This window comes from Exiguobacterium sp. PHA03, from assembly GCF_041945985.1.
GTDB lineage: Bacteria > Bacillota > Bacilli > Exiguobacteriales > Exiguobacteriaceae > Exiguobacterium_A.
In genome coordinates, this window is the sequence record NZ_JAUTYQ010000003.1 from 1 (window position 1) to 57,671 (window position 57,671).

52 protein-coding genes and 1 riboswitch (1 of these 53 running past the window's edge) are annotated in these 57,671 nt (G+C 46.8%); of the genes, 37 read left to right on the top strand and 15 right to left on the bottom strand.

The window, feature by feature from the left end:
- Positions 1-190: 190 nt before the first annotated feature.
- The 7 genes from Q7C19_RS12570 to dnaA form a co-directional block, all read right to left on the bottom strand.
- Positions 191-1,234 carry an HD-GYP domain-containing protein gene (locus tag Q7C19_RS12570; protein ID WP_035411716.1) on the bottom strand — a complete coding sequence of 348 codons (1,044 nt, stop codon included), beginning with the start codon at positions 1,232-1,234 and terminating at the stop codon, positions 191-193.
- A gap of 88 nt (positions 1,235-1,322) precedes the next feature.
- On the bottom strand, positions 1,323-3,935 hold the full coding sequence (gene gyrA / locus Q7C19_RS12575) for a DNA gyrase subunit A (RefSeq protein ID WP_375092275.1): 2,613 nt from the start codon (positions 3,933-3,935) through the stop codon (positions 1,323-1,325).
- Between the two features lie 27 nt (positions 3,936-3,962).
- Positions 3,963-5,876 (bottom strand): DNA topoisomerase (ATP-hydrolyzing) subunit B, encoded by a 1,914-nt coding sequence (gyrB, locus tag Q7C19_RS12580; protein WP_200864062.1) that lies wholly within the window; start codon positions 5,874-5,876, stop codon positions 3,963-3,965.
- Positions 5,877-5,886: 10 nt separating this feature from the next.
- On the bottom strand, positions 5,887-7,041 hold the full coding sequence (gene recF, locus Q7C19_RS12585; RefSeq protein WP_375092276.1) for a DNA replication/repair protein RecF: 1,155 nt from the start codon (positions 7,039-7,041) through the stop codon (positions 5,887-5,889).
- Position 7,042: 1 nt separating this feature from the next.
- Positions 7,043-7,264, bottom strand: coding sequence for a S4 domain-containing protein YaaA (gene yaaA, locus Q7C19_RS12590; protein ID WP_023469865.1), 222 nt, complete (start codon positions 7,262-7,264; stop codon positions 7,043-7,045).
- Positions 7,265-7,426: 162 nt separating this feature from the next.
- On the bottom strand, positions 7,427-8,560 hold the full coding sequence (gene dnaN / locus Q7C19_RS12595; RefSeq protein ID WP_023469864.1) for a DNA polymerase III subunit beta: 1,134 nt from the start codon (positions 8,558-8,560) through the stop codon (positions 7,427-7,429).
- A 191-nt stretch (positions 8,561-8,751) separates the two neighbouring features.
- Positions 8,752-10,143, bottom strand: a complete 1,392-nt coding sequence (gene dnaA / locus Q7C19_RS12600) for a chromosomal replication initiator protein DnaA (RefSeq protein WP_375092277.1) — start codon at positions 10,141-10,143, stop codon at positions 8,752-8,754.
- A gap of 736 nt (positions 10,144-10,879) precedes the next feature.
- Between dnaA and rpmH the strand changes: the two genes are divergently transcribed.
- From rpmH to Q7C19_RS12640, 8 genes are all read left to right on the top strand, one after another.
- Positions 10,880-11,014, top strand: a complete 135-nt coding sequence (gene rpmH, locus Q7C19_RS12605; RefSeq protein WP_012371910.1) for a 50S ribosomal protein L34 — start codon at positions 10,880-10,882, stop codon at positions 11,012-11,014.
- A gap of 166 nt (positions 11,015-11,180) precedes the next feature.
- Positions 11,181-11,531, top strand: a complete 351-nt coding sequence (rnpA, locus tag Q7C19_RS12610) for a ribonuclease P protein component (RefSeq protein ID WP_023469862.1) — start codon at positions 11,181-11,183, stop codon at positions 11,529-11,531.
- Between the two features lie 104 nt (positions 11,532-11,635).
- The gene (gene yidC / locus Q7C19_RS12615) at positions 11,636-12,490 is read left to right on the top strand and encodes a membrane protein insertase YidC (RefSeq protein WP_035411724.1); all 855 of its coding nucleotides are present in this window, start codon (positions 11,636-11,638) and stop codon (positions 12,488-12,490) included.
- 147 nt (positions 12,491-12,637) lie between these two features.
- Positions 12,638-14,020: a tRNA uridine-5-carboxymethylaminomethyl(34) synthesis GTPase MnmE gene (gene mnmE, locus Q7C19_RS12620; RefSeq protein WP_056064613.1), complete on the top strand. Its 1,383-nt coding sequence runs from the start codon at positions 12,638-12,640 to the stop codon at positions 14,018-14,020.
- Between the two features lie 43 nt (positions 14,021-14,063).
- The gene (gene mnmG / locus Q7C19_RS12625; RefSeq protein WP_058265604.1) at positions 14,064-15,953 is read left to right on the top strand and encodes a tRNA uridine-5-carboxymethylaminomethyl(34) synthesis enzyme MnmG; all 1,890 of its coding nucleotides are present in this window, start codon (positions 14,064-14,066) and stop codon (positions 15,951-15,953) included.
- A 5-nt stretch (positions 15,954-15,958) separates the two neighbouring features.
- Positions 15,959-16,675, top strand: coding sequence for a 16S rRNA (guanine(527)-N(7))-methyltransferase RsmG (rsmG, locus tag Q7C19_RS12630; protein ID WP_375092278.1), 717 nt, complete (start codon positions 15,959-15,961; stop codon positions 16,673-16,675).
- A 48-nt stretch (positions 16,676-16,723) separates the two neighbouring features.
- On the top strand, positions 16,724-17,557 hold the full coding sequence (noc, locus tag Q7C19_RS12635) for a nucleoid occlusion protein (protein WP_035411731.1): 834 nt from the start codon (positions 16,724-16,726) through the stop codon (positions 17,555-17,557).
- A 38-nt stretch (positions 17,558-17,595) separates the two neighbouring features.
- Positions 17,596-18,360 carry a ParB/RepB/Spo0J family partition protein gene (locus Q7C19_RS12640; protein ID WP_035411733.1) on the top strand — a complete coding sequence of 255 codons (765 nt, stop codon included), beginning with the start codon at positions 17,596-17,598 and terminating at the stop codon, positions 18,358-18,360.
- A gap of 37 nt (positions 18,361-18,397) precedes the next feature.
- On the opposite strand, the gene yyaC is transcribed toward Q7C19_RS12640, so the two are convergent.
- The gene (yyaC, locus tag Q7C19_RS12645) at positions 18,398-19,015 is read right to left on the bottom strand and encodes a spore protease YyaC (protein WP_375092279.1); all 618 of its coding nucleotides are present in this window, start codon (positions 19,013-19,015) and stop codon (positions 18,398-18,400) included.
- 182 nt (positions 19,016-19,197) lie between these two features.
- Here yyaC and Q7C19_RS12650 point away from each other — a divergent pair, with 182 nt between their 5' ends.
- The 21 genes from Q7C19_RS12650 to Q7C19_RS12750 all read left to right on the top strand — a co-directional run bounded on the left by Q7C19_RS12650 (position 19,198) and on the right by Q7C19_RS12750 (position 42,130).
- Positions 19,198-20,127, top strand: a complete 930-nt coding sequence (locus Q7C19_RS12650) for a mechanosensitive ion channel family protein (protein ID WP_214856536.1) — start codon at positions 19,198-19,200, stop codon at positions 20,125-20,127.
- Complete coding sequence (locus Q7C19_RS12655; protein WP_023469853.1) at positions 20,099-20,287, top strand: DUF951 domain-containing protein; 189 nt, start codon at positions 20,099-20,101, stop codon at positions 20,285-20,287. The genes Q7C19_RS12650 and Q7C19_RS12655 overlap by 29 nt, the downstream gene beginning before the upstream one ends.
- A 228-nt stretch (positions 20,288-20,515) precedes the next feature.
- On the top strand, positions 20,516-21,616 hold the full coding sequence (ychF, locus tag Q7C19_RS12660; RefSeq protein WP_035411737.1) for a redox-regulated ATPase YchF: 1,101 nt from the start codon (positions 20,516-20,518) through the stop codon (positions 21,614-21,616).
- A 120-nt stretch (positions 21,617-21,736) separates the two neighbouring features.
- The gene (gene rpsF, locus Q7C19_RS12665; RefSeq protein ID WP_035411738.1) at positions 21,737-22,024 is read left to right on the top strand and encodes a 30S ribosomal protein S6; all 288 of its coding nucleotides are present in this window, start codon (positions 21,737-21,739) and stop codon (positions 22,022-22,024) included.
- 23 nt (positions 22,025-22,047) lie between these two features.
- Complete coding sequence (gene ssb / locus Q7C19_RS12670) at positions 22,048-22,566, top strand: single-stranded DNA-binding protein (protein ID WP_023469850.1); 519 nt, start codon at positions 22,048-22,050, stop codon at positions 22,564-22,566.
- A gap of 44 nt (positions 22,567-22,610) precedes the next feature.
- Entirely contained in the window at positions 22,611-22,841 is a 231-nt protein-coding gene (gene rpsR, locus Q7C19_RS12675) for a 30S ribosomal protein S18 (protein WP_023469849.1), read from the top strand.
- A gap of 134 nt (positions 22,842-22,975) precedes the next feature.
- Positions 22,976-24,961, top strand: a complete 1,986-nt coding sequence (locus Q7C19_RS12680) for a DHH family phosphoesterase (RefSeq protein WP_375092280.1) — start codon at positions 22,976-22,978, stop codon at positions 24,959-24,961.
- Complete coding sequence (gene rplI / locus Q7C19_RS12685; RefSeq protein ID WP_023469847.1) at positions 24,958-25,401, top strand: 50S ribosomal protein L9; 444 nt, start codon at positions 24,958-24,960, stop codon at positions 25,399-25,401. The genes Q7C19_RS12680 and rplI overlap by 4 nt, the downstream gene beginning before the upstream one ends.
- Before the next feature lie 19 nt (positions 25,402-25,420).
- A complete protein-coding gene (gene dnaB, locus Q7C19_RS12690) occupies positions 25,421-26,773 on the top strand; it encodes a replicative DNA helicase (RefSeq protein ID WP_023469846.1) in 1,353 nt (450 codons plus the stop codon).
- 211 nt (positions 26,774-26,984) lie between these two features.
- Entirely contained in the window at positions 26,985-28,277 is a 1,293-nt protein-coding gene (locus Q7C19_RS12695) for an adenylosuccinate synthase (RefSeq protein ID WP_056064628.1), read from the top strand.
- A 225-nt stretch (positions 28,278-28,502) separates the two neighbouring features.
- Positions 28,503-29,210 carry a response regulator YycF gene (gene yycF, locus Q7C19_RS12700; protein ID WP_023469844.1) on the top strand — a complete coding sequence of 236 codons (708 nt, stop codon included), beginning with the start codon at positions 28,503-28,505 and terminating at the stop codon, positions 29,208-29,210.
- A gap of 2 nt (positions 29,211-29,212) precedes the next feature.
- Positions 29,213-31,063, top strand: a complete 1,851-nt coding sequence (walK, locus tag Q7C19_RS12705; protein WP_035411745.1) for a cell wall metabolism sensor histidine kinase WalK — start codon at positions 29,213-29,215, stop codon at positions 31,061-31,063.
- The gene (yycH, locus tag Q7C19_RS12710; protein ID WP_035411747.1) at positions 31,060-32,376 is read left to right on the top strand and encodes a two-component system activity regulator YycH; all 1,317 of its coding nucleotides are present in this window, start codon (positions 31,060-31,062) and stop codon (positions 32,374-32,376) included. The genes walK and yycH overlap by 4 nt, the downstream gene beginning before the upstream one ends.
- Before the next feature lie 6 nt (positions 32,377-32,382).
- Positions 32,383-33,219, top strand: a complete 837-nt coding sequence (locus Q7C19_RS12715) for a two-component system regulatory protein YycI (protein ID WP_375092281.1) — start codon at positions 32,383-32,385, stop codon at positions 33,217-33,219.
- Between the two features lie 10 nt (positions 33,220-33,229).
- Positions 33,230-34,021: an MBL fold metallo-hydrolase gene (locus Q7C19_RS12720; RefSeq protein ID WP_035411751.1), complete on the top strand. Its 792-nt coding sequence runs from the start codon at positions 33,230-33,232 to the stop codon at positions 34,019-34,021.
- 106 nt (positions 34,022-34,127) lie between these two features.
- Positions 34,128-35,417 (top strand): S1C family serine protease, encoded by a 1,290-nt coding sequence (locus Q7C19_RS12725; protein WP_023469839.1) that lies wholly within the window; start codon positions 34,128-34,130, stop codon positions 35,415-35,417.
- 143 nt (positions 35,418-35,560) lie between these two features.
- Positions 35,561-35,722 (top strand): CxxH/CxxC protein, encoded by a 162-nt coding sequence (locus Q7C19_RS12730; RefSeq protein ID WP_069201504.1) that lies wholly within the window; start codon positions 35,561-35,563, stop codon positions 35,720-35,722.
- A 72-nt stretch (positions 35,723-35,794) separates the two neighbouring features.
- Positions 35,795-36,274 carry a 23S rRNA (pseudouridine(1915)-N(3))-methyltransferase RlmH gene (rlmH, locus tag Q7C19_RS12735; protein ID WP_023469837.1) on the top strand — a complete coding sequence of 160 codons (480 nt, stop codon included), beginning with the start codon at positions 35,795-35,797 and terminating at the stop codon, positions 36,272-36,274.
- Positions 36,275-36,347: 73 nt separating this feature from the next.
- A complete protein-coding gene (locus Q7C19_RS12740) occupies positions 36,348-38,456 on the top strand; it encodes an ATP-dependent nuclease (protein ID WP_375092282.1) in 2,109 nt (702 codons plus the stop codon).
- Position 38,457: 1 nt separating this feature from the next.
- On the top strand, positions 38,458-40,365 hold the full coding sequence (locus tag Q7C19_RS12745; protein WP_375092283.1) for a UvrD-helicase domain-containing protein: 1,908 nt from the start codon (positions 38,458-38,460) through the stop codon (positions 40,363-40,365).
- Positions 40,366-40,549: 184 nt separating this feature from the next.
- Entirely contained in the window at positions 40,550-42,130 is a 1,581-nt protein-coding gene (locus Q7C19_RS12750; protein ID WP_375092284.1) for a GmrSD restriction endonuclease domain-containing protein, read from the top strand.
- A gap of 143 nt (positions 42,131-42,273) precedes the next feature.
- Here the strand turns inward: Q7C19_RS12750 and Q7C19_RS12755 are convergent, their stop codons facing one another.
- The 3 genes from Q7C19_RS12755 to Q7C19_RS12765 all read right to left on the bottom strand — a co-directional run bounded on the left by Q7C19_RS12755 (position 42,274) and on the right by Q7C19_RS12765 (position 43,458).
- Positions 42,274-42,426, bottom strand: coding sequence for a hypothetical protein (locus Q7C19_RS12755; RefSeq protein WP_375092285.1), 153 nt, complete (start codon positions 42,424-42,426; stop codon positions 42,274-42,276).
- A 156-nt stretch (positions 42,427-42,582) separates the two neighbouring features.
- Positions 42,583-42,822: a hypothetical protein gene (locus Q7C19_RS12760; RefSeq protein WP_058265610.1), complete on the bottom strand. Its 240-nt coding sequence runs from the start codon at positions 42,820-42,822 to the stop codon at positions 42,583-42,585.
- 15 nt (positions 42,823-42,837) lie between these two features.
- Positions 42,838-43,458, bottom strand: coding sequence for an HNH endonuclease family protein (locus Q7C19_RS12765; protein WP_029343013.1), 621 nt, complete (start codon positions 43,456-43,458; stop codon positions 42,838-42,840).
- A gap of 192 nt (positions 43,459-43,650) precedes the next feature.
- Between Q7C19_RS12765 and Q7C19_RS12770 the strand changes: the two genes are divergently transcribed.
- The 5 genes from Q7C19_RS12770 (at position 43,651) to Q7C19_RS12790 (ending at position 49,693) form a co-directional block, all read left to right on the top strand.
- On the top strand, positions 43,651-43,848 hold the full coding sequence (locus tag Q7C19_RS12770) for a hypothetical protein (RefSeq protein WP_023469832.1): 198 nt from the start codon (positions 43,651-43,653) through the stop codon (positions 43,846-43,848).
- Positions 43,849-43,930: 82 nt separating this feature from the next.
- Positions 43,931-45,118, top strand: a complete 1,188-nt coding sequence (locus tag Q7C19_RS12775) for a DUF4317 domain-containing protein (protein WP_035395462.1) — start codon at positions 43,931-43,933, stop codon at positions 45,116-45,118.
- A gap of 190 nt (positions 45,119-45,308) precedes the next feature.
- Complete coding sequence (locus Q7C19_RS12780) at positions 45,309-46,373, top strand: alpha/beta hydrolase (protein WP_308102328.1); 1,065 nt, start codon at positions 45,309-45,311, stop codon at positions 46,371-46,373.
- A gap of 16 nt (positions 46,374-46,389) precedes the next feature.
- Positions 46,390-49,149 (top strand): glycoside hydrolase family 3 protein, encoded by a 2,760-nt coding sequence (locus Q7C19_RS12785; RefSeq protein ID WP_375092286.1) that lies wholly within the window; start codon positions 46,390-46,392, stop codon positions 49,147-49,149.
- 31 nt (positions 49,150-49,180) lie between these two features.
- A complete protein-coding gene (locus tag Q7C19_RS12790) occupies positions 49,181-49,693 on the top strand; it encodes an SF0329 family protein (protein WP_375092287.1) in 513 nt (170 codons plus the stop codon).
- Between the two features lie 46 nt (positions 49,694-49,739).
- Here the strand turns inward: Q7C19_RS12790 and Q7C19_RS12795 are convergent, their stop codons facing one another.
- Together Q7C19_RS12795 and Q7C19_RS12800 are read right to left on the bottom strand one after the other, a co-directional pair.
- The gene (locus tag Q7C19_RS12795; protein WP_029343007.1) at positions 49,740-50,735 is read right to left on the bottom strand and encodes a tRNA dihydrouridine synthase; all 996 of its coding nucleotides are present in this window, start codon (positions 50,733-50,735) and stop codon (positions 49,740-49,742) included.
- A gap of 107 nt (positions 50,736-50,842) precedes the next feature.
- Positions 50,843-52,450, bottom strand: a complete 1,608-nt coding sequence (locus Q7C19_RS12800; RefSeq protein ID WP_375092288.1) for an FMN-binding glutamate synthase family protein — start codon at positions 52,448-52,450, stop codon at positions 50,843-50,845.
- Positions 52,451-52,602: 152 nt separating this feature from the next.
- Between Q7C19_RS12800 and Q7C19_RS12805 the strand changes: the two genes are divergently transcribed.
- Complete coding sequence (locus tag Q7C19_RS12805; RefSeq protein ID WP_214856554.1) at positions 52,603-53,097, top strand: LURP-one-related/scramblase family protein; 495 nt, start codon at positions 52,603-52,605, stop codon at positions 53,095-53,097.
- An 18-nt stretch (positions 53,098-53,115) separates the two neighbouring features.
- Complete coding sequence (locus tag Q7C19_RS12810) at positions 53,116-53,637, top strand: NUDIX hydrolase (protein ID WP_375092289.1); 522 nt, start codon at positions 53,116-53,118, stop codon at positions 53,635-53,637.
- Positions 53,638-53,850: 213 nt separating this feature from the next.
- Here Q7C19_RS12810 and Q7C19_RS12815 read toward each other — a convergent pair whose 3' ends face one another.
- Positions 53,851-54,390: a histidine phosphatase family protein gene (locus Q7C19_RS12815; protein WP_035411770.1), complete on the bottom strand. Its 540-nt coding sequence runs from the start codon at positions 54,388-54,390 to the stop codon at positions 53,851-53,853.
- A 209-nt stretch (positions 54,391-54,599) separates the two neighbouring features.
- Positions 54,600-54,677: riboswitch (glycine riboswitch) on the top strand.
- A 160-nt stretch (positions 54,678-54,837) separates the two neighbouring features.
- Here Q7C19_RS12815 and Q7C19_RS12820 point away from each other — a divergent pair.
- Positions 54,838-56,205 (top strand): amino acid permease, encoded by a 1,368-nt coding sequence (locus tag Q7C19_RS12820; RefSeq protein WP_290788215.1) that lies wholly within the window; start codon positions 54,838-54,840, stop codon positions 56,203-56,205.
- Between the two features lie 40 nt (positions 56,206-56,245).
- On the opposite strand, the gene Q7C19_RS12825 is transcribed toward Q7C19_RS12820, so the two are convergent.
- Positions 56,246-57,671, bottom strand: partial view of a cryptochrome/photolyase family protein gene (locus Q7C19_RS12825; RefSeq protein ID WP_375092290.1) — the 3' portion only. The gene runs 104 nt beyond the window's last position; the window shows 1,426 of its 1,530 coding nt (coding positions 105-1,530); the start codon falls outside the window, past its right edge; the stop codon is at positions 56,246-56,248.

Genomic DNA, 57,671 nt, shown 5'->3' on the forward strand with positions numbered 1-57,671 from the left:
GAAACAAGAAGTCAACAACTTTTTTGAAATTGTTTTTTCGTTTGTTTCAAGCGCTTGTCTTTGTTAAGGACATGTAATAATATATCATGCGTTTTATTATTGCGCAACACTTATTTTAAAATTATTTTTAAAATCATGAACAAGCCTCTTGAACCTTACGAATTCGGCTCAAGAGGCTATTTATTCCTTATCAATCCATCAATTGAATGATGCTATGCTGTCGTTCTTCCATTAAATCAACGATGATCCTTCTTCCCTGGTCTTCATAAGAAATGACGGGGCGATCAAAGACTGGATTCTTTTGAGCGATTGTTGCAATCTTCCCATTACTCATCAATACGCGATCACCGACTTCAATCGGTAGAAGTAACTGTCCAAGCAATAATACATATTTTGAACAATATTGCATCGGTCGCGCTTTTAAATGACGATATGCGTCAAACGGCGTATACGCTTCCCGGTATGGGCGCCAACTTGTCATTGCAGCAAAAACATCTGCTACAATGAACAATCGAGCATGATCTGCAATCTTATCACCTTTTACCTTTAGAGGATAACCAGATCCATCTAAACGTTCATGATGTTGAACAATCAAACGATTTACCGTGTCGGAGATAATCGTCTCCTTTTGCAAGACTTGATATGCCATTGCCGGGTGACGTTGAAAAATTTCCTGTTGCATCGCTTCATAACGTTTCGTGTGACGCCATTCCATGATCCGCGCTAGTCCGTAATCCGCAAAATAAGATGCCGTCCACAGCTCATGGATCATTTTCCGTTCTTTTCTGACTGCTTCAGCGAGCATCTGGGCAACTGCTCCTCGATAAATGGCATGTCGCACAGTGTAAGCTTCCGTTCCCCGTTCAAGGAAGAATGGCAGAACATCTTGTCTCGTAATTTGTTCCGGGACGGACTGTTTGACCCAACTCAAAGCTTCATACACATTTGGCTTCATCCCCTGTTCCCATGACATGAAGACTTTATTATAGGAGCGAATGAACTCTTCAAAAGGATGTTCTATCTGCGCAGCCACTGTTTCAATCTGTATCTTTTCACCTTCGACAAGATCAGGACGATCCTCGATGGTGACTTCTTTAATCAAAAACCGTTGGATTCGTCGTAACTCGTCGGTTCCAATTTTTTTCCCTGCTTCTACGATCGGATGATCTGTATGTAAGTAGATCGATTCGGTTAAACGATCCCCGATGCGTAATTGGTCACTTGCCACTCGCATATCGCTTCGTTCCTTTCTCTTCTTTCTATATATGTAGATAAAAGCAGCAGAGTGGTATCACTCTGCTGCTTCCTTACTAACGTCTTGCTTACTCTTCCACTTCTTCTGAAGCATCCGATTCGATTACATTCTCTTCTGATACAAGATCCGTATCTTCTTCCGTTTCATCGGTTTCTTCTCGTTTCAGTTTCGCAACCGTTGCAACACGGTCACCTTCTTCAATTCGAATGACCTTCACCCCTTGGGTGTTGCGGCCGACACGTGAAATGTATTGCGAGTCTGTCCGAATAACGATACCGCTCTCTGTCATGATCATGATGTCATCATTGACATCAACGATTCGCATGGCAACGATTTGACCGACGCGATCTGTTACCTTACTCGCGATCAATCCTTTCCCACCACGCGATTGACTACGGAACTCGGTCATCGGTGTTCGTTTACCGAATCCTTTTTCCGTAATAACCAGAACATCTTGTGCATCACGTGCAAGTTCCATCCCGACGACGAAATCGTCTGGGCGTAACGTCATCGCTTTGACACCACGAGCACCACGTCCCATCGAGCGGACATTCGTGATTGGGAAACGAATCGCTTTCCCGCTTGTTGAAACAGCAAAGACTTCATCATCCGTCGATGCAAGACGAACGGATGTCAATTCATCGTCTTCAAACAACCGAATCGCAATCAAACCATTTTTGTTGATCCGGGCATATGCGGACAACGGTGAACGTTTGACGCGTCCTTTACGTGTCATGAAGATCAATGATTTTTGCTCATCTTGAACGACTTCTTCCGTTTCGAGCGCTTCTTCCGTCTCTTCAATCTCTCCTTCAACCACCTCGACAGGTGCTTCAGTTGCTTGTTGCTCCTCAAGATAACGTTTGAAGTTGACTGGAATCATCGTCTCGACCTTTTCATCGCGTTCAATTTGGATGAGGTTGATGATCGGCACACCTTTTGATGTCCGGCTCATCTCCGGTACTTCGTATCCACGAATCCGGTAGACTTTCCCGCGGTTCGTAAAGAATAGAATCGTATCATGCGTCGAACAAGACAAGAGACGCGTAACGTAATCCTCGTCGTTCGTTCCGATTCCTTGAACGCCACGTCCACCGCGGCGCTGTGTCCGGTACGAATCCGTCGTCATCCGTTTGATATAACCACTGCTTGTCAACGTGATGATGATATCTTGTTCTGGAATCAAGTCTTCATCTTCGAATTCGATATGATCCATCCGGATTTCCGTCCGACGCTCGTCGTTGAAACGTTCCTTCAACTCCTCGAGTTCTGTCCGGATCAAATCAAGCAAGACTTCTTCACTCGCAAGGATGCGGTTCAGTTCTGCGATCAATTGCATGATTTCGTCATATTCTGCTTCAATTTTTTCCCGCTCAAGACCTGTCAGGCGTTGTAAGCGCATATCGAGAATCGCTTGTGATTGTTTCTCAGATAACGCAAAACGCTCCATCAACTGTTCACGTGCTGCGTCTGCTGTCCGGTTCCCGCGAATGATTTGAATGACTTCATCCAAATGATCAAGCGCAATCCTTAGACCAGCGAGCAAGTGTTCACGTGCTTCTGCTTTTTCGAGATCGAACTGTGTCCGACGACGAACGATTTCTTTTTGATGCTCGAGGTAATGATAGAGCATTTCTTTAAGCGTCAATGTTTTCGGACGCCCTCCGACGATCGCAAGCATGTTGACACCAAACGTCGTTTGCATCGACGTCTGTTTATACAAGTTGTTTAAGATGACACTTGCATTCGCATCACGACGGACTTCCATGACGATCCGCATACCGCGACGATCTGACTCATCCCGTAAATCCGTAATGCCTTCGATTTTTTTCTCGCGGACGAGATCGGCAATCTTTTCAACGAGGCGGGCTTTATTGACCTGATAAGGCAACTCCGTCACGATGATCCGTTCGCGGTCTTTTTTCGTCTGTTCGATTTCTGCTTTCGCACGGACGATGATCGAGCCACGTCCTGTTTCATATGCGCGACGAATCCCGCTACGACCAAGAATTTCACCAGCCGTTGGGAAATCAGGTCCCGGAATGTGCTGCATCAATTCTTGAATCGTGATTTCGGGATCGTGAGACAGTGCTAAGACACCATCGATGACCTCACCTAACTGGTGCGGCGGAATGTTTGTTGCCATCCCGACCGCGATCCCGCTTGAACCGTTGACGAGCAAGTTCGGGAAGCGCGACGGTAAGACTTCCGGTTCGCGTTCCGAACCATCGTAGTTATCTTTAAAGTCAACTGTGTTTTTGTTGATATCGCGAACGATTTCCATTGCGATTTTTGACATACGAGCTTCCGTATATCGCATCGCAGCCGCCGAGTCTCCATCGACCGAACCGAAGTTTCCGTGTCCATCGACGAGTTCATAACGATAGCTGAAATCTTGCGCCATGCGGACCATCGTGTCATAGACGGCAGAATCTCCGTGCGGGTGATACTTACCAATGACTTCCCCGACGATACGGGCAGACTTTTTATGTGGTTTATCGGCACGAATACCGAGGTCGTTCATCGCATAGAGAATCCGGCGGTGTCCGGGTTTTAAACCGTCCCGTACGTCCGGAAGAGCACGTGCGACGATGACGCTCATCGCGTAGTCCATGAAGGACGTACGCATCTCTTGACTGATATTAATATCCTTGATGATTCCGTGATTTTGTTCGGACATGCTTCTGGCCACCCTCTCTGTTCAGCGTTAAATATCCAGGTTCTTGACGTAATGTGCGTGGGATTGAATGAAGTCGCGTCGTGGTTCGACCTGATCTCCCATCAAGATATCGAAGACTTCATCCGCTTCGATCGCATCTTGAAGCTCGACACGCAACATTTGACGACCACTTGGATCCATCGTCGTTTCCCAAAGCTGCTCTGGATCCATCTCTCCAAGACCTTTGTAGCGCTGAATATCGTACCGTGCGTTTTCAGGAAGCGCTGCAAGCGCCTCTGTCAATTCACGTTCGTTATGCACGTACGTGATGTTCTTCCCTTGTTTGATTCCGTATAGCGGTGGCTGAGCGATATAGACATACCCATGCTCGACAAGCGGACGCATGTAACGGTAGAAGAACGTCAACAAGAGTGTCCGGATGTGGGCACCATCGACATCGGCATCGGTCATGATGATGACTTTGTGGTAGCGTGCCTTCTCGATATTGAACTCAGAACCAATACTTGTTCCGAGTGCAGTGATGATCGTCCGGATCTCATTGCTTCCAAGAATCTTATCAAGACGTGCTTTCTCAACGTTCAAGATTTTACCGCGAATCGGTAAGATTGCTTGGAAATGACGATCACGTCCGGATTTCGCAGAACCACCCGCTGAGTCACCCTCAACGATATACAATTCGGAAATCGACGCATCACGTGACGAACAGTCGGCTAGTTTACCTGGAAGCGAGCTGACTTCAAGAACACCTTTACGGCGTGTCAATTCACGTGCGCGTTTCGCTGCCATCCGGGCGCGCGACGCCATCATCCCTTTTTCGACGATTGCGCGTGCGTTCGTCGGATTTTCAAGCATGAATTGCTCAAATGCACCAGAGAAGAGCGAATCCGTGACCGTACGTGCGTCGGAGTTCCCGAGTTTCGTCTTCGTCTGTCCTTCGAACTGCGGGTTCGGGTGCTTGACGGAAACGATCGCTGTCATCCCTTCCCGTACGTCTTCACCGGACAGTGTACCGTCTGCATCCTTCATCAGACCGAACTTTTTCGCGTAATCATTGATGACGCGTGTCAAAGCTGTCTTGAAGCCGGTCTCGTGCGTACCACCCTCATGCGTCGGGATGTTGTTCGTGAACGAGTAGATGTTTGACGCAAATCCATCGTTGTACTGAAGTGCAACTTCGACTTCGATGCCGTCTTTTGTGCCGTGTACGTAGACAGGTTCTGCGTGAACGACTTCTTTTGAACGGTTTAAGTGTTCGACGTAAGATTTAATCCCACCTTCGTAGTGGAAACTACGCGTCATCGGCTCATCCGCACGATCGTCCGTGATGATGATCTTCAAGCCTTTGTTTAAGAAAGCAAGTTCCCGCAGGCGTGTCGCTAGCAAATCGTAGTCATACTCGAGCGTTTCTTGGAAAATCTCACCGTCTGGGAAGAAACGAATCGTCGTTCCGGTCTCTTCTGATGTTCCAATCACTTCAAGATCTTGTGCTGGTACACCGCGATGATACGCTTGGTAATACAACTTTTCATTCCGTTTGACGAATACTTCAAGTTTCGTCGACAGGGCGTTAACGACCGAGGCCCCAACACCGTGTAATCCACCCGATACTTTATATCCGCCACCGCCGAATTTACCACCGGCGTGGAGGACTGTCAGGATGACCTCAACGGCAGGACGACCCATTTTCTCTTGAATGTCGACTGGAATACCGCGTCCGTTATCCTCGACTAAGATCGAGTTCCCCGGTTCGATCGTGACTTTGATCGTGTCACAGTATCCTGCGAGCGCCTCATCGATCGAGTTATCGACAATCTCCCATACGAGGTGATGGAGACCTTTTGATGCCGTCGAGCCGATATACATCCCTGGACGTTTACGTACTGCTTCTAATCCTTCAAGAACTTGAATCTGATCGGCACCGTATCCTTGTTCCAATTCCATATCTTCATGATTACTCATCGGTTTTCTCACCTACTGTTTCTTTATATGATGTCTCTTCCAAATCGACCGTCCCTTGTTTCACGTGGAACAACTTCGCTTGGTTGATCGTTTCATGCGCAATCCCATCGACGCTTGTCGTCGTCAGGATCGTCTGGACCTTTTGTTGCATCGTATCGAGCAAATGTGTTTGACGATGATCATCAAGCTCGGATAAGACATCGTCGAGTAGAAGAAGTGGATACTCTCCGACTTCCTCGTGAATCAATTCGATCTCTGCAAGCTTTAACGAGAGGGCTGCTGTTCGTTGTTGTCCTTGTGAACCATATGTTTGGACGTTTCGTCCGTTGACTTCCATCTCAAAGTCATCGCGATGTGGTCCAAACAACGTAACTCCTCTTCGGATTTCATTTTCTTTTATTTTACCAAACTTCTGCGTGTAGGACGCAGTCATTCCTTCGACATCGAGTAATTCAGTGCCAAATGTGTCCGAACGATAGATGAGCGTGAGTTCTTCCTGTCCACGACTAATTCCGTCATGAATCGGTCGTGCCCACTTTTCGAGTTGGGCCATGAAATGATGGCGGCGCTGAACGATTTTAACGGCTAGCGTAATCATTTGCTCCGTCAAGATATCAAGGAAGGTCTCGTCTCCTCCCTTCATGGACAGTTGTTTCAGCAACGCGTTGCGCTGCTTCAACACTTTCAGATACTGACTCAATTCATGCAAATAGACCGGGCTAACTTGACCGATCTCCATATCGAGAAACCGTCGGCGGACTTGTGGACTGCCTTTGACGATATGCAAATCTTCCGGGGCGAATAAAACGATGTTCAGTGCCCCGACATAATCACTCAAGCGTCGTTGCTCTAGATGATTTAGTTTTGCTTTTTTCCCGCGACCCGAGATGACGATCTCCTGGACATGAGAACCTGTTCGTTTGACGACACGTCCTTCGACGCGCGCTGTCTCCTGGTCCCAACCAATCAGTTCCTTATCATGCGTCGTCCGGTGAGACTTCGCGAGAGCGAGAACATAGATCGCTTCCAATAAGTTCGTCTTCCCTTGTGCATTTTCACCAATCAGAACATTCGTCTTTTCGGAGAATGACAGTTCGAGTGCGTCATAGTTGCGATAATGACTGAGTCGGACTGAATCCAGCCGCACGTTAGTTACCCTCGTTCTTGATGATGAACTGACCGTAGTCTTCTACATCAATGATGTCTCCATCCCGTAATTTACGACCACGTCGCTGATCGACTTCGCCGTTGACTAGAATTGGCACCTCTGCTAAAAACGGTTTGGCTTGCCCTCCGCTTGAGATGATATCCGACAGTTTCAGGAACTGCCCTAATGTGACATATTCCGTTGTAATTCTGATTTCTTGCATGGATTGACTCCTCCTACCTACATATTATAAATGACGTACTCTTTATTGTACTAAATATTGAACGATTTAGCAAAATTCCCGAACGTATATACGGTATACGAAAAAGACGGGTCCGATGTCGAAACGATCGAACCCGTCTTGTCACGTGTTTTATGTTGATGCTTACGCCGTCCGGACTGGAAGAATCAGTTGCAAGACGTTATCTTGATCAACTGGATGCAAGATGAATGGACGAATCGAACCCGTGAACTGGATTTCGATATCTGTAGCGTCAAGCGCCTTTAAGGCATCCATCATGTACTTCGAGTTGAACGAGATTTTCAGTTCTTCCCCTTCAAGCGAAAGGATACTGACTTGCTCCGAGACTTTCCCGACTTCTGGTGAATGCGAAGAAATTTCGACCGCTGTCGTTCCTTCAGCTGCAAACTTGATGACGTTGTTACGGTCCTCACGTGCGAGCAGTGACGCGCGATCGATCGCTTGGAGCAATTCTTTCGCGTTCATGCGGACAGCTGTCCGATACTCTTCTGGAATCAAACGTGATGTATCCGGATAGTTTCCGTCAAGTAGACGTGAGAAGAAGAGGACGTGTTTCATCTTGAACAAGATTTGTTGGTTCGTGATCGTAATATCCACATGACCGTCCCCAAGTAACTTCGATAATTCATTTAAGCTCTTACCAGGAACGATGACGTTCTGGAACGAGATGTCCGTATCTGTCTCAAACTGAGCACGACGCAGGGCTAAACGGTGACTATCCGTTGAGACACACGTCAAGATGCCTTTGTCGGCTGAGAAGTTCACACCTGTGAGAACAGGACGTGTTTCTTGAACAGCGACAGCAAAGCTTGTTTGACGAATCATCGACCGTAAGAGATCAGCCGGTAAACGGAAACGTTGTCCCCCATCGACTTGTGGAAGACGTGGGAACTCATCTGGATCAAGACCGTTTAAATGGAATTCCGCTGTTCCTGACTGAATCCGTGTCATGAAGTTCGGTGAGACTTCAAGTGTCACTTCGTCTTTTGGCATCTTTTTGACGATATCGCCGAAGAAGCGGGCATTCAAGACGACACTACCAGCACGGTGGACCGTGACATAAGACGTTCCGTTCTCTTCTGCATAGATTGTCCGTTCAATCGAGATTTCTGTATCGCTTCCTGTCAGCGTCATGCCATCTCCATGAGCTTCGAGTTTGATCCCTGTCAGAATCGGAATTGTCGTGCGGGATGAGACCGCTTTGGCTACATCTTGTACTGCTTGAATTAAAGCTTCGCGTTGAATGGTGATATGCATATCGTCGTTAGACTCCTCTCGAAAATAATGGGCATGCGCCCATCATAACATAATAATATATTTTTTTAATAATAGTCTTAGGGGCTGTGGATAGTGTGGATAAGTCGGTGGATAACTTGATATAGAGCCAAAAACGGTGTGGATAAGTTGTGGATAACCACCCTACTTTATCCACATGTTTATCCACAGTTTTACGAATGCTTCAACTCATGCTTGATTTGTTCGATGACTTTTCCTGTTTCACCGTCTGATTTGATCAACATACTGATCTTTTCATGGGCATGGATGACGGTGGTATGGTCGCGTCCTCCAAATTCCTCCCCAATCTTCGGTAATGAGCTTTCCGTCATCTCACGCGAAAGATACATCGCGATTTGACGTGGAAAGGCAATCGATTTCGTCCGTTTCTTCGCCTTAAGATCATCAAACGGCAAGTTGAAATGCTTACTGACCGACTCCTGGATGTCACGAATCGTGACTTTACGCGGTTCGGCGACTGGCATGATGTTATGCAAGGCTTCTGCAGCGACATTTGGATCAATCGGTCGTCCGACGAGATTCGCATAAGCGATGACACGCGTCAACGCTCCTTCGAGCTCACGGATATTCGTATCAATCTGACTCGCGATGTAGAGCATGACTTCGTTTGAGACATCAAGCTGTTCAGCATTCGCCTTTTTCCGTAAGATTGCAATCCGTGTCTCGAGATCCGGTGGCGTGATGTCGGTAATCAATCCCCATTCAAAACGAGAACGGAGCCGATCTTCAAGCGTTGGAATCTCTTTTGGCGGTCGGTCACTCGAAATGATGATTTGTTTTTGGTCGTTATGCAGTGCATTAAATGTGTGGAAAAACTCTTCTTGCGTCTGTTCTTTGCCCGCAAGGAACTGGATGTCATCAATTAAGAGGACATCGATGTTACGGTATTTATTTCGAAACTCAACCGTCTTATTATCACGGATGGAGTTAATAAAGTCATTTGTAAAGCGTTCAGAAGAGACATAGGCAATCCGTGTCCCAAGATTTTGATCTTGAACGTATTGTCCGATGGCATGCATCAGATGGGTTTTGCCAAGACCAACGCCACCGTAGATGAAAAGCGGATTATATGCTTTAGCAGGTGCTTCAGCAACAGCCAGTGAAGCGGCGTGTGCAAAACGGTTCCCCGATCCGATGACAAATGTATCGAACGTGTACTTCTCATTTAATTGTCCAAGTTCACTCATCGTCAGTTCATCTGTCGGTTTGCGCGTGTTCAATGGACGTGATTTTGGAGTTGGTGTTGCTTCGATCCGTTCCTCTTCTTGTCGGTCGAGCATTTTCTTCGCTTGTCCCTCTTCAATGAACTGAATATCGAGTCGGCTTCCGGTTACTTCCTCAACTGTGTCTTCGAGTAAAGATAAGTACTGGCGCTCAAGCCACGTCACCGTAAATGCAGCCGGTGCTGAAACGAGTAAAGTCGTTCCATTTAGCGTAACGCCTTCTGTGGACTTCAACCACATATCATAACTGGCTTTCGGTGTTCGTTCCTCTTCCTCAATCACAGATAAGACATTATGCCAAAGTTCGGCAGCGTTTTTCATAAATACCCCCCTTTTTTTATCAAGATAGAAAAAATTTGTACACAGGCTTATACACAGACAAAGTTAATGAAGAAACTCGACTTATCCCCATAACGTAAAAACTGTGGATAACGTTATCCACAGGCAGTTGAATCTGTGTATAAAGTTATCCACAGGGTGTGTATAACTTGTTTTGTCCTAAGCGATCAGGATCATGTTATGCACAATTAGTGTATCAAAAGAAATAAGCTCTGGCAATGGTTGGAATGATTTATCCACAAGTAAATTCAATCGTCCACAGGTAGTTACCCACAAGCTGTGGATAGTGTGGATAAATTGTGGATAAGAGGTGGATAACTTTTTGAAAGAGGAAGCGTTAAAAAAGAGTTATTCACAAAATACAAAAGAAGTGGAAAAAGGAAATCCAAAATCGAGGATTGACGTCGATTTTAAAAAATACTATCGTAGACAAAGTGAAGAGTTATCCACGGAAAGTGTGGATAATGTGGATAAGTCTGTGGATAGGTGGATAAGTCTATCAATCTGTTCTTTGTGATCCAGTCGCATTCTATTGTGTAATAGAGTTTGCATGCTGGAATCCTATCGCCTGTTTTTAAGAAACAAACCTTTACGCAATGCGAGAAATCTTCCGAACTTTCATTGACAATGCCACAATCAGTTTATATAATGTACAAGACTGCCTTAAAGTAGAAAATAACAATTGGTTATAAAGATCTTTTAAAGGAGGTGCAGACGAATGAAACCAACTTTCAACCCAAACAACCGTAAGCGTAAAAAAGTTCACGGATTCCGTGCGCGTATGGCTACGAAGAGTGGCCGCCGTATCTTGGCTGCTCGCCGTCTTAAGGGCCGCAAAGCCTTGACTGTCTAATGCATTGATGCATCCATCACTTCGGGCATGATCCGAGGTGATTTTTTTTTATGTTTTTTAGTGTGTTCGTGCTTTTGTCACATGCGCCCTATCGCGTCGCATGTTTATTCTATGATATGATGAGAGACGACGAATTTTCGTAGTGTCAGGATGGAGTGTGAATAAGGTGAAGAAGGAATACCGCGTCAAGAAAGACAAGGAGTTCCAAGCGGTGTTTACTAAAGGAGCCTCTGTCGCAAATCGGCAATTTGTCGTGTATGCCTTGAAAAAGGAGCAACAGACTCACTTTCGGGTTGGTTTATCCGTCAGCAAGAAAATCGGGAATGCCGTCGTCCGGAATCAGGTGAAACGGTATCTTCGGGAAGCATGCCAGCAGCATGAAGCCTCGATTGCCCCGAATTATGATTTGGTGATCATCGCGCGCAATCCGGCCGCTAAGATGACCGCGCAAGAAGTGGCTGACAGTCTCCGTCACGTCCTCAAACGTTCCGGTGTCTGGATGCGATCAAAAAAATGAATCGTAGCAATGCATCCTGTTGATTTGTACGGCGCTCCCTTTCCTTGCCTTACTATAGAAGAAGATGGCGTTCGACAAAGCGTAAACAATTTCTAGGAGGAATTATGAACAAGAGAACTAAGATTTGGTTAACTCTCGGGCTCATGTCTGTGCTCGCGATCGTGTTATCAGGTTGTGCACCGACGAACTATGGCGCACACGAAGAGATCACAGCAAATACTGATGGTTTTTGGAAACATTATTTTGTTTGGCCGATGGCGTGGTTGATTCGCGAAATTTCGCATCTTGTCGGAAATGATTTCGGAATCGGAATCATCATCACGACACTTCTCGTTCGTCTTGTCATCCTTCCGTTGATGATCAAACAAACGAAGAGTATGGGTGGAATGCAAGTCATTCAGCCTGAAATGGTGAAACTTCGTGAGAAATACAGCTCAAAAGACCAAGAGACGCAACAGAAATTGCAACAGGAAATGATGAAGCTTTACCAAGAGCATAACGTCAATCCGCTTGCTGGCTGTTTACCGATCTTGATCCAAATGCCGATCTTGATTGCGTTCTATAACGCCATTATTTATACGCCGGCTATTTTCCAACACACATTCCTTTGGTTTAACCTCGGAAAACCGGATCCATTCTTCATCTTGCCGATCATGTCTGCGGTACTAACGTATCTACAGCAAAAAATCTCGATGGCAGGTCAAGAAGACAATCCACAAATGAAAATCATGCTCTACGTCTTCCCGATCATGATCTTCATCATGGGGGTCACACTCCCATCTGCCCTTTCTCTTTACTGGGTCGTCGGTTACATCTTCTCGATCATCGTCACGGTCGTCATCATGAAGCCAATGCGTGAAAAGATCAAAGTGCAGACAGAGGCAACACTTGCAGCAAAACGCGATAAGGAAGCGGCGCAAGCAGCTCCGGCTCCTAAAAAATCGAAAAAGAAACGCTAATACGTGAAGAGCGACGCTTTGTTTTGACAGAGTGTCGCTCTTTTTCTTTTGCGTCATTTCGTGTATAGTTGTTTCGTTATACCTATTGCAACGATTAAGGATTAAATACTCATAAAAAGACAGAAGAAAAACGAGGTGGAAGAACGGATGATGGAATTTGATACGATTGCCGCGATTTCGACGCCGATGGGAGAAGGGGCGATTGCAATCGTGCGCTTATCGGGTCCTGATGCAGTCGCTGTAGCCGACCGCGTCTATAAAGGAACCAACCGCTTGACGGAAGTACCAACCCATACGATTCATTACGGGAAATTGGTCGATCACGAGGCGGATCGTGTTGTTGATGAAGTGATGGTGAGTGTCATGCGCGCACCAAAGACGTTCACACGTGAAGATGTCATCGAATTGAATTGTCATGGGGGAGTCGTCGCGGTCAATCGTGTCCTCGAACTCATCCTCGCACAACCGGAAGTCCGATTAGCGGAACCGGGTGAATTCACGAAACGTGCGTTCTTGAACGGACGAATCGATTTGTCGCAGGCGGAAGCTGTCATGGATCTCATCCGCGCGAAGACGGATCGAGCGATGCATGTCGCCGTCAGTCAAATTGAAGGACGTCTCTCAAAACTCGTCCAAGACTTACGTCAACAACTGTTGCAGACGATTGCTGCGATCGAAGTCAACATCGATTACCCGGAATATGACGCAGAAGAGATGACACAACAGATCGTCGAACGTGACGCTGGAGCTGTCCGCGCGATTCTGGCAGAGTTATTAACAACGGCACGCCAAGGAAAAATCCTTCGTGAAGGGTTATCCACAGCGATCATCGGTCGTCCGAACGTCGGTAAATCGTCTTTGCTCAACACATTGGTGCAAGAAGCGAAGGCCATCGTCACGGATATCGCGGGAACGACACGCGATACGATCGAGGAGTACGTCAATGTTCGTGGTGTACCACTAAAGTTGATTGATACGGCAGGGATTCGAGAGACGGAAGATATCGTCGAACGGATGGGTGTCGAAAAGTCGCGTCAGGCTTTAAAGACGGCCGATTTGATCTTACTCGTCCTAAACGGGAACGATGTCCTAACGGATGAGGACGTTTTGCTGTTTGAAGCGATTAAAGGGATGAACGCAATCATCATCGTCAACAAGAGTGACTTGGCGCAACAGATTGATTTGGTACGTGTCACGGAACTTGCCGATGGTCGACCAATCGTTACGACGTCCTTGCTCGAAGAAGCAGGGGTCAACGATCTTGAAGCGGCGATTGCGAGTCTGTTCTTTGAACAGGGTGTCGAGAGTCAAGATATGACGTACGTCTCGAATGCACGACATATCCAACTGATCAAACGCGCGAGTCAAATGATTGAAGATGCCCTCGGTGCAGCAGAAGCAGCGATGCCGATTGACATGGTACAGATCGATTTACGACGGGCATGGGACACGCTCGGCGAAATCAATGGAGATACAGCACAGGATAGTTTATTGGATCAGTTGTTTTCGCAGTTCTGTCTCGGGAAATAACTCGAGACGACTGCGTGTGGAATAAGAAGGAGGAACCAGTACTATGGCTTATCAAGCAGGTGAATTCGACGTCATCGTCGTCGGAGCCGGACATGCCGGCATCGAAGCCTCTCTTGCTGCGGCACGAATGGGCTCGAAAACGGTCATGTTGACAATGAATCCCGATATGGTCGGATTCATGTATTGCAACCCGTCGATCGGTGGTCCTGCAAAAGGGATCGTCGTCCGGGAAATCGATGCGCTCGGTGGTGAAATGGCACGCGCAATCGATGCAACGTATATTCAAATGAAAATGTTAAACACGTCAAAAGGACCTGCCGTGCGAGCATTACGCGCACAGGCAGATAAATTCGAATACCAAAACCGGATGAAAAAAGCGCTTGAGGATGAGCCGAATTTGCTCTTACGTCAAGCGCTCGTCGAACGGTTATTGATTGACGACGAAGGACGCTGCGTTGGTGTCGTCACGAATACTGGAGCGGAATACCGGGCAAAAGCGGTCGTCATCACGACAGGAACGTTCATGCGTGGGAAAATCATCATCGGTGAATTGTCGTACGAGAGTGGTCCGAACAATCAGATGCCATCGATTAATCTATCGAAACATCTTGAAGAACTCGGATTTGAGCTCGCACGTTTCAAGACAGGTACACCACCGCGAATCGACGGGAAAACGATTGATTACTCGAAGACGGAGATTCAACCAGGTGACGAAGTAGCACTTCCATTTAGTCATGAAACGACTCAGATGATCACGGAACAGATCCCATGCTGGTTGACGTATACGACGGAGTATACGCATCAATTGATCGATGCGAACCTGCATCGTTCCCCGATGTTCTCTGGGATGATTAAAGGGACAGGTCCACGTTATTGCCCATCGATTGAAGATAAGGTCGTCCGGTTCAACGATAAACCGCGTCACCAAATCTTCCTTGAGCCAGAAGGTCGTGATACGGAAGAAGTTTACGTCCAAGGGTTATCAACAAGCTTGCCGGAAGACGTCCAACACGATATTCTTCGCTCGATTCCAGGGCTTGAGAATTCAGAAATGATGCGTCCTGGTTATGCGATTGAGTACGATGCCGTTGTTCCAACACAACTCTGGCCAACGCTCGAGACAAAACGTGTTCCTGGTTTATTCACAGCGGGTCAAATCAACGGAACAAGTGGGTATGAGGAAGCGGCAGGACAAGGGATCATGGCAGGGATCAATGCCGGACTACAAGTCCAAGGTAAAGAACCACTTATCTTGTCACGTTCACAAGGCTACATCGGTGTCATGATCGATGATCTCGTCACGAAAGGTACGAACGAACCGTACCGCCTCTTGACGTCACGTGCCGAGTACCGCTTATTGCTCCGTCATGATAATGCCGATCTTCGTCTATCGGAAATCGGACATGAACTCGGTTTGATCTCGGAAGAACGCCAAGCGAAGTTACTCGATAAACAAGAGCAAATCCGTCTTGAGATGAAACGTCTTGAGAAGGTCGTCATCAAAGCGACACCGGACGTGAATGCACAGCTAGAAGCGATTGGTGCATCGCCACTTAAGGAAGCCTTGCATGCGATCACGTTGCTGAAACGCCCGGAAATCACATATGCGATGATTGCGCAGATGACACCACCGGAAACACCATTGTCTGCAGAAGCAGCAGAACAAGTCGAAATCCAAGTCAAATATGCCGGCTACATCGATAAACAACTCGATCAAGTCGAAAAAATGATGCGGATGGAGCAAAAACGGATTCCGGATCGTCTCGATTACGATGCGATCAGTGGATTAGCGATTGAAGCGAAACAAAAACTAAACCAAGTGCGTCCGCTCTCGATCGGACAAGCATCCCGGATTTCAGGGGTTAATCCGTCTGATATCTCGATCTTGCTTGTCTATATCGAACAAGGCCAATACGCATTGACTGCGGAGTGAACGAGATGAACCAACAGCAATTCGTAACAGCATTGGCAACACAGGGACTTGAGGTCTCAGAACATCAGTTGCATCAATTCAAGCAGTATTATGAACTGCTCGTCGAGTGGAATGAAAAGATGAACCTGACGGCGATTACCGATGAAGAAGGTGTCTATTTAAAGCACTTCTATGACTCGATCACAGCAGCGTTCTATTTTGATTTCACGACAGTCACGACGGTTTGTGATGTCGGAGCAGGTGCTGGGTTCCCGAGTCTGCCGATCAAAATCATGTTCCCGCATCTTCAAGTGACGATCGTCGATTCACTGAACAAACGAATCGGCTTCCTGAATCATTTAGCGACGGAACTTGGACTCGAAGGTGTCGCGTTCCATCATGGACGCGCAGAAGAGTTCGGTAAAAATAAACAATTCCGCGAACGATTTGACGTCGTGACCGCACGAGCGGTTGCCCGGATGTCCGTTCTCGCGGAATATTGCCTACCACTTGCGAAAGTCGGAGGACAATTCGTTGCCTTGAAGGCGGCGAAAGTCAGTGAAGAGCTTGAGGATGGTGCGATTGCCTTGAAAGTACTCGGTGGGAATTTACGGGAAAGTTTCCAGTTCCAATTGCCAGGCGAGGAAAGTGAGCGTAATATCGTTATTGTAGATAAAAAACGAACAACACCCGGGAAATATCCGCGTAAAGCGGGAACGCCTGCGAAAGATCCATTAAGCTAAACACCGTTTCACGTGAAACGATGACTGATAAAGGTGAGGTGCGCCAACGTGAGAAATGCAATTGCCAAACTGCTCGGTAAACCTGCTACGATCGAGCTTGACCCCCAAGAGACGGTTCAGGAATTACCATTGACAGAACTTGTCGCGAATCAGTTCCAACCACGGACTGTGTTTGACGGGGACCGAATTGAAGAACTAGCGGTTACGATCGAAGAGCACGGGTTACTCCAGCCGATCGTCGTTCGAAAACAAGGAACAGGGTACGAAATCATTGCCGGAGAACGACGGTACCGAGCAGTGCGCTCGCTTGGCTGGGAAACGATTCCTGCCATCGTCAAAGAGATGACGGACGAGACGACTGCTTCCCTGGCATTGATTGAAAATCTGCAACGCGAAGACTTGACACCAATCGAAGAAGCGGAAGCTTATGAGCGTTTGCTTGCATTACAAGACATCACGCAAGAAGTGTTAGCCCGTAAGCTCGGACGTAGTCAGTCGACGATTGCCAACAAATTACGTTTGCTCCGATTGCCAATGGATGTCCGGGAAGCATTGAAGCAACGGACAATCACGGAACGTCACGCCCGAGCGTTATTGCCGCTTAAGGATGAAGCGTTACAAGTAACGGTACTCGCTGAAATTCTGGAACGGGAATGGAACGTCAAGGAGACGGAGCGCCGGGTGGAACGATTGATGACACCACAGCCACCGAAGAAAAAACGTCATAAAAGCTTTGCACGAGATACACGAATCGCGTTAAACACCTTGCGGGATTCCGTCGATATGATCGAGCAGACTGGATTGACGATCGAAAAAGAAGAAGTCGATTGCGAAGAATATGTAGAGGTGCGAATTCGCATCGTGAAGGCACGTCCGGAATAAGCGGTCGTGCCTTCCGCTACGTTTAGGAGAGAAAGCACGTGAATGAATTACCTGTTCGGGCGATTCGCCCGAATCCGACTCAACCTCGGAAACGATTCAATGAAAAAGCATTAGAAGAGTTAGCCCAATCGCTCGTTCGTCACGGGATGATCCAACCGATCGTCGTCCGACCACGAGATGGCTATTACGAAATCATCGCCGGTGAACGGCGCTATCAGGCGGCGAGTCGCGCAGGATTCGAACGTGTACCGGTCCTTGTGATTGAAGCAGACGAGACACGCGTCATGGAGCTCGCCTTGATCGAAAACATCCAACGAGCAGACTTATCTGCAATTGAAGAAGCGATGGCATATGCGGAGATGATCGAGGAATTCGGCATTACGCAAGCAGAGCTTGCACAGCGTGTCGGGAAAAGTCGTTCGCACATTACGAACAGCCTTCGACTGTTACAGTTGCCATTGCTCGTTCAACAAGCGGTCATGGACGAACGGTTGTCAATGGGACATGCCCGCGCGCTCCTGTCGCTGAAACATCCAAAGAAGATCGAACAGATGGCAGAACGGGTCATGGCGGAGAACTGGAACGTCCGTCGGTTAGAGCAGGCGCTTCGGGAACGTAAGGAAGCCGCCCGTCCGCAACAAGCGACCGCTGTTCAATTCGTCGAGGAATCACTTCGCGAAAAATACGGGGCGACCGTTCGGATTAAACAAGGAAAACAAGCAGGGAAACTCGAGATCGATTTTATAGACGAAGATGACCTCAATCGGTTGCTCGACTTGTTGTTACCTGAATCGGATCACTAAAAAGAAGCGATCCGGGCGACGGTTCGCTTCTTTTTGCTTACATTGAACGCGGCGTGAAAGAAATCGTCTTCCGTGTGGATTCAGCGGAGAGTTTCGCATCAAGTAAGTGGAAGCTGTTCGCGACGAGTTCCGCTAGTTCATAAACAAGGTGTAACCGTGTGTTCTGGAGAATCATCATCTCCATGAATCCACTGACGTTGACGACAGCCTTAATGTTGAAGTCACCGACCGCAGGCAATTCTTTTTGGACGCCGGCGCCGGGTGCGAGTGGACCTTCCGAGAAAAAGACATGTCCGACACTTGAAAGGCGACCGAGACACGCATCGATCGCGATGACGAGTGGACGGTAATGGGTCGTTTGGATCGAGTGAATGGTTTCTGCGAGATTCAGTGCATGGACGGGTTTAGCGAGTGTACCGTAGACGTGAAGATGAGCAGGCGCTTGTTTCTCGAGGAATGTCCCAACGAGTGGACCGAGTGAGTCACCTGTCGAACGATCAGAACCAATGCAGACGAGTACGATCGGACGTTTTTCTTGGACGGCAGAGACTTGTTCGAATAATTGTTCAGCTAAGCGTTCTTTCGCGAACGGTTCCGTATATTCTAAAAAGAAAGAATAGGGCTTGGGCTCGTGCGAATGAAAGCGGAAGTTCATCGAAATCATCCTTTCTTCTCTTGATGTCGGTGTCGTGGTGGATTGGCAAGAGTGAAGGGTTCTTAGATGATTTTCCTTTCCCGGTTTTTCCAGAAATCTAACGTCAAAATCGGCTCTTTGGTTGAAACTCGATTAAAATCACGTATACTGTCGTAATAGAGAGAATAAGAAAGGATGAGAGAATGGCTACCAATCAAGATGTACAAGAATCCGTCGCCCAAGTCGATAAATTGATCAACCAAGTAATGGATGCGGATATGTGGATTCGTTTTGGGATGAAACTACTGATTGCGCTCATCATTATCGCGGCGTTCTACGTGTTGACGCGCGTTTTGACTGGGGCAGTCTCACGTCTCTTTACAATCAGGAAAATCAATGAACAGGACTACTTGGCGCAACGACAGAACGAGACGCTGTTGAAGTTGCTCCAAAATGCGATTCGTTACGTACTTGGAATCATCATGTTGTTGACAGTGCTTAGTCAGTTCGGAATCAACATCACCGGTCTCGTCGCCAGTGCCGGAATCGCTGGTCTCGCGATTTCGTTTGGTGCGAAGAACTTGGTGCAAGATATCATTACAGGAGCGTTCATCATCTTCGAACGTCAGTTTAAAGTCGGAGATTATGTACGCGTCGGTGTAATCGAAGGCGTCGTGACGGAACTTGGTATCCGGACGACAAAACTCAAAGGACTCAACGGGGAAATCCACATCATCCCGAACGGTCAGATTTTGCAAGTCACGAACTATTCGGTCGACAACAGTTTCGCACTCGTCGATGTCCAAGTCTCCTATGATGAGGATCTTGAACGCGTCGAACAAGTTCTGCATGAGATTGCAGACCGGACGACGAAGAAGTATGTCGATATGTTTGTCGAGCCGATTCAGATGCTCGGTGTTCAGACACTTGGTCCTTCAGAAGTCGTCTATCGTTTGATGGCAGAAGTACCACCGATGCAACATTTCCAAGCTGGTCGTCTGATCCGGAAGGAATTGAAGCAAGGACTCGAAGAAGAAAACATCAAGATCCCGTATCCACGGATGGTCATGATGAATCCAGAACAAAAGAATGGTGGACAGACGGATGATTCCAAAAACGTATCAACTCCATGATTATGTTGAGATGAAGAAGCAGCATCCATGTGGAACGAACCGATGGCAGATCATTCGGGTCGGCATGGATATCCGAATCAAATGCCAAGGTTGCGGGGCGAGCATTTTAATGCCACGTCGTGATTTTGATAAACGATTGAAAAAAGTCTTACCAGAGTGACGAAAAAGCGGATGTGATTCTCGTGATCACATCCGCTTTTTCGTTGTCTTTCATAAGCGAAGTGATTGTGTTCGATTAGAGCGTGATTAAAAAAGACGGTCGAGCTCCTTGCTTAAAAAAAATGAACTATCTATAATTGTGAAAGATGTGCTGACGTGGTGTAATCATTCTACCACTGCGGCCGCTAGCACGGATTTCCTAGGAAATACCGAAAAGGAGGAATTCCAAGTGGGATTAACAGCAGGAATCGTTGGCTTACCAAACGTAGGAAAATCAACACTTTTTAACGCCATCACACAAGCAGGTGTCGAGGCAGCGAACTATCCGTTCGCAACGATCGACCCGAACGTCGGTGTCGTTGAAGTACCAGATGCACGTCTTCGGAAATTGACAGAACTCGTCAACCCGAAAAAGACGATCCCGACAGCATTCGAATTCACGGATATCGCCGGTATCGTAAAAGGTGCGTCTAAAGGGGAAGGGCTCGGAAATAAATTCCTCGCGAACATTCGTGAAGTAGATGCGATCTGTCAGGTCGTGCGTTGTTTCGTAGATGAAAACATCACACACGTGGCCGGAAAAGTCTCACCGATCGATGATATCGAGACGATCAACCTCGAATTGATCCTCGCAGATCTTGAGCAGGTCGAAAAACGGATTCAGCGTGTCCAAAAACAAGTCAAGTCGCGCGATAAAAACGCAGCGGCTGAGCTTGAAGCACTTGAAATCGTGCAAGCGTTGCTCGAAGATGAGAAACCAGCACGTCTCGCTGAATTGAACGAAGATCAAGCAGCACTCGTCAAACACTTCCAATTGTTGACGATGAAACCGATGCTTTACGTCGCGAATGTCGGCGAAGATGAAGTCGCAGATGCAGACAGCAATGAGAACGTGCGTCTCGTCCGTGAATTCGCAGCAAAAGAAGGCGCAGAAGTCATCGTCATCTGTGCTCGGATCGAAGAAGAAATTGCAGAGCTTGAGCCGGAAGAGCGTCAAGAGTTCCTCGTCGATCTCGGAATCGAAGAGTCGGGTCTTGATCAATTGATCCATGCGGCGTACAGCACGCTTGGTCTTGCGACATACTTCACAGCAGGTGAAAAAGAAGTACGCGCTTGGACGTTTAAAAAAGGCATGAAAGCTCCACAATGTGCGGGTGTCATCCACTCGGACTTCGAACGCGGATTCATCCGTGCAGAAGTCGTTTCGTACGAAGATCTAGCAGCTGCAGGTAACATGGCGACAGTCAAGGAACAAGGTCGTTACCGTTCAGAAGGTAAGGAATATGTCTTCCAAGACGGCGATGTCGTCACATTCCGCTTCAACGTCTAATCGAAAACGAATCGTTATTGCATAAAGCAAAATACTTTGGTAGTATTAACGAATGTGAGTAATGAATTATTGCTCCTTGCTCGAACATTCGAGCCGCCAGTCCAAGAGGAGGTGACAGATATGCGTAAATACGAAGTACTTTACATCATCCGTCCGGAACTTGATGAGGAAACACGCAAAGCAACAGTGGAGCGTTTTAACAAAGTCCTCACTGATAACGGTGGTACAGTTGATAAAACAACTGAAATGGGTAAACGTCGTTTCGCTTACGAAATCAATGATATGCGTGAAGGGTTCTACGTTCTTCTTAACGTGACTGCTGAACCAGCAGCTACAAAAGAACTTGACCGTCTCATGAAGATCAGTGACGATATCGTTCGCTTAATGATCACAAAAGACGAGAAATAAGCTGAAACAGGAGAGTGATTCTGATGATTAACCGCGTCGTTTTAGTCGGTCGGTTAACTCGTGACCCGGAAATGCGTTATACGCAGAGCGGGATTGCGGTAACGCGATTCACACTCGCATGTGACCGTCCTTTCACAGGGCAAGATGGGAAGCGAGAAGCTGATTTCATCGATTGCGTCGTTTGGCGCAAGCAAGCAGAGAACGTTGCTCAGTATTTGAAGAAAGGTAGTCTTGCTGGTGTAGAGGGTCGCCTCCAGATTAGCAGCTACGACGATAAAGAAGGGCAACGCCGTTACCGTGCGGAAGTCGTCGCTGATAGCGTCCGCTTCCTTGAGTCACGTAACGCGAGCCGTTCTTCGGATGGTAGCGAAGGCTACGCTTCATCAACTGGTGGAAACGGGAATGCTGCAGGATGGGGTTCACAGCAACAGCAGAACAACTCTTCCTCGCCAGCACCCGCTTCATCGAATTCGGGCTTCGGCGCTGATCCGTTCAGCGGCGGTAGTTCGATCGACCTTTCAGACGACGATCTCCCGTTCTAAGGAAATCGTCCTGAAAAATTCAAGTTAAAAAGGAGGTTAATCACATGGCACGTCGTCCAGGTGGAAAACGTCGTCGTAAAGTATGTTACTTCACGTCGAACCACATCACTCATATCGATTATAAAGACGTAGAACTTCTCAAACGTTTCATTTCGGAACGTGGTAAGATTCTTCCACGTCGTGTGACTGGTACTTCAGCGAAATACCAACGTCCACTTACAATCGCAATCAAACGCGCACGTCAAATGGCTTTAATTCCATACGTGGCTGACTGATTTCGTAGCACCATCCTCAAGCGTGAGGGTGGTGCTTTTTTTCGCTTCTCTTTCATCCCCTCCTGCTTTTCGGTTATAATAAACAAGTTACTAAAAATTTTAATTAACCCTATAGAGCATATAAGGAGGACACGATGGAGTCAGGTCAACAAGTATCACCGGAACGCGAACGACGTATCGTTCGCTTCATTCCGTATCTATTAATCGTCGGTCTGCTTCTCGTCGTCGCTGTCCGCGAACCGGTCATCTCTGCCATCGGAGCCGTCGTGACTGCCCTCCTCTTCGGATTGCACCTATTTGAAGAACGTCGTGCACGCAGGGCATGGGAGACGTACGTCGCCGGAATCTCGATGCAAGTCGAGGAGACGGGACAAGATGCGTTGACGAACATGCCAATCGGGATTTTGTTATACGATGAGGAAACGCTTGTCACCTGGTTCAATGATCCGATGCGGGATATCTTTGATGATGTAGCAATGGGACAGACGCTCAATGAGCTCGATCCCTTATTCATCGAAATGGTCGCGACGAATGAGGATCAAGCGACGCTTGAAATCGGCGATGCCGTGTATCGTGTCTTTTCGAATCATGAGAACCGGACCTTTTACCTGTTCGATATGACGGAAGAAGCACAAGTTGAACAACAACTCGTCGATAATCAGACGGTCATCGGTGTCATCTATCTCGATAACTACGATGAGATGACACAAGGCATCGAGGATCAGTTACGCAGTGAACTGAACAGCCGGGTCACGCAGTTGTTGAATCACTGGGCAGCGGAACACGGGACGTATATCAAGCGGACCGCGTCCGATCGGTATTTCATCGTTACGACAGAAGAGAATCTACGGATTCTCGAACGATCGAAGTTTACGATTCTCGATACGGTTCGAGAAGAGACGAGTCAACGCGGCGTCCAGTTGACGTTATCCATCGGAATTGGTTGCGGAAGTGACCCGATTCCGGCGCTTGGTCAGATGGCTCAGTCGAGTCTCGATCTTGCGCTGGGACGAGGAGGCGACCAAGTCGTCATCAAACGTGATGGGAAGGTCCGCTTTTACGGTGGCAAGACGAATCCGACGGAAAAACGGACGCGCGTCCGGGCCCGGGTCATCGCTAACTCGCTTCGTGACTTAATGCAGGAATCGAGCCGTGTCCTGATCATGGGTCACAAAAATCCAGACATGGATGCACTCGGATCAGCAATTGGCATTTTGAAGCTTGCGGAAATGAACGATAAGGAAGCACATATCGTCTTACCACCGGAAGAAATCGGACGCGGGATTCGCCGGATGATGGATGAGATTGCCGAAGTACCACAACTCGAGACACGATTCGTCAATGCGTTTCAAGCTGATCAATTGATCGACGATCAGACGTTACTCGTCGTCGTCGATACACACAAACCGTCACTTGTCGTCGTACCGGCCTTGCTCGATCGATTCGAGCATATGGTCGTGATTGATCATCATCGTCGGGGCGAAGATTTCATCGAAGATGCGGTTCTCGTGTATCTTGAGCCGTATGCTTCTTCGACATCAGAGCTCGTCACCGAGCTGATCGAGTACCAACCGACGAATCAGAAACTGGCGATGCTTGAAGCGACGGCGTTACTCGCTGGGATCATCGTCGATACGAAAGGCTTTGCCCTACGGACCGGTTCCCGGACGTTCGATGCTGCATCCTATTTACGCTCACAAGGTGCTGACACAGTGCTCGTACAAGAGTTCCTCAGTCAGGATCTTGAGACGTACGTCGAGCAGTCACATATCCTCGAGCGATCCGAAGTCTATACGGAAGGGATGGCGATTGCGACAGCGGAGCCAGGCGTCATTCACGATCAAGTGTTGATCGCGCAAGCAGCCGATCAATTGTTATCGCTTCGAGGCATTCGCGCCGCTTTCGTCATCGCGGAACTTCAAGATGGACGAACGGCGATTAGCGCCCGTTCGCTTGGGGATGTCAACGTTCAGTTGATCATGGAGACGCTCGGTGGCGGCGGTCACTTGACGAACGCGGCGACACAGATGTCAGAATCAGTCGTCACCGTAGCGGATGAGTTGCGTAAAGCAATCGATCAATATTTAGAAGATGAGACAAAAGGAGAGGAATCAGAATGAAGGTTATTTTCTTACAGGATGTAAAAGGACAAGGGAAAGCAGGAGACGTCAAAGACGTGGCCGATGCTTATGCAAATAACGTACTCTTCAAGAAAAAGTTGGCGCGCCCTGCGACGACTGGCAACTTGAAGCAACATGAAGCACACGAACGTAAAGCAGCAGAAGAAGCAAAACAAAACTTGCTTGACGCGCAAGCGTTAAAAGAAAAAATCGAAAAAGAGACGATCGTCGTCTCGACGAAAGCCGGTGAAGGCGGTCGTGTCTTCGGATCAGTCACAAGTAAACAGATTGCAGAAGCACTTAAAAGCATGGGTTACAAGATCGATAAACGCAAAATCGAGCTCGAGCACCCGATCAAGGCACTTGGCTTTACGAAGGTACCATTGAAGTTACACAACGAAGTGACAGCGACACTGAACGTTCAGGTCAAAGAGGCGTGAGTAGAAAAGGGGACCGGTGATGAGTGAAGTCATGCAAAATATGCCTCCCCAAAGCATCGAGGCAGAACAAGCCGTCCTAGGGGCGATCATGATTGATGCAGATCGTTTGATCAGTGCATCGGAACGTCTGTTACCGCAGGACTTTTACCGTGCCTCTCACCAACGGATCTTTGAAGCGATGCTCGTGCTGTCCGACCGAGGCGAAGCGATCGACCTCGTTACGGTGACAGCCGAGCTCAGTACGCTTGGGATTTTAGATGAGATTGGTGGTCTACCCTATCTAGCGGAACTGGCGGAAGGGGTACCAACTGCAGCCAACATCAATTATTACGTCAACGTCGTTGACCAGAAGTCGACGCTCCGGCGTCTCATTCGGACGGCAGGTGAGATCGTCACTGATGGATACGAACGGCAAAATGAGGTCGATGTCCTGCTGAACGAGGCAGAACGGAAGATTCTCGAAGTATCACAAGGAAAAGGAAGCGCGAGCTTCATCCCGATCTCGGACGTCTTGACGAGTGCCTATGCAACGATTGATAAATTGCATAAGCAAAGCGGCGAGACGACGGGGATTCCGACTGGTTTCCAGGATCTCGATAAGATGACGGCCGGCTTTCAGCGCAACGATTTAATCATCGTCGCAGCACGTCCGTCGGTCGGGAAGACCGCGTTCGCCTTGAACATCTCGCAAAACGTCGCGACACGTGCTGACGAGAACGTCGCCATCTTCAGTCTTGAGATGGGTGCCGAACAGCTCGTCATGCGGATGCTCTGTGCCGAAGGAAACGTCGACGCGCAGCGTCTGCGGACGGGTCAACTCGAAGAAGAGGACTGGGGGAAGTTATCGCTTGCGATGAGTAACTTGTCTCAAGCCGGTATCTACATCGACGATACACCAGGTATTCGGGTCAATGATATCCGGGCGAAATGCCGTCGTTTGAAGCAGGAGCATGGTCTTGGGATGATCATGATCGATTACTTGCAGTTGATTCAAGGGAATGGTCGCTCTAGCGACAACCGTCAACAAGAGGTTTCGGAAATTTCCCGTTCCTTGAAATCACTCGCGCGTGAACTTGAAGTCCCCGTCATCGCCTTATCGCAGCTCTCGCGTGGGGTGGAGAGTCGTCAAGATAAGCGACCGATGATGTCGGATATCCGGGAATCGGGAGCGATCGAGCAAGATGCCGATATCGTCGCCTTCTTGTACCGTGATGATTACTACAATAAAGAAACGGAAGATGCGAATACGATTGAGATCATCATCGCGAAACAGCGGAATGGTCCAACCGGTACCGTCAAGCTCGCCTTCCGAAAAGAATTCAACAAGTTCGTGGATCTCGAGCCAAGCAACTCGTACGCGCCACCTGCTTAATCCAAGCTACGTCTTGCCCTCGATGAATCGGAGGCAAAACGTAGCTTTTTTTATTTTCACCTAAAGATTCTCAGTTTATTCACTAAAAACGATAATTAAACGAACGAAAGAGAATTGTAACAATTAATTGTTCGGTATTTGGTTGACTTCTTTTTTTTATCGCGTTACACTTAGTCGTGGTTTTGAATCGTACGTGGAGGTGGATGATAAGATGTCATCAGTAGTAGTAGTCGGAACACAGTGGGGCGACGAAGGAAAAGGGAAAATCACCGATTTTCTTTCAAAACAAGCTGACGTCGTAGCACGTTATCAAGGTGGAGACAATGCAGGACATACGATCGTATTCAATAACGAGACGTACAAATTGCACTTGATCCCATCAGGTATTTTTTACTCGGATAAGAAATGTGTCATCGGGAACGGTCTTGTCGTCAACCCGAAATCACTCGTCAAGGAATTGAAGTATCTGCACGATCGTGGTGTTTCAACGGATAACTTGTTAATTTCGAATCGGGCGCATGTCATCTTGCCGTATCATCAGTTGCAGGATCAGTTAGAAGAAGAAGCGAAGGGCGACGCAAAAGTCGGAACGACGCTAAAAGGGATCGGACCGTGCTACATGGATAAAGCTGCACGAATCGGTATCCGGATGGCAGATTTACTCGACAAAGAAACGTTTGCTGAGAAGTTAAAGATCGTTCTCGACCAAAAGAACCGCATGTTTACGAAGATGTATGACGCTGAACCAATCGCGTTCGACGATATCTTCGAAGAGTACTATGCATATGGACAAGAGTTCGCGAAATATGTCTGTGATACATCCGTCGTCGTCAACGATAGCCTTGATCACGGTGAAAAAGTGTTGTTCGAAGGCGCACAAGGTGTCTTACTCGACCTTGACCACGGAACGTATCCGTTCGTTACATCATCGAACGCATCTGCCGGTGGTGTCGCATCAGGTGTCGGTGTCGGTCCAGCTCGGATCGATCACGTCGTTGGTGTTTGTAAAGCGTACACGTCACGTGTCGGTGACGGTCCGTTCCCAACGGAATTGTTTGATGATATCGGTCATCAAATCCGTGAAGTCGGTCGTGAATACGGGACGACGACAGGACGCCCGCGTCGTGTTGGTTGGTTCGACTCTGTCGTCGTTCGCCACTCGCGTCGCACAAGTGGGTTGACGGATCTTTCGCTCAACTCGATCGACGTTCTGACAGGACTCGAAACGTTGAAGATCTGTACATCGTACGAATTCAACGGTAAACAGATCGATGAGTACCCAGCAAGCTTCCGTGATCTTGAAGCATGTGTCCCAGTTTACGAAGAGCTTCCAGGCTGGAAAGAGGACATCACAGGTGTCCGTCGCTTTGAAGATCTACCGTTGAACGCACAGAACTACGTCAAGCGGATCGCGGATCTGACAGGCATCTCACTCGTCACGTTCTCGGTCGGACCGGGTCGTGAACAGACCGTCGTCTTGCGTGATCTCTACGAAGAAGCATAAGTCTCAATAGCCTCTTGCCTCCTGCAAGAGGCTGTTTTTTGTGCGAAATGGTTCACAAACGGAAGCAAAAACAGGTATACTAAATACAGTGTTTCACGTGGAACCTCTCTCGTGAGACGACGAACAGTAGAGCGAGTGGCGCCGGGAGTTTCCGTCGCCACCTTTCTATATGCCGAAAAAACAGGTAAAATAGATTGAATAGAAATTTTTAAGGGGGCACACCCAGTGACGGAACGTAAAATTCTAGTCGTCGATGACGAGTTACCGATTGCAGATATACTCAAGTTTAAATTAGAAAAAGAAGGCTACCAGGTCGCGATCGCAAACGACGGTGTGGAGGCATTAGAAAAATTCGAGGAGTTCAAACCGGATTTGATGTTACTTGATATCATGCTTCCACTAATGGACGGGATGGAGGTCTGCCGGGAAGTCCGGAAGACGTCGAAGATTCCAATCATCATGCTGACAGCAAAGGATTCTGAAATTGATACGGTACTTGGTCTTGAGCTTGGTGCGAATGATTACGTGACGAAGCCATTCAGCTCACGTGAGTTACTCGCCCGCGTGAAAGTCCACTTGCGCAATACGAGTCCGGAAGCTACACCACAACCGGTTGGACCAGGTCCACTCAAAGTCGGAGAACTGTATATCGATACGAATTCACATACAGTGACGCGTAAGGATCAAAAGATCGAGCTGACGCAACGTGAGTTCGAATTGTTGCATTACCTCGCGAAAAACATCGGTCAAGTCATGACACGTGAGCATTTGTTGCAGACGGTCTGGGGCTATGACTACTTTGGTGACGTCCGGACAGTCGACGTCACAGTGCGCCGTCTTCGTGAAAAAGTCGAAGATAACCCAAGTACGCCGGTCTATATCATGACGCGTCGTGGGGTCGGCTACTATCTCCAAGACGGGGAGAATGAATAACGATGTTAAAAGGAACGAACTTCTTTAAATCCATCCAATGGAAACTTGTCGTCATCTATGCCTTATTGATTTTAGTGGCGATGCAGGTCATTGGTGTCTACTTCGTTCGTTCCCTTGAAAAGCAGTACATTACGAACTTCTCGAAGTCGGTCGAGGACCGGGCAGGTCTTGTCGCCTATAACGTCGGGAAGGAATTCGATAAAACAGGCGATGATGAAGCCTCCAAGCGGCAGTTGTCCCAATCACTAGGGCAACTGCTGTCTGAGTTTAGTAATGGCTCCACCTCAAGGAACGACATCCTCGAAGTCCAGATCATCGATCAGGACTCGATCATCCAAGCGACATCGGATGACGAGAACCAGTCGGCGGTCGGTCAACGGGCGACGAATTCACTGATTAAAAAAGCGCAGGCAACGAGCTCGACCCGGACGGACACCGTACTCGATCCGGAATCAGAAGATAAGATCCGGATCTTTGCCGTACCCGTCACCTCGGAACGAGACGGTGTGACGACCGGGATGATTTATGTCCGTGCCTCGATGGAGTCGATCTATTCGCAGATGCAACAGGTCACGCGGATTTTGGCGACCGGAACAGTCATCGCCCTCGTCATCACGTCGATTCTCGGAGTCTTGCTGTCGCGGACGATCACGCGTCCGATTTCGGATATGCGGCGTCAAGCGATCGAGATGCGACGCGGGAACTTCTCGCGGAAGGTTAAAGTCTATTCGGATGATGAGATCGGGCAACTCGCTCGTTCGTTCAATGAATTGACGGATGAGCTGCTCGAAGCGAACGCGACGACGGAAGCCGAACGGCGGAAGTTGACGAGTGTCCTTGAGAACATGACCGACGGGGTCATCGCGACGGACCGGACGCTGCGCGTCATTTTGATGAATGATCAAGCGAAGGATATCGTCGGCGCTGACGATGCGAGCGTCGTCGGAACGAACTTGAAGGACCTACTGGCACTCGGTGACGATTTCATGATTCCGGAAGACGGCACGATGCCACCGCGTCTGCTCGATTTCAGTAGTGAGGACGAACTGTTCCTCGTCCGGGCATTCTTCTCGCCCGTCAAGAAACACAGTGGACCGATTACCGGGATGATCGTCGTCCTACATGACGTCACGGAACAGGAGCAGGTCGAACAGGATCGACGTGAATTCGTCGCGAACGTCAGTCACGAGCTCCGGACACCACTGACGACGATGCGCAGTTACCTCGAAGCCTTGGCAGAAGGCGCCTATCAGGATGAGGAACTCGCACCGCGTTTCCTTGAGACGACACAAAATGAGACGGAGCGGATGATCCGCCTCGTCACCGATCTTTTACAGCTGTCGAAGATGGACAGTAAGGAATACAAGATGAACAAGGTCCGCTTCGATTACATTCAGTTCTTGAATGAGATTCTCGATCGCCATGACATGACGAAGCCGGAACGGATTCGTTTCCGTCGTAAGATCATGAAGCGGAAAGTCTATATCCGTGGAGATCAGGATAAATTGATTCAGGTCGCAGATAACATCCTGACGAACGCGATCAAATACTCACCGGAAGGCGGAACAATCACCGTCCGGACGATGCTCCGGGCAAAACGGATCGTCATCAGCATCAAGGATGAAGGTGTCGGAATCCCGAAAGCGAATCTCCAAAAAATCTTCGAACGCTTCTATCGTGTCGATAAAGCCCGTGCCCGTAAAATCGGCGGCACCGGTCTTGGTCTGTCGATTGCGAAAGACGTCGTTTCGGCTCACGGTGGCGACATCTGGGCAGAAAGCGAATGGGGACGCGGTACGACGATTTACTTCACGCTTCCGTATGAGGTGATCGAAGAGGTGGATGCCGGATGAAGAAACAACACTGGAGTTCGCTGTTACTCGTCCTGCTCGTCGCCGGTTCGATCGCTCAGACAGCGATGCTCTGGACCTATCATCCAAGCAGTGAATCGATCGAGCGGGAACAAGTCTCGTTCAACGAGATCGATGCCTCAAAGACGATTGAAAGCAACCAGCTGATTAATCCGGAATTACTTGTCTATTCGGATCAGGAAGGGACGTACCAAACGCAAATCATCGGGCGGACCTTCCTCAACCGGATCGGTGCATCGTTCAATATCGGGGTCCTTGTCCTGACGGATAAAGCAAAGAACATCCCGGTCGGCGAGCGGAGCGTCGAGATGATTTTTCCGACACCGATCAGCGCAACGATGCTTGAGGAGTTACTCGGAGAAAAACAGATCGCGTTCTCAGAACCGATCAAACGGCTCTATCTCCTCGATTACGATGGTCCGATTCTCCGTCTTGAGTCGGCGACGGGGCGCCTAAAGGACTTTAAACTCGTCGGCGATGAGACGGTTCTGAAACGACTGTTCGCGTACGATAAGAAAAAACCGATGACGCGCGTCGAACTCAAAGGGGGCGATTATACGTATGTCGCGAGTGGTACGACACGGCTGGAACAAGTCTTCGTCTATGACGAGGTCGGGCAATCGCCGCAACCACTCGATCGCATCCGGAGTGCCTTCTTTGCCGAAAATTCGAACGTCCAGCAAATCAAGAGTCGCGATGATCTCGACGTCTTGACGGATGGCGTCAGCGTCTCAACGTACGACCGAAACTACAATGTCTATCGCTTTAACACGTTATCGCCGAACACCCAAAGCTCGACCGTCGATTACAGCACGCTCGTCAGCTACGTCAACATTCATGGAGGCTGGCTGGATCAAGAGACGCAACGGAGTGGTTTCCGCTATTACTTCGATCAGATGAGTAAGAAGGGCGAGGAACAGACGGCGACGTTCCGGTTGTACTTGAACCGGTATCCGGTGTTCGGGGAGAGCGGTCCGTTGCTCGAACAGACGAAGTTCGATCTCGCGACACTGAAGATCATGTATGAAGAAAATCAAGTCCGGTCGCTCAGCCGCAGCATGCTTCGGGCGAAGCGGAAGTTGATCCTTCGGGAAGAGACGGTGCCGGCTGTCGAAACAGTTCTTGAACGTTTGAGACGTGCTGATCTCTTAAAAGAAATCAGTGGGATCCGGGTCGGATATGAGATGACATATAAGATTTCAACGAGCCGCTACGCCGTCTTTGAGCCGACGTGGTTCATCAAGGTCGATGGAGTGTGGCAATCGATCAATCAAGCTGTCGGGAATGAGGGGTGAGGACGAATGGACTGGAGTAAAGCGAAGACCTTATTGATGCTGACCTTTTTAATCCTCAACGTCTACCTCGCCATTCAATTGATGGACCGAATGGTCGAGCCACGGATCGTCGCGACGAGCGCGACCGGGAAATCGATCTTGAAGGATCGTCACATCGACGAGAAGAAACTGCAACCGGTCACGCGGGACATTGGCTATTTAACGGCTGAAGTCGACGCACGGACGTTGTCCCCACTTGCGAGTTCACCGATTCGTGATGCGGTCGCCTCCGTCAAAAACGATGTCGAGTGGTCGGTCCGCTTAACGAAACCGTACCGACTCGAAGCGAAGACGATGCGGGATTCCGCTTCATCGTTCGTTCAATCATCCGTTCGGTATGGTGCCGAATATACATTTTGGAAGTATGATAGTAAGTATCAGGAGATGACATTCGTTCAGACGTATAAGGGACAGCCGCTCTATTCGACACCACAGCAGTCGCGTGAGGACGATGCGATGATCGGACCGTCCCTGCTCGTCTTGCAACTCAACGATGCGAAGGAAATCGTCAGCTACAAACAACGCCACTTGAACAAGGTCGTCCGGCAAGCACAGGACGTGACGTTATTATCGGCAAGTGAAGCGATCGTCCAGTTGTCGGAGCAAGGTTTGTTCCCGGCATCGAAGCGATTGACGAGTCATAAACTCGGGTATTTCTGTCTCGTTACGGAAGGCACGGAATCCGTTCAAATCCTGCCGCCGACGTGGCAAATCGAACTCGACAACGAGGAAGTCTACTTTGTCAATGCAATTGATGGCGGTGTCCAAACCGTTGAACGATTGGATACAGTCTCAGAGAAATGAGGAATGCACGATGAGCCTACACTACAGCGTCATGGCCAGTGGCTCGACGGGGAACGCCCTCTATATCGAAAGTGAACAGACCCGTTTGCTCGTCGACGCCGGACTGACCGGCAAGGCGATGCTCGCCTTGTTCGACCAGATCGACCGGTCGCCGCAAGGCATCGATGGTCTGTTCGTCACCCATGAACACTCCGACCATATCAAAGGCGTCGGCATCATGGCACGCAAGTACAACATCCCGCTCTATGCCAATGAAAAGACGTGGGCGGCGATGGAAGCGAAGATTGGTAAGATCGACCCGGCGCTGAAGTTCCTCTGGGAAGTCGGAGAGATCAAGCAGTTCGGTGACATCGAAGTCGAATCATTCAACGTCAGTCATGATGCAGCGGATCCGATGTTCTTCCAGTTCGCGCATGAAGGAAAACGATTGGCACACATCACCGATACTGGATACGTCTCGGACCGGATGAAAGGTGTCATTCGGGGCGCCGATGCCTATATCTTCGAAGCGAACCACGATATCGGTATGCTCCAGATGGGACATTATCCGTGGAGCGTCAAGCGGCGGATCCTCGGCGACTACGGACACGTCTCGAATGAGGACGCTGCGATTGCGATGAGCGAGGTCCTTGACGACCGGACGAAACGGATCCACATGGCCCACTTGAGCAAGGACAACAACATGAAGGAACTCGCCCGGATGAGTGTCTCCCAGACGCTCGCGAGCCGTGACGTCGATCTGAGTAAGATTCAGCTTCTCGACACGGATCCGGTCATTCCGACACCGCTCCTAAAGCTTTGATTATGGGAAATTACTGAATATGCTCAAAAGACCCCCACATTTGGCTCACTTGCCACGTGATGGGGGTATACTTGTGTAAAGAGAGTCATAAAGGAGGCGTATGTCGATGGATCGACCGGAAGAACCACGGAACGAATCCGAACGATACGAACAGTCATCCGATGAGAGCGGCTTCCCGCCCCGTCAACCGGCAACGAGCGAACCGGTCAGCCCTTATCGTGAACCATATGAAGAACAACCAGAACCACCGCGTCGTCGTGGTGCCGGAAAAGCCTTTTTCGTCGGTCTGATCGGCGGAATCGTCGGAGCCTTATTGATCGCCCTCGTCGCGTGGCCGTTCGTCCGCGATGAGATGACGAGTCCGACTCCGGTTTCGTCGACGACAGCGGAACAGACTGCGACACAGACGACAGAGGATGAAGCCGACATCGTCGGTGCGGTCGGTAAGACGAAGGAAGCCGTCGTGAGCGTGACGAACCTTCAGAGCTCGTTCCAAGGAACCGATCAGGAAACGGGTGCAGGGTCCGGCGTCATCTATAAAAAAGACGGCAATAAAGCCTACGTCGTTACGAACTACCACGTCGTTGAAGGCGCGAGCCGCTTGTCTGTGACGTTATCCGACGGAACAGCACTCGAGGCAAAAGTCCTCGGCGAAGATCCGACGTACGATTTAGCGGTCCTGTCGATTGATTCATCGAAAGTGACACAAGTCGCAAAACTGGGGGATTCGGATACGTTACGTGCCGGTGAAACGGTGCTTGCGATCGGAAACCCACTCGGAATCTTCGCGAACTCCGTCACGCGCGGTGTCATCAGTGCGCAGGAACGGACGGTTCCAGTTGATACGAACAAAGATGGACAGCAAGACTTCAATACGGAAGTCATCCAAACCGATGCAGCGATCAACCCGGGGAACTCGGGTGGAGCGCTCATCAATACAGCCGGTCAATTGATCGGGATCAACTCGATGAAGATTGCGGAAGCAAGTGTCGAAGGAGTCGGATTTGCGATTCCAATCAACGAAGCGTTACCAATCATGCGTGATCTCGAGCAAAACGGCGAAGTCGTTCGTCCACAGCTCGGGATTCAGATCCGTGACGTGCAGGAATTCCCAAGCGGATACCGCGAAGATCGGTTGAAATTGCCGAATGATGTCACGAAAGGAATCGTCGTCGTTGGTCTAACACGTAACAGCGGAGCCGAAAAAGCGGGAATGAAGGCAAACGATGTCATCGTCGAGATTAACGGAAAAGCAATCGCATCGTTCGCTGATCTGAAAAGTGTTCTCTACCGGGATGCAAAAGTTGGCGAAACGGTCAAAGTCACGTTCTACCGAGGCGGGGAAAAGCAGACAGCAGATGTGAAGTTGTCAGCTCAGTCACCAACCGTTCAGTAAGGCATCACTTGAAAACCATCCACAGGTCCGACCTGTGGATGGTTTTTTTAAGTAAGGAACCTGCGGCTTTTCCGGTCAGGAAGGTTGATATTTGTTATACTGGAAGCGGATAAATGTGGATAAGTGAAAGGAGGAGACCACCTGTGGATAAGTACGTCTGCTTAGAACATGTCGAGCTCGCACTTGACGAAATCGTAGATGAAACAGAACAATACCCGATTCTCGATCAGCTAAATCCAGAAAAAAACATCACGTGTGAATACTGCGAGGCACCGGCAACATATCTTGTGTCAAGCAAAAAATAAATATCAACATGTGGATTTGTGGATAACTCTGTGGATAACTCCTGAATTTTCTGTCAGAAAGCGAGAAAAAAGATGCAAATTACCATCATTACGGTCGGAAAGCTAAAAGAGAAGTATTTAAAGCAAGGCATCGCCGAATATACGAAGCGTCTCGGCGCCTACTGTTCGATCCAAGAAATCGAGGTCGCGGACGAAAAGGCACCGGAGCAGTTGAGTGAAGCGGAGATGGCGCAAGTAAAGAAAAAAGAGGGCGAACGGATTTTAGCGAAGATTGGACCGGACGTTCATGTCCTTGCACTTGCTATCGAAGGAAAACAACGGACGAGTGAACAGTTCGCAAAAGAACTCGATCAACTCGCGACATACGGCAAGAGTAAAATTGCTTTCGTCATCGGTGGATCACTCGGTCTCGCACCAGAAGTGATGCAGCGTGCGAACGATACAATCTCGTTTTCGAAGATGACATTCCCGCATCAATTGATGAAGATGATTCTCTGTGAACAGATTTATCGGGCGTACCGGATTAATCGGAATGAGCCGTATCATAAATAAATGAGTTTAAAAAGCAATCAAGTTGATTGCTTTTTTTGTGTTAAAAAGCAAATAATGCATCATTTATAGTAAAATGTTGGAAAGTGGAACTAAGGAGGATATTACATTGTATTTAAAAAAGATAAAGATTTGGAACTTTAGAAAGTTTGGAGAAAAAGAAGATAATAAACCTGGAGTTGAAGTTGAGTTTAGCAAAAAATTTAACATAATAATTGGAGAAAATGATGCTGGAAAAAGTTCAATTATTGATGCTATATATTTAACCTTAGGAACAATAAGTGCAGAAAATCCAAGAATAACGGAGAAAGATTTTTATTCGGATTCTGATGGAATAAAAGATAATTTGAAAATAGAGTGCATATTTTCAGATTTAACGGAAGAAGAAGCAGGAGTATTCCTTGAGTGGCTATCATTCAATAACATGAATGAATATGAGTTGGAAGTCAGATTAATTGCAAAAATATTAGATAATGATTATATCGGGAAAAAAATAGAAAAAAATATCAAAGCTGGACCTTTAGATGCAGACTTTGTTCTAGAAAGAATTCCAAAAGAGTTGTTAAAAACAACATATCTTAAGCCGCTACGTGATGCTGAAAATGAATTAAGACCTGGTTTTAAATCACGCCTCGCTCAAATTTTAAGAGGACATTCAGCATTTCGAGTAGATAAGAATGAAACACATGTATTAGAAGAAATTGTATCAGAAACAAATCAAAAGATTGAAGATTTTTTTAAAACAACTTATAAAGACGAAAAAACAATTATTGGTGAAATTTCATTTTATCTAAACGAATTTTTTAATAAGAGTAGACAAGGTAGTACTAATGTTTATCAACCAAGGTTTCAAGTTACTCCTGCTAAACTAAACGATATTTTAAAGAAATTAAGTTTAGATTTAGATGACAATGTCTCTGGACTTGGGAGTTTAAATTTATTATTTATTGCTGCTGAACTTCTTTTATTGAACGAAGGAAAAAAAATAGGTCCATCATTAACATTAATCGAAGAAATAGAAGCACACCTTCATCCTCAGGCTCAATTAAGATTAATCAAATTTCTCCAAGGGATGCTTGAGGATGAAAGTGGGAGTAATGGTCAATTTATTATATCGACCCATAGTACCACTTTAGCAGCGTCAACTCCTCTAGAGAATATTATTTTAGTTCACAATAACAATGCGTATCCTATGAATTTTGAAAATACAGAATTAGAAAAAGAAGATTATGAGTTTTTAGAAAGATTTCTGGATACAACAAAGGCAAATTTATTTTTTGCGAGAGGAGTAATCTTGGTTGAAGGAGATGCGGAGAATTTATTATTACCTGCATTAGCTGAAGTTATCGATCGTCCGCTTCATAAGTATGGAGTTTCAATAGTTAATTTAGGAAACACTGCATTCAAACGATATGCCAAGATATTTTCAAGATCTGAAGAATGGATTAAAAGAGGTTTACCACCATTAGAGCTTCCAATTTCAATAATTACAGATGTAGATGTGAAACCCTATATTTACTATGAAATAGAAGAAAAAGAATTAGATATATATTCAATTGAAAATGAAGAACAACTACATAAAGTTTTTGATCTTTATAAATTGAAAGATGATGAATTACCAACAGATATTTTAGGAAAAGAATTTTCTACACTGAAAAAAATTAAAGATGCCTTAGAGGACAGTTTATTAATTTGTGATAATAAAGATGAATTACTAAGAGAGCTGACCTTAAAAAAAATCGATGATTATTATATTTCAATGCTTGAGAAAGATAAAAAAGAAAAACTAGAAAGTTATTATAAAAGTGAGACTTCAAACATTGAAATATTTATTGCTCCTCATTGGACACTAGAATATGTACTAGCTTTAAGTTCTTTGAAAAAAGAATTAGCTGTTGCAGTTCATTATAGCAGATATAAAAATCCTGAAAGCAAAAGTAATATGACTAAACTAGAGACTAAGATTATAGAATTGAACAAAGAAGAAAATATAGTAAAAGACGCATATACTTTGTTTAAGCCTATAAACGAAAAAGTAGTATCTAAAGCAATAGTAGCTCAACAACTAGCTAAAAACTTACTAACAAAGAGCGATGAAATAAAAGAGACCATAGAGGATGATCCTTACTTGAGATATTTAGTAAATGCTATCTATCATGTAACTGAACCAAAAGGAGAAAGATAGAATGGTAGAAAAACATGAAATTCTAACTCACTTCGAACAAAAACTATTACCTGAAGGCAATAATTTTTCAGAGGAACAAAAAAGAGTAATTTTTTCTGAAAGTGACAGGAATATAGTTGCCGGACCGGGGAGTGGTAAAACGACTGTACTAATGGCAAAAATAGCAATGTTACTTAATGAACAAACAAAAGATTTCAAAGGAATATGTGTTATTACTCATACGAATGTAGCTGTTGAAGAAATAAAAACTGGTTTAATGAACATGGGTATAACTGAAATTGGATACCCGAATTTTATTGGCACGATTCATGAATTCTTTAATTATTTTTTTGCATTTAAGGCATACAATGAGATTTTTCCAGGTATTGTTCCTTCATTTAGGGACGAAGAATTATATAAAGAAAGATTTAAAGAAGTTTTTATCAAACACAAACCTTCTTCATATAAAGCATCGCCTCCGACTACTAAGGTTGAGAAAATTCATTTGCTGATAAATGATAATAAAGAAATTCTTTTAAGAGAAGAATGTTCTGACTTCTACAAAATTGCTTTGATAAATACCTTAGAGGAAATAATTAAGTTAGGTGAACTTAGACATAATGATTCTTTATCTTTGTCACACTGGTATATAAAAAAGTATGAGAGAAAGATAAAAAAGGGATTTGAAGAAAGGTTTTCATGGGTGTTTTTAGATGAGGCTCAAGATACAAGCACATTTCAATACGAGTTACTGAAAACGCTGTTTAATGACTCTTCAATTACTTTTCAGAAGTATGGTGATCCTTACCAAGCGCTCTATACTCTTTACGATAATGGTCCAGATGCGTGGTTACCTCATCAAGAAATAGCAGAGGGTGTTATACTCGACTCAATTTCTCAGAGTACTAGATTTGGTGAAAGCATTGCAAAAATATTAAGAACAACTTGTATAAAAAAGTATGAAATTTTGAGAGGAAGCACTAGAAGAAATTCATTTAAACCACATATGTTTTTATATAACACAGAAAATGAAGTTGTAAATAAATATATTGAAGTCGTTGATAATTTAAAAGAGCATCATGAAGAATTTAATAAAAGTAATAAAAAGATAGCTGTTGTGGGGTTAACGCATTATGATTTATCGAGGTATAAAAATGGATATAAAAAAGTTAAATCAGTTAAAACAAGATCAGAAAGCATTATCAAAAGTTATTATGAATTACTTTTGAAGAGTATTTTAGAGATAATCAAAGAAACTGATGAATCTACATTACCCAATCCAAAACTTTCTTATAACATATCTTTTGTAAAAAGAGAAATAGAAAATAACGATATGAATATTAAATCTAAAATGAGCAGTTTAATTGTTTCAATTGTAAATGATAGAGGTAAAATAAGCGAAAACTCAGAGCAATTGATTCTTTATATATTTGAAGAGTTTTGTGAGAATCATTTTATAGGCAATCCAAAACCGCTTGATTATAGTAAGTATCGGGATTATTTTAGTGAAAATTTAGAAAGAATTTATCTCAGTTATTCTGTAACAGACAAAGAATATTCTATTGAAAAAAATACAATTGAGAATAAAATTTATTTTGGTACGGTTCATTCTGTAAAAGGAGAAACACATAAGGCGACTCTACTTCTTGAATCTACATTATCTGAAGGACCTTACAAAAATCCTACTATCTTTTACGACTGTTCTCTCATTTCTAATTACTTAATCGGAGAGTTTGAGGACTATGTTCGATTTGAAGATCAGTTTAAAAAAAATGCTACTAAAAAAGCACTGAAAACTGCTTATGTCGCATTAAGTCGACCAACACACTTTGCGGGAGTTGCGATAAAAAAATCGCAAATTGGAGCTGACTTGAAACAATTTATTGAAAAAGCTACAAATGCTGGATGGGAAATTGTTGATGTAGGGTAGTTTTAAACATTGCAAATATACCTCATTTAGATTTAGATTTAATACGGAAATCCGTATCATAAGTAAAGTAGATTTAAAAATACAAGTATGATAAATTCATAAAAACTAAAAAATGTTATTGAATAATAAAATAATCTAATTTATGAATATTAAACTAATCATAAAAATTTTAAGGAGAAGATTTATGACGAATGGGGAATTAGTAACAGGATCAATAAGTATTGATAGATTAAGAAATAAAATCATTGAAGGAGAAATAAAAATACCTCCTTTTCAAAGAGCTTTTGTGTGGAGAAAAGAGCAAATTACAGACTTAATGGACTCTATTTTTAATGATTATCCAATTGGAAGCGTACTATTATGGGAAGTAAACGAAAAATTACCAGCACTAAGGAATATCGGAGGATACAGACTACCTGAAAAGGCTGGAGAATTTCCTTTAAACTATATTTTAGATGGACAACAAAGGATAACATCAATTTTTGGGGCATTTATAGGCGAAGAAATAGATGCAGAAGATTTAAACAAAACAAAAAATTTCAATATATATTTTGATTTAGAAGATGAGCGCTTTGTTCACTATGAAGATCTAAATAACTCCCATCCAAATTTAAAAAGCAGTGTATTGTTTAATGTAAATGGATTTTTTGACGAAGTTGTAGGTTTATCACCTGAGTTACGAGAAAAAGCTAGAAACCTGCAATCTATTTTTCAAAATTATGAATTACCTACTGTAACTATAAAAAAAAGGAATAAAGGGGAAGTAGGAACTATATTTGAAAGAATAAATAATACAGGTACTCCGTTATCAGCTTTAGAATTAATGATAGCTTGGACATGGTCAGAAGAATATCATTTAACTGAAATTTTTGACAAAGTTTATAAGCTTCTTGAATCAAAAAGTTTTGAAGATATAAAAGAGAAAGTAATCCTACAATGTTTTGGAGCCATTATTAAAAAAACTACAGTTACAAAAGATATACTAGAGCTTAATCCTGAAAGTATAAGAGATAATTCAGAAGGATTAATAAAAAGTATTGAGAAATCATTAGATTATTTACAACAAGAGTTTAATGTTATATCTGAAGATTTTTTACCAAAGCCACAAATATTAGTTCCGTTAAGTTTTTTATTTTCAAAAATTCATAGTCCTTCATCAGAGCAAAATAAGGTAATTAAGCAGTGGTTTTGGAGAGTTGCTTTCTCAGATCGTTATTCAGCAGGTACTGATAAAAAGATGGATGAAGATATTAAATTTTTTGAAAGGGTTTTAAAAAATGACTTCTCAGATATAAATAAGTACTCAATATCAATTGATAGTAATTTCTTTAAAAAACAAAAACTTACAAAATCTAATCCTTATATTAAGGCTGTATTACTTATGATGAGTAAAGAAATTCCTTTAGATTTAACTAATGGAAGAAAAATAGATACGGGTTCAGCATTATCTGTATATAATCGAAAAGAATATCATCACATTTTTCCGAAGGCATTTTTAAAAACCGAATTTAATTTAGATGATGATATAATCAATGTAATTGGAAACTTTTGTTTCCTTCCAGCGAGTTCTAATAAAGTTATTTCTGATAAAAAGCCTAGTAAATACTTTGAGGAAATTATTCCGAAAGAACATTTAGAAAAAATATTAAAAAGTAATATCATTCCTTTTGAAATGGAGATTTATGAGGAAGATGATTATGAAAAATTTTTAGAAGAGAGAAGTAAATTATTGATTGAAAAAGTTAAAGAGTATACTATTCAATAAACTAAAATTAATTTAAATATTGTTTGCTGAATAGAGTAGATAGTAACGTCACTTATAGAAATAGTCCTATTAACATTAGAGTATAACTGCGGTTCATTGATGAATTGTTAGATCATAGTTATCCTCTTAACTGGATCTATAGATTACTCCGACTTTTCTTTCGTGATGATACCGATACCGCAACCAAATAGCATGATGATACCCGTAACGAGTAACGCAGGCACGTGACTTTCTAGTACCATGTAGAGACCTGCACCACTTAAGATGACGCCGGTTGAAATCAAAACGTTTCGCATGAAGTATTCCTCCTGAAAGGATAATGACGTTGTTTTCACTATACCGGATAGAACGTCAGATAAAACACATACTTTAGTAAATAATGACAATCTGATTTTGAATATACAGAACGAAAACAGACGCCGTCTATTAACTTGGACAGCGTCTGTTTTTCATTATGTTCGCTCTAGTACATTGACGAGCATCTGATGGATGACGTCATGATCCCGAACGTCATGGACACGATAACTTCCGGGTAACGTATAGACGTCTATCGCTCCGACGTAAGCAATCTTCAGTTCCAACGTTCCGTTTTCCTGACAAGTCGTCCGGAGTTCGAGTTCACCGCTGATGACACCAACTTCTTGCGTCATGACACCATGTGTGGCGGTAAAGGTAGAGGTTTTCGTTTCCATCGAATCGACTCCTTTTTAGTATGTACATGTGTTCAACATCGTTTGTAGAGCTGTTTTTTCACTCGACTGTAAGCTGAGGTTCCAGCGGCTCTTCGTATTGATCCACATCTTCGAGTAGGCACAGCTCGCACCTGCCCGTGTCGGCTTCCATGTCGACGGATCCTGGTCCCCTTTTGAACGGTTCGAGCTTGCAGAGACAGCAATCAATTGTGGACCTGTCAAATCGTTTGCGAATGCTTGACGTGTCGTCGTCGTCCAGCTGCTTGCTCCTGAACGCCATGCTTCCGCAAGCGGTACGACGTGATCGATGTCGAGGTCAGACGGATTCGTGAATGTCAGTCCGTCATAGTAACTATACCAAGAACCGGATGTAACGGGGCACGATCCGACATATGAATCAGCGTCACGTTTTAAGACGACTTGTCGTGTATCACAGCCGCCTCCTTGACTGCTCCAGTGCGGGAACAAATCACGCGAATAACCGGTCATGCTGCCTTCTGTTTTAACCGTTAAGGCATCGAGTTGAGACTGGGCCGTCGCTTTCGATGAGATACCTGAGGGGAGTGCAGAAACGGATGTCGTATCGAACTGGAAAGCGGTCAGGCAGACGAGCGTAGTGATGACGATGGACTTGATGGCTTTGAACACGTGGCATTCCTCCTATGTATGAGACGAGATGATGTGAAGACACCCTTCACAATTTTTAGTATGGCATCACTTATTTAGGAAAAAATAAATACCGTGTAAATGTTATTAAAATTAAACTTTTGTCATTATATACAAGGGTCTGATGTTAGGATTTAGGTGGAGAAGAAAGGGGGCTACATCATGAACGAACGAATCAGAGGATGGTTGATCGTGTTCGGCGTATTTTTAGTCGTAAGTGGCACGTTGACGGAAGCACAACGTTATTTCAACACAAAAGAACTAGATAATTGCATCGCGCAAGCTCGCGCTGCCCACCAAGAATATGAATATGAAATCGTTAATCCTGTCACACGCGCGTATTCATTCCGTGCGCATTGATTTTCTAAAAGATGTCGGGTCATCTCGCATATGGTACGCTTTTCAGGAAGCAGGATTTTAATGATTCGAGGAGCTGGTATGCATGAATAAAAAAGACATCGCCGACATCCGTCGTCACTTCAAGATGGATGCCGATTTACTAAAAATCCATGAAATCTACAACGTCTATATTCGAAAAGAGACGAGCGAAATCTATCATGAGGAAGCCCGACCATTTCCATTGCTTGATCCGGAACAACAGGAGCTGTTCCTTGCGAACTTCAAGAAGGTACTAGGTGGAAAACTCGACGTCAAGCTGTTCGAGGTCAAGTTCACGCATCCGGAAGAAGGGGAGACGGGTCATACGCAACAGCTGCTCTACGAAGGACTGTATGCGGAAGAGCCGGAGGACTGGGTCGAGCAGATGCAGACGATGGCGTTGAAGATGGTCCAGGACGTCCAGTACGAGAATGATCTCGTCGTCACGTTCATTCGCGGTCAATACTACAAAACGACGAAGCGCCAAGCGGACGAGACAGAGATCGATCCAAATGACGATGTTTATACGACGCCGTTCATCCTCGGTAGCCTTAACTTGACGGAGCTACCAAAACAATCACTCGTCTTTGATTTTGTCGAACGCGAATTCAAGTCGAACTTATTCATCAATCCGGTCATCAAACTGGCGTCGCCGATCGGTGGATTCCTCTTCCCGACCTTCACCGACAATGCTGCAGACGTCAATCATGTCTTGTATGCGGCGGGCAAGCCGAATAAACCGGATTTCGGCTTCCTTGAAAATGTCTTGAACGGTCAACCGATCGTCACGGCAGATGAGGATAAAGCGATCTTCGAGGAAATCGTCAAATCGGTCGTTGGTGAATCGATGGATACGAAGACGTTAGCCGGTGTCTATGAAAACATCAATCAGTTGATCGTCGTCGAAGAGGATCAAGATGAGGAAGAAGTGCCAATGCTCGACGTTCAGGAAGTCGAACGTGTGCTCAAGGCAAGTGGTGTCGAAGATGTCAGCACGGAGCAGGTCGAACGGGCGTTCAAGACGGTCGTTGACGATCCAACATACGAGATGAAAGCGAGTAACATCGTCCCGAACTATGAAGCGAAATCGATTAAAATCAATACGAAGGTCGCGAACATCGCAATCAGTCCGCAAGACTTGAAGTACGTCAAACAAGTCAACTACCAAGGGAAACGCTGCCTGTTGATCGAGGTCGAGGAAGACACGGTCATTGATGGTTTTACGATCGTTTCACAAGAACAATTACGATGAGGATCAGCGCAGGCGACTGCGCTGATTTTTTTAGGTGAAACATTTGCTTCTCCTGCCAAAGACAGGTATATTGTGATGTAAGCGGTCTCTTTTTTAAAAAGTGGCATTCGAAATTTTTTTAATGGTTATCGAAAGCGCTTTCGATAACCATTTGATAAGAAAGGAAGCGATCCAATTGTCTACCACATCAATGCAAGATTTACTGCGAACGTTACGAAATCGTTCATCCATCCATCAAGACGGACTTGAGATCGTCGATAAGCCGATTCCTGACGTCTCGACTCCAGGGACACTCGATCCGCGTGTCCATGAGGTCGTCCTCACGCAGCGTCCATCGGTCTCGATTCCAGAAGGGGCGTCGCCAGTCGAACTGGCGCGTGCCGGAATGGGCTGGGACAATGAAGATATGACGACACGGCAGATTTCAACAAACGTCCTCTCGATTCCAAGACCCGATACCACGATCGAAGCACGGCTGTATCGTCCAGAAGCAGCGCGTCCGCTCCCGCTCGTCGTCTATTTCCATGGCGGTGGTTTTTTCGGTGGCACGCTCGAGACGGTCGAGAATCCATGTAAGGCATTAGCAGATAAAGGGAACGTCGCTGTCTTGTCGGTCGGCTACCGATTGGCGCCAGAGCATCCGTTTCCGACAGGGCTTGAAGATTGTCATGCAGCGATCGATTGGGCAGTCGAACACGCTGATCGACTTGGGATTGATCCAGGCGCAATCGCGGTTGCCGGCGATAGTGCCGGTGGGAACTTAGCGACGGTCTGTTGTCTACTCGACCGCGAGCGTCCGACGCCGTATATTCGCTATCAAGTCTTATATTATCCGGTCGTTAATGTCGGTGAACATCCGAATTCGGAATATGACTGGACGCTTGAAGCATATGACCGACAAACGGAACCTGAGTTACTTGAACGGATCATTTTGTCGCTACAAGATGAAGAAGGTGTTCTCGAGCAATGGTATGTCCAAGCAAGTGATTCGAAGGATCCACGGATCTCGCCGTTGTTCGCGACGCTCACCGATTTACCAGAGGCAATCGTCATTACAGGGGAGTTTGATTACTTACGTCTTGAAGGGGAAGCGTATGCGAAAAAGCTCGCGCGCGCTGGCGTCAAGACCCGTTATCTCCACTACCGCGGGATGGAACATGCCTTTCTTGATAAACTCGGTCTGTATCCGCAAGCCGAAGACAGCTTAGACGAAATCGCGAAGGACTTAAAACGACTTTTTTCTCAAACTAACTAACAAAGGTGGATGACGCATGACATACACGCTCGATTGGCAAGCCTATACAAAACTCGCACGACAAACCGTCGCGGAAGGGGCGGTCCTCTTACACAATGATGGTGTGCTCCCGTTGCAACCTGCATCGACGGTCGCTGTCTTTGGACGTAACCAGTTCAACTACTATAAAAGTGGCACAGGATCAGGCGGGATGGTCAACGTCACGAACCTCGTTAGTCCACTCGACATGTTGCGCGAAGACGTGACACTGAATACGGACGTCCTCAAGGCGTACGAAACATGGCTTGAAGACCATCCGTTTGACCAAGGTGAAGGCTGGGCAGCCGAGCCATGGTCGCAAGAAGAGATGCCGCTTGACGCGACGCTCGTTCAGCAAGCAGCGCTTGATTCCGATGTTGCCTTGATCATGATCGGTCGCACGGCTGGGGAAGATCGCGATAATACAGCGGATCCAGGAAGTTATTTTTTAACGGAGACGGAACAGGAGATGCTCCGTCTCGTGACGACACACTTCAAACAAACTGTCGTCGTTTTGAACGTTGGGAACATCATCGATATGCGCTGGGTCGAAGAGACGGCGCCAAGTGCTGTCCTCTACGCGTGGCAAGGGGGGATGGAAGGTGGCACCGGGCTGAGTGATCTTTTGCTTGGACGCATCTCGCCATCCGGGAAACTACCGGATACGATTGTCCGTTCACTCGATGATTATCCGTCGACACCCCACTTCGGTCACGCTGATCGTTCGTTGTATCAGGAAGACATCTATGTCGGGTACCGTTATTTTGAGACGTTCGCACCGGAAGCGGTCTTGTATCCGTTCGGCTACGGATTATCGTATACGTCGTTCAACCTTGCGACAGATGTGACGACGTCAGCTGATGCCTGGACGATTACAGCGACAGTGACGAATACCGGGCAGACGAGCGGGAAGGAAGTCATACAAGGATACCTTGAGAAACCACAAGGACAACTCGGTAACCCAACGCGTCAACTCGTGACGTTCGGAAAGACAAAAGAACTCGCACCGGGCGAGCAAGAATCTCTCACACTCGTCGTACCGTTCGCCTCGTTTGCGAGTTATGACGATAGTGGCGTTACCGGGCATAAGTCGTCTTATGTCATTGAACCTGGCGCGTATCAGCTCTATCTCGGGACGGACGTCCGGTCGGCGGTTCCAGTCGCAAGCCATTCCGTTGAGACGCTTGACGTCACGGACGTCTTAACGGAAAACATGGCACCGGTGACGGCGTTTGAACGTATCAAACCGCAAGCGACCGAAACGGGATATACGGTGACATATGAAGCGACACCACTGCGGACGATCGATCCGGAACAGCGTCGTCAACAGGAGCGTCCCGTTGAACGGACACAGGCAGAAGATGCCGGTTGGAAGTTACGCGACGTCAAAGAAGAACGGGTCACGCTCGAGACGTTCCTCGATCAATTGACGGATGCGGATCTCGCCGCGATCGTCCGGGGGGAAGGGATGAACTCACCGCGCGTCACACCGGGAACGGCGGGAGCTTTTGGTAGCGTGACGGCAGAACTCGAAGCACTCGGCATTCCAGCAGGCTGCTGCGCGGATGGTCCGTCCGGAATCCGGATGGACATCGGGACGAAAGCCTTCTCGTTACCGAACGGAACATTGCTTGCCTCGACGTTCAACACAACATTGATTGCCGATCTATTTGAGATGACAGGTCTTGAGTTACGGAAGAACGAGATTGATACGTTGCTTGGACCCGGGATGAACCTCCACCGTCATCCACTCAACGGACGGAACTTCGAGTATTTCTCGGAAGATTCGTATCTGACTGGAAAAATGGCCGTGGCACAGCTCGACGGGATGCACCGGGTTGGTGTGACGGGAACGTTGAAGCACTTTAGTGCCAACAACCAAGAGTTCCACCGGCATGATCTAGATTCGATCGTATCAGAACGGGCGTTACGTGAGTTGTACTTGAAAGGGTTCGAGATGGCAGTTAAAGAAGGGAAAGCATACTCGATCATGACGACGTACGGTGCCGTCAATGGCATCTGGACTGCCGGCTTATACGATCAGAACACACGCATCTTGCGCGATGAGTGGGGCTTTGATGGAATCGTCATGACCGACTGGTGGGCGAAAATCAACGCCGAAGGAACGGAAGCAAACCGGCAGCAAACGGCGACGATGGTCCGTTCGCAAAACGATCTCTATATGGTCGTCGGCGAACCGGGAACGAATCCGTTCGAGGATGATACATTGACGGCTCTCGCAGACGGAACACTTCGACGTTCCGAGTTACTGCGGAGTGCTGCGAACATCTGTCAGTTCTTACTCCGGTCACCGGTCATGGATCGCGTGATGGGAACGGCGTCACCTGTCGAGGTCCTCGGGGCACCGATCGAAGAAGAGACGCTCGAAGATCAAGCCGTCTCGCACCAACGCCTCGTCAGTGGGGATGCCTTCCCGTTAACGGACGTCACGACGACGACAGGAAGTAGTCATGTCTTCGCTGTCACGGCGGAAGAGACAGGGATGTATCAGGTCACGTTGACGGCACGTTCGAATGCTGGTGAACTGGCGCAGATGCCAGTGACGTTGTTTGCGAACAACATGCCGGTCGCGACCTTTACCTTCAATGGAACGAACGGCGAGTGGGTCAGCCAGACGAAGGACGTCTTCGTCTTCAACCCACACAACTATTTAAAACTCTACTTTGCACTCGGTGGTCTCGAGTTAAAAGAGTTGACGTTTACGCTTGCGGAATCGTTTCATATGAAGAACGGCTGATTAGATTAGCCGGACGGAAAGGACGGATTGTGTGCAGTTTTCCATCATTAAAAAACGGGTCGAGCAACTGCTCGCCCCGTCGTTACAGGGACGAATTGCTTTTCATGCAGCCGTCTACCGGATTCAAGATAACCCCAGCCGAGTCTGGATGACGTTTGACGGAGAAGAGAATTTCGGAGCAGACGACTTTCACTTCGAACGGGAAGTCGATCGGCGCTACGCGATACAAGCTGCACAGTTACCAGAAAAACCAGCCGGATCGCTATGGCAGTCCGACTGGTTGAAGCAGTCGCATGCGTTATCCGCTGAAATTGAACGACAGGTCAAACAGGATGGATATCTAGAGAACTATGAGATGCAGCAAGACTTGTTGCAGTACCCGAACCTCGCATTCGAACAAGCGCTTGTTCATCCACATCCTTTCATCCGTGGTATCGCACGGCTCGATCGACGACTCGGGAAACGACGTTTCTTATTACTGACACATGCTTCAGAATTTGAACAATGGTGTGCGGATACGCGGCAAATCGTCGAACGCTGGTGACACCAAAAAAGCACGCTTCCTCGAGCCGAGGAGGCGTGCTTTGCTGTTAGATTGAAAACGAGTTGACCTCGTGAATCCCTTCTTCTTCAACGAAAGCGTCGAGTAAAGCGCGCACTTCGTCCGTTGAGTTCGTCTCCATCAATTTGACACGAAGTTCACTCGCACCGCGGAATCCACGGACGTAAATCTTGAAGAACCGGCGTAATGGTTTGAAGAGACGTGGCTCGAATTGAGCCGAGTAGTGATCGTGTAGATCGAGTTGTAGACGTAACAAATCGAGTAATTCTTGGCTAGAATGTTCTTTTTTCTCGACTTCGAACGCAAACGGGTTGTGGAAGATCCCGCGACCGATCATGACGCCGTCGACACCGTATTTCTCAACGAGTTCCAGACCGTGTTGGCGATCGTTGATATCCCCATTGATCGTCAGTAACGTCTGTGGTGCAATCTCATCACGTAACTTCTTGATTTCCGGAATCAATTCGAAGTGTGCTGGAACGGCACTCATCTCTTTACGTGTCCGGAGGTGAATCGAGAGGTTTGCGATATCTTGTTCGAGGATGTGGCGCAACCAATCATGCCACTCTTCGACCTTCGTATAGCCGAGACGCGTTTTGACGCTGACCGGGAGACCGCCCGCTTTTGCAGCTTGGATCAGTTCAGCCGCGACTTCCGGACGATTGATCAAGCCGGAGCCTTTACCGTTAACGGCAACGTTATGGACGGGACAGCCCATGTTGATGTCGATTCCGCTAAAGCCCATCTCTGCCATGCCGATGCTCATTTCGCGGAAATATTCCGGTTTGTCGCCCCAGATATGAGCAACCATTGGTTGTTCATCCTCCGTGAACTCAAGACGTCCGCGAACGCTCTGTTTGCCTTTCGGATGACAATAGCTTTCTGTATTCGTGAATTCCGTGAAGAACACGTCCGGACGCGCCGCTTTTGCGACGACGTGGCGGAAGACAACGTCAGTGACGTCTTCCATCGGTGCTAAGACGAAAAATGGTCGTGGTAAGTCCTGCCAAAAGTTCTTTTTCATAGTATATTAAACCCTTTCCTTAAGGTAATGCACATGTGTGGTTAAAGAATTTCATCAACTATACACTTTAAGCGCTCTCGTTAAAAAGTGCAAGTGAGTGCTATTCGTTACCGTGAGGAAAGAGATTGGTGTACCACATGCTGCTTCATCCAGTCCGGACCCGGAATCAGGTGTCCGGCTTCATCCTTGTAGATAACGTGCTCCGGGCGAAGTTCCGTCGGTGAGACGAGTCCTGCTGCCGCCGTCAGATTGTAGAGTCCTTCTCGTAACGAGATGATGTAGTTCGTCACTCGGAAACTTTTTTCGTCGACGATCAGCGCCTTCTGCAGTTTCGGATCAGTCGTCGCGACGCCGACCGGACAGTGATTCGTATGACAAACTTGGGCTTGAATACAGCCGACATTAAACATTAAACCACGCGCAATATTGACGAAGTCAGCGCCGAGGGCGAGAGCGATCGCAATCTTATCAGCACTGATCAGCTTACCGGATGCGAACACTTTGACCTTGTCGCGTAAACCGGCTTCTGTCAAAAGTTGATGCACGAACGGTAAAGCGGAAAAGAGTGGTAAGCCGGCAGCATCCGCAAGTTCTTGGAACGTCGCGCCTGTCCCTCCTTCGCCACCGTCGACCGTCATGAAGTCTGGATGACGACCGGATTCTTCCATATAAGCAATCAACTGCCGCATGTCTTCGAGATTACCGACGACGACTTTAATCCCGACCGGTTTGCCGCCCACTTCGCGGAGACGTTCGACCCAGTCTAGCATCGTCTCTGGTGTCGTGAATTCGTTAAACCGGTTCGGACTATCGATGCCAACACCGACTTTGACTTTCCGGACAGCAGCAATTTCTTCTGTGACCTTTGCGCCTTCTAAATGTCCGCCGCGCGTTTTAGCCCCTTGGGCAAGTTTGAGTTCGAAGGCTTTGACTTGCGGTAACTCACTTTTTTTCTGGAATTCGTCAAACGAAAAATCACCGTCCTCCGTCCGGACGCCGAACAGACCGGGACCAATCTGACAGATGATGTCGACGTCACCTTTGAGATGAAAATCGGACAAACCACCTTCACCAGTATTCATCCAGCTGCCCTTAGCGCGACCAAGTCCGATCGAGAGTGCAGTGATGGCCCGGTCACCGAGTGCACCAAAACTCATTGCCGATTGACCAATCAGTCCTTGGATTTGATAAGGGTGCCGACATGTCGTCGCCCCGATGATCGGTGCATCCTCCACTTTCAAGAGATAGGGTGAGATTTGCTTGGCAACGAGATGTTCTTTCCGCGTAAACAGTTCATCGCGATCAATCTGATAGATGTGCGTATCGACACGTTCTGATTGATCGATCCGTAATTCCTGTCGATTCGTTGGAAAGAGGGCGTTTTGTACATAAAAACCAGCTTCTTCAAAATTACGTTCCGAGCCAAAACCAAGAATCCGACTTTGATATTTGCCAGAAAGGACGGCTGTCTTATATTCATTGCGGGAGAAGGGTTTGCCTTCGTTATTGTTGAGAAATAAGTATTGGCGGAGTTCCGGTCCCATGTTTTCGAGGATATAGCGCATCTTTCCGAGGACGGGGAAGTTGCGCAGGACCGCATGTTCTTGCTGGCGACGATCGGCGCGCCAGACGTGCCAAAAGAGGATGGGTGGGACAAGGATGATCAACAGGGCGATGGCGAGTAAAATGAAGAGCACAATCGTATCGATAGACATCAAAATTCCTTCTTTCCCGTAGATTCGTGTTATGTAACTTGATACCACTGAAGCTTCTGTTACAAACTGCACCAACTGACTATTTCCAGATTTTGAATCTTTTCTGTCAGTAATGTCGTAAATAAGACTATACATTAAAGGAGGAGACCGGTATGCATACACTTTATATGAAACAAAAAGCCTTCAGTTTGCGTGGACGATTTGCGATTCAGGACGAAGAGGGACACGATGCGTATCACATTGAGGGGAGTTTTATGAAATTACCGAAGACCTTCACCGTAACGAATCAAAACGGAGAAGTCGTCGCTGAAATCGAGAAAAAAACGTTCAGTTTTCGTCCGGTCTTTTATGTCGAAGCAGCGGGACAATCGTTTGAAATCATCAAAGAGTTCACGTTCTTCAAAGACCGCTATACAATTAACTCGGATCAGTTCGAAGTCACAGGCGACTGGTGGGATGTCGATTTTGAAGTCCTGCAACAGGGACAACGGATTGGTCGCGTGCAGAAAAAGTGGATTTCTTGGACCGATCAGTACATGATCGAAGTCGAAGATGAAGCGATGGAAGAATTATTGATCGCCCTCGTCGTCGCGATTGATTGCGTCAAAGCGGAGGAAAGCTCGAATAACTCGTCTTTCATCAATTAAAAAGGGGAATGATGCAAGATGGAACAGTGGGATGTATACACAGAAGATCGCAAGAAAACAGGACGGCTCTGGACACGGGGAACGCCACATACAGCCGGCGATTATCATATGACGATTCACGTCTGTGTCTTTAACGCCAAGGGAGAGATGCTCGTCCAACAACGGCAACCGTTCAAATCCGGTTGGCCGAACATGTGGGATCTGACGGTCGGGGGCAGTGCGATCAGCGGGGATACAAGTCAGATGGCAGCGCAACGGGAACTGTCGGAAGAGCTTGGACTCGATATTGATTTCACGGGTGTCCGCCCCCATCTGACGATTCCGTTTGAAATCGGTTTTGATGATTATTATCTCGTCGAACAAGAAGTGGATCTGACGACTTTGACACTGCAGGAAGAAGAAGTTCAGCGTGTCGCTTGGATGACAGAAGAAGCGATCGTCAATGGGATCGAAGAAGGCTGGTTCATCGGTTATCATGAATCATTGATTCGACTGTTATTTGCCCTTCGTCATAGCTATGGCGCACATAATGAAGTATAAAAACAAGCCCTTCCGATGATCCGGAAGGGCTTGTTGATTGATTAAGCGGATTTTCGAAGTTCCGCTTCATACCTGAATCGAAAACTACTTAACTTTATTATCAATTCGTTTAATATAAAGCCGTTTCGAAGGGAAGTAAAATAGATAGTTCTTATGCTTTTTATAAATAAAAAATAGATTCTATCGGTTCATATGCCTAAGATAAATAGAATTTCAAAAGGCTACCAAGTGTTCTATAATTGTTTGTTTTTGAATACGTGTCACCTTAAAAATATCCGGATTTTTGAGCTGTAAGCTTTCTTGGAATCCAAATGTTGGATCGATCGAATGCAAATATAAAGACAACAAATTCCCGTGTGTCACGAGAATGGATCCATCATGCTGTTGCAACGCTTCATCGACGACACGCGTGATACGCTCAGTTGCTATTCGGCTAGATTCACCACCAGGACACGTATAGTCTGGATCGACGAACGTTTGTCGGAGATGATCCTGCCAATCGTCAAGTGGAACAGCACTTAACTGTCGTTCTTTCAAAGCATCCTCCCGTGTAATGGGAAGTTTCAGGGCAGTCGCAAGTGGTTGAATCGAATCGAGCGCACGGCGATACGGACTCGAAATAAGATGTGTAATCGGAAGCTCAAGTAACTGCGTGCACAGTCGTCGTGCCTGTTCTTCTCCACCAGGTGTTAATGGGGCATCAGGTGCCTGACCGGTCGTTTCACAGTGACGAATCAAGTAAATCGTCGACATGAATGTTTCATCCTTTCATGATCAAGTGGTGCTGTATGATTTCTGGAAAAGATGGTAAAGTCCTTTTCATAGATTGAAAAATGATTTTGAAAAAGGCGTTGACAAATGCTGTCGAGATTACTAAAATTAGAAACAATTCATCGATGCAGCGACGCATCGGATAATCAAATAAAGAGAAAGCTATGATTGTCATGGGTCACACTATGGCAGGAGCAGCTTCTGGAGAGACCGTGTCGACACGGCGCCGAAGGGTTCACAATCTCAGGCAAACGGACAGAAGAGTAATCACATGCAGCGACGGGCATTCATGGAATGTCATAGTGGTGTGTATGGGTTATTCCTTTGATTTTGTTGAGATTGGACATTCGTCCAGTCTCTTTTTTCTTTTTTCAGGACCGACAGAACGGTCTGAAGCGTAGAGAAACCATCACAAGGAGGAGTTCAGGTTTGGAACAGCAAGGATTAAAACGAGATTTATCTAATCGTCATGTACAGTTGATTGCCATTGGTGGAACGATCGGAACAGGGTTGTTTTTAGGATCAGGAAAAGCGATCCAACTCGCCGGACCATCGATCATTTTTGCCTACTTACTCGTCGGGATCGCAATCTTCTTCGTTATGCGCGCACTTGGGGAATTGTTATTGTCAAAAGCAGGTTATCAGTCACTCACGGATATCGCAGAAGATTATCTCGGACCGCGTGCCGCGTTCGTGACCGGTTGGACGTACTGGTTCTGTTGGATCATGACGGCAATGGCGGACATCATCGCTGTCGGTGTATACGTCAAGTATTGGTTTGATATCCCGCAATGGATTCCAGCCGTACTCGCGCTCTTGATTTTACTTGGCTTTAACTTATTGACCGTTAAATTGTTCGGTGAACTTGAGTTTTGGTTCGCCTTGATCAAAGTCGTGACGATTCTTGCCTTGATTGGTGTCGGAATCGTCTTGCTCGTCATTGGTTTTAAAACGGATGCCGGTCCCGTCACAGTGTCGAATCTCTGGTCACATAATGGATGGATGCCAAACGGGATTTCTGGATTCCTGCTCTCGTTCCAGATGGTCGTCTTCGCTTATGTCGGTGTCGAGCTCGTTGGGGTATCAGCAGCCGAGACAGCAGATCCGAAGAAGAACATCCCATCTGCAATCAATAAGATTCCGCTCCGAATTCTGTTCTTCTATGTCGGTGCCTTGCTGATTCTCTTGATGATCAACCCATGGACAGGATTAAGTGCAACAGAAAGTCCGTTCGTCAAGACGTTCAGTCTGATCGGGATTCCGCTCGCAGCAGGAATCATCAACTTTGTCGTTCTGACGTCCGCTGCTTCGGCGTGTAACAGCGGGATGTTCTCGACGAGTCGGATTTTATATAACCTGGGAAATCAACAGCAAGCGTCGAACAAGTTCTCGAAGTTGAACAAAAATCATGTTCCAGCAAACGCCTTGTTCGTCTCGACGATCGTCGTCTCGGTCGGTGCATTGCTCAGTAAGCTGTTACCGGGACAAGCGTTCAGTATCGTCACGACGATCAGTGCAATCTGCTTCATCTGGGTCTGGGGTGTCATCCTCGTCTGTCATCTCCGGTACAAGAAACAAAATCCGGAATTACATGCAGCATCGACATTCAAAGCACCATTGACACCACTCGTCAATTACCTCGTGCTCGGATTGTTTGCCGTCATTCTCGTCGTTATGTTATTTGCTGACGATACACGTCCAGCCTTGTTGCTGACACCGGTCTGGTTCCTCGGACTATTTGGACTATATCACCTCCGGAAAAAGAAACAACAAGCAGCTAATCAAAAAAGTGCGTAAGCCAAAACAAGCCGGTCGGACCTAATCCGACCGGCTTGTTTCATGGTGTATCGAAAGCACCATCCTGTAGTTGTTTCCGAAGTGCTTTCGCTTTCTTTCGAATATCGCGTTTGCTGTCCGCATCGCGCTTTCCCCATTGCCGATACATCATCGACATCCGCTGATTATCAGCGAAGCGTTTTTCATGCCGATCGATGAAGTCCCAGTACAAGGCGTTAAACGGACAGGCATCCTCTCCGAGCATGTCCTTTTGATGAAACGGACATCCCTTGCAATAATCACTCATCTTATTAATGTAATTCGCCGAAGCGATGTACGGTTTAGTCGATAACGTTCCCCCGTCGGCATGTAGCGCCATTCCGAGGACGTTCGGTAAAACGACCCAGTCGTAGGCATCGATGTACATCTCGTTAAACCAGTCTGCTGTCTGTTGCGGCGAGATCGCAAACAGATTGGCGAAGTTCCCGAGCACCATCAAGCGCTGGATGTGGTGATTATGGGCATGCTCGACGACAGGACGTAACGATTCAGCGACACAGTTCATGTTCGTCTTCCCGGTCCAGAAAAAGTCCGGTAGATCCGCTTCATGACGCAGCGCATTGACGGAAGCGTAGTCTGGCATCTCAGCTAGATAGACGGCACGCATGTATTCGCGCCAGCCGAGGATTTGGCGTATGAAACCTTCGACCGCATTGAGCGGAGCATCCTGTTCTTCAAGTGCTGCCTCGACTTGACGAATGACCTCTTCCGGTGTCAGTAAGCCGAGATTGATTACTGCTGACAAGAGCGAATGCGATAACGTATCTTCACCGGTCAGCATGGCGTCTTGATACGTCCCGAACGTCTCAAGCCGCTCTTCGGTGAAACGATGGAGAGCCTGCATCGCTTCCTTTCGCGTAACCGGCCAATGAAAGGAATCAAGTGCTCCTGGATGATCGGAAAAATCACGCTCGACCTTATCGATGACATCCCTTGTGATGTGGTCGGGACGAAACTGAACGGGATCCGGAAACGTCGTCCCGGACTTCGCCGGTTTCCGGTTATCGGCGTCAAACGACCACTTTCCACCGATCGGTTTAGAGCCGTTCATGAGAACGTTTCGTTCCTTGCGCAGTTTGCGATAAAACCGATCCATCTTGTATGGCTTGTCGCCAATTGCTTCGACCGCTTCTTCCTGTGTCAGTAAAAACAACGGCACGTCGGAACAGACCTCGACCGTGATTTTCTTCGGTAAAGCGTCTTGCCACTTATGCATCGCCTTGCGCATCGGTTCGTCCGTGATCGCTGTATAAAATACATGATCCGGATCATGATCTTTCCGGTGCGCCTTAAATGCCTGATCGAACGAATCGGCTTCCCGGTAATCGACAGTGAAGCCCTTCTCGCGCAGTTCTTCCGCAAAATGTCGCATCGCTGAGAAGACAAGGACGAGCTTTTGTTTATGGTACGTCTTCCACTTGGAGCGC

Bases quoted from the DNA above. Each gene is read 5' to 3' on its own strand.
- Q7C19_RS12570 (WP_035411716.1), bottom strand. From the start codon at position 1,234: ATGCGAGTGGCAAGTGACCAATTACGCATCGGGGATCGTTTAACCGAA.
- gyrA (WP_375092275.1), bottom strand. From the start codon at position 3,935: ATGTCCGAACAAAATCACGGAATCATCAAGGATATTAATATCAGTCAA.
- gyrB (WP_200864062.1), bottom strand. From the start codon at position 5,876: ATGGAATTGGAACAAGGATACGGTGCCGATCAGATTCAAGTTCTTGAA.
- yaaA (WP_023469865.1), bottom strand. From the start codon at position 7,264: ATGCAAGAAATCAGAATTACAACGGAATATGTCACATTAGGGCAGTTC.
- dnaN (WP_023469864.1), bottom strand. From the start codon at position 8,560: ATGCATATCACCATTCAACGCGAAGCTTTAATTCAAGCAGTACAAGAT.
- dnaA (WP_375092277.1), bottom strand. From the start codon at position 10,143: ATGAAAAACGCTGCCGAACTTTGGCATAATGTCTTATCTGTGATTGAG.
- rpmH (WP_012371910.1), top strand. From the start codon at position 10,880: ATGAAACCAACTTTCAACCCAAACAACCGTAAGCGTAAAAAAGTTCAC.
- yidC (WP_035411724.1), top strand. From the start codon at position 11,636: ATGAACAAGAGAACTAAGATTTGGTTAACTCTCGGGCTCATGTCTGTG.
- mnmE (WP_056064613.1), top strand. From the start codon at position 12,638: ATGATGGAATTTGATACGATTGCCGCGATTTCGACGCCGATGGGAGAA.
- mnmG (WP_058265604.1), top strand. From the start codon at position 14,064: ATGGCTTATCAAGCAGGTGAATTCGACGTCATCGTCGTCGGAGCCGGA.
- rsmG (WP_375092278.1), top strand. From the start codon at position 15,959: ATGAACCAACAGCAATTCGTAACAGCATTGGCAACACAGGGACTTGAG.
- yyaC (WP_375092279.1), bottom strand. From the start codon at position 19,015: ATGAACTTCCGCTTTCATTCGCACGAGCCCAAGCCCTATTCTTTCTTT.
- Q7C19_RS12650 (WP_214856536.1), top strand. From the start codon at position 19,198: ATGGCTACCAATCAAGATGTACAAGAATCCGTCGCCCAAGTCGATAAA.
- Q7C19_RS12655 (WP_023469853.1), top strand. From the start codon at position 20,099: ATGATTCCAAAAACGTATCAACTCCATGATTATGTTGAGATGAAGAAG.
- rpsF (WP_035411738.1), top strand. From the start codon at position 21,737: ATGCGTAAATACGAAGTACTTTACATCATCCGTCCGGAACTTGATGAG.
- ssb (WP_023469850.1), top strand. From the start codon at position 22,048: ATGATTAACCGCGTCGTTTTAGTCGGTCGGTTAACTCGTGACCCGGAA.
- rpsR (WP_023469849.1), top strand. From the start codon at position 22,611: ATGGCACGTCGTCCAGGTGGAAAACGTCGTCGTAAAGTATGTTACTTC.
- Q7C19_RS12680 (WP_375092280.1), top strand. From the start codon at position 22,976: ATGGAGTCAGGTCAACAAGTATCACCGGAACGCGAACGACGTATCGTT.
- rplI (WP_023469847.1), top strand. From the start codon at position 24,958: ATGAAGGTTATTTTCTTACAGGATGTAAAAGGACAAGGGAAAGCAGGA.
- dnaB (WP_023469846.1), top strand. From the start codon at position 25,421: ATGAGTGAAGTCATGCAAAATATGCCTCCCCAAAGCATCGAGGCAGAA.
- Q7C19_RS12695 (WP_056064628.1), top strand. From the start codon at position 26,985: ATGTCATCAGTAGTAGTAGTCGGAACACAGTGGGGCGACGAAGGAAAA.
- walK (WP_035411745.1), top strand. From the start codon at position 29,213: ATGTTAAAAGGAACGAACTTCTTTAAATCCATCCAATGGAAACTTGTC.
- yycH (WP_035411747.1), top strand. From the start codon at position 31,060: ATGAAGAAACAACACTGGAGTTCGCTGTTACTCGTCCTGCTCGTCGCC.
- Q7C19_RS12715 (WP_375092281.1), top strand. From the start codon at position 32,383: ATGGACTGGAGTAAAGCGAAGACCTTATTGATGCTGACCTTTTTAATC.
- Q7C19_RS12720 (WP_035411751.1), top strand. From the start codon at position 33,230: ATGAGCCTACACTACAGCGTCATGGCCAGTGGCTCGACGGGGAACGCC.
- Q7C19_RS12725 (WP_023469839.1), top strand. From the start codon at position 34,128: ATGGATCGACCGGAAGAACCACGGAACGAATCCGAACGATACGAACAG.
- rlmH (WP_023469837.1), top strand. From the start codon at position 35,795: ATGCAAATTACCATCATTACGGTCGGAAAGCTAAAAGAGAAGTATTTA.
- Q7C19_RS12740 (WP_375092282.1), top strand. From the start codon at position 36,348: ATGTTGGAAAGTGGAACTAAGGAGGATATTACATTGTATTTAAAAAAG.
- Q7C19_RS12745 (WP_375092283.1), top strand. From the start codon at position 38,458: ATGGTAGAAAAACATGAAATTCTAACTCACTTCGAACAAAAACTATTA.
- Q7C19_RS12750 (WP_375092284.1), top strand. From the start codon at position 40,550: ATGACGAATGGGGAATTAGTAACAGGATCAATAAGTATTGATAGATTA.
- Q7C19_RS12755 (WP_375092285.1), bottom strand. From the start codon at position 42,426: ATGCGAAACGTTTTGATTTCAACCGGCGTCATCTTAAGTGGTGCAGGT.
- Q7C19_RS12760 (WP_058265610.1), bottom strand. From the start codon at position 42,822: ATGGAAACGAAAACCTCTACCTTTACCGCCACACATGGTGTCATGACG.
- Q7C19_RS12770 (WP_023469832.1), top strand. From the start codon at position 43,651: ATGAACGAACGAATCAGAGGATGGTTGATCGTGTTCGGCGTATTTTTA.
- Q7C19_RS12775 (WP_035395462.1), top strand. From the start codon at position 43,931: ATGAATAAAAAAGACATCGCCGACATCCGTCGTCACTTCAAGATGGAT.
- Q7C19_RS12780 (WP_308102328.1), top strand. From the start codon at position 45,309: ATGCAAGATTTACTGCGAACGTTACGAAATCGTTCATCCATCCATCAA.
- Q7C19_RS12785 (WP_375092286.1), top strand. From the start codon at position 46,390: ATGACATACACGCTCGATTGGCAAGCCTATACAAAACTCGCACGACAA.
- Q7C19_RS12795 (WP_029343007.1), bottom strand. From the start codon at position 50,735: ATGAAAAAGAACTTTTGGCAGGACTTACCACGACCATTTTTCGTCTTA.
- Q7C19_RS12800 (WP_375092288.1), bottom strand. From the start codon at position 52,450: ATGTCTATCGATACGATTGTGCTCTTCATTTTACTCGCCATCGCCCTG.
- Q7C19_RS12805 (WP_214856554.1), top strand. From the start codon at position 52,603: ATGCATACACTTTATATGAAACAAAAAGCCTTCAGTTTGCGTGGACGA.
- Q7C19_RS12810 (WP_375092289.1), top strand. From the start codon at position 53,116: ATGGAACAGTGGGATGTATACACAGAAGATCGCAAGAAAACAGGACGG.
- Q7C19_RS12815 (WP_035411770.1), bottom strand. From the start codon at position 54,390: ATGTCGACGATTTACTTGATTCGTCACTGTGAAACGACCGGTCAGGCA.